At 68.9% G+C, this 56,358-nt stretch carries 54 protein-coding genes, 1 tRNA gene, 2 pseudogenes and 1 riboswitch (1 of these 58 only partly in view); of the genes and pseudogenes, 35 read left to right on the plus strand and 22 right to left on the minus strand.

The annotated features are described in order from the left end of the window. From LGN10_RS27925 to metF, 18 genes and pseudogenes are all read left to right on the plus strand, one after another. A pseudogene (locus tag LGN10_RS27925) lies at positions 1–353 on the plus strand (methyl-accepting chemotaxis protein); the annotation flags it as partial. Positions 354–356: 3 nt separating this feature from the next. Further along, positions 357–1,349, plus strand: coding sequence for a CheR family methyltransferase (locus LGN10_RS27930; RefSeq protein WP_060310197.1), 993 nt, complete (start codon positions 357–359; stop codon positions 1,347–1,349). Further along, complete coding sequence (gene cheD, locus LGN10_RS27935; protein WP_059638382.1) at positions 1,346–2,080, plus strand: chemoreceptor glutamine deamidase CheD; 735 nt, start codon at positions 1,346–1,348, stop codon at positions 2,078–2,080. Before LGN10_RS27930 ends, cheD begins: the two co-directional genes overlap by 4 nt. Then, a complete protein-coding gene (locus LGN10_RS27940; protein ID WP_226225719.1) occupies positions 2,077–3,168 on the plus strand; it encodes a protein-glutamate methylesterase/protein-glutamine glutaminase in 1,092 nt (363 codons plus the stop codon). Before cheD ends, LGN10_RS27940 begins: the two co-directional genes overlap by 4 nt. A gap of 67 nt (positions 3,169–3,235) precedes the next feature. Further along, complete coding sequence (gene cheY, locus LGN10_RS27945; protein WP_026045350.1) at positions 3,236–3,631, plus strand: chemotaxis response regulator CheY; 396 nt, start codon at positions 3,236–3,238, stop codon at positions 3,629–3,631. 2 nt (positions 3,632–3,633) lie between these two features. Then, on the plus strand, positions 3,634–4,365 hold the full coding sequence (gene cheZ, locus LGN10_RS27950) for a protein phosphatase CheZ (RefSeq protein ID WP_059578110.1): 732 nt from the start codon (positions 3,634–3,636) through the stop codon (positions 4,363–4,365). A 330-nt stretch (positions 4,366–4,695) separates the two neighbouring features. Next, positions 4,696–5,199, plus strand: coding sequence for a DUF2844 domain-containing protein (locus LGN10_RS27955; RefSeq protein ID WP_226225720.1), 504 nt, complete (start codon positions 4,696–4,698; stop codon positions 5,197–5,199). 16 nt (positions 5,200–5,215) lie between these two features. Beyond that, positions 5,216–6,448 (plus strand): DUF3443 domain-containing protein, encoded by a 1,233-nt coding sequence (locus LGN10_RS27960; protein ID WP_226225722.1) that lies wholly within the window; start codon positions 5,216–5,218, stop codon positions 6,446–6,448. A gap of 169 nt (positions 6,449–6,617) precedes the next feature. Further along, a complete protein-coding gene (locus LGN10_RS27965) occupies positions 6,618–7,115 on the plus strand; it encodes a VOC family protein (protein WP_099315952.1) in 498 nt (165 codons plus the stop codon). A gap of 480 nt (positions 7,116–7,595) precedes the next feature. After that, positions 7,596–7,976: a DUF805 domain-containing protein gene (locus LGN10_RS27970; RefSeq protein ID WP_059578122.1), complete on the plus strand. Its 381-nt coding sequence runs from the start codon at positions 7,596–7,598 to the stop codon at positions 7,974–7,976. 365 nt (positions 7,977–8,341) lie between these two features. Next, entirely contained in the window at positions 8,342–9,541 is a 1,200-nt protein-coding gene (gene flhB / locus LGN10_RS27975) for a flagellar biosynthesis protein FlhB (protein WP_099315953.1), read from the plus strand. Beyond that, complete coding sequence (flhA, locus tag LGN10_RS27980) at positions 9,538–11,640, plus strand: flagellar biosynthesis protein FlhA (protein ID WP_059578127.1); 2,103 nt, start codon at positions 9,538–9,540, stop codon at positions 11,638–11,640. Before flhB ends, flhA begins: the two co-directional genes overlap by 4 nt. Then, positions 11,637–13,457, plus strand: a complete 1,821-nt coding sequence (gene flhF, locus LGN10_RS27985; RefSeq protein WP_226225724.1) for a flagellar biosynthesis protein FlhF — start codon at positions 11,637–11,639, stop codon at positions 13,455–13,457. The genes flhA and flhF overlap by 4 nt, the downstream gene beginning before the upstream one ends. Then, entirely contained in the window at positions 13,450–14,268 is an 819-nt protein-coding gene (locus LGN10_RS27990) for a flagellar biosynthesis protein FlhG (protein ID WP_059638371.1), read from the plus strand. Before flhF ends, LGN10_RS27990 begins: the two co-directional genes overlap by 8 nt. A gap of 22 nt (positions 14,269–14,290) precedes the next feature. Continuing rightward, positions 14,291–15,025, plus strand: coding sequence for an RNA polymerase sigma factor FliA (locus LGN10_RS27995; protein WP_226225726.1), 735 nt, complete (start codon positions 14,291–14,293; stop codon positions 15,023–15,025). Positions 15,026–15,120: 95 nt separating this feature from the next. Next, positions 15,121–15,240: riboswitch (S-adenosyl-L-homocysteine riboswitch) on the plus strand. A gap of 32 nt (positions 15,241–15,272) precedes the next feature. Then, a complete protein-coding gene (gene ahcY / locus LGN10_RS28000; RefSeq protein WP_059503304.1) occupies positions 15,273–16,691 on the plus strand; it encodes an adenosylhomocysteinase in 1,419 nt (472 codons plus the stop codon). 97 nt (positions 16,692–16,788) lie between these two features. Continuing rightward, entirely contained in the window at positions 16,789–17,142 is a 354-nt protein-coding gene (locus tag LGN10_RS28005; RefSeq protein WP_011882923.1) for a phage holin family protein, read from the plus strand. A gap of 34 nt (positions 17,143–17,176) precedes the next feature. Next, positions 17,177–18,007: a methylenetetrahydrofolate reductase [NAD(P)H] gene (metF, locus tag LGN10_RS28010; protein ID WP_059578135.1), complete on the plus strand. Its 831-nt coding sequence runs from the start codon at positions 17,177–17,179 to the stop codon at positions 18,005–18,007. A gap of 104 nt (positions 18,008–18,111) precedes the next feature. Here the strand turns inward: metF and LGN10_RS28015 are convergent, their stop codons facing one another. Then, complete coding sequence (locus tag LGN10_RS28015; protein WP_226225756.1) at positions 18,112–19,590, minus strand: amidase; 1,479 nt, start codon at positions 19,588–19,590, stop codon at positions 18,112–18,114. A gap of 79 nt (positions 19,591–19,669) precedes the next feature. Then, on the minus strand, positions 19,670–20,362 hold the full coding sequence (locus tag LGN10_RS28020; RefSeq protein ID WP_226225727.1) for a dienelactone hydrolase family protein: 693 nt from the start codon (positions 20,360–20,362) through the stop codon (positions 19,670–19,672). A gap of 239 nt (positions 20,363–20,601) precedes the next feature. Here LGN10_RS28020 and LGN10_RS28025 point away from each other — a divergent pair, with 239 nt between their 5' ends. Both LGN10_RS28025 and LGN10_RS28030 read left to right on the plus strand, forming a co-directional pair. Continuing rightward, on the plus strand, positions 20,602–21,684 hold the full coding sequence (locus LGN10_RS28025; protein ID WP_226225729.1) for an NAD(P)H-dependent flavin oxidoreductase: 1,083 nt from the start codon (positions 20,602–20,604) through the stop codon (positions 21,682–21,684). Between the two features lie 441 nt (positions 21,685–22,125). Continuing rightward, positions 22,126–23,268, plus strand: coding sequence for a branched-chain amino acid ABC transporter substrate-binding protein (locus tag LGN10_RS28030; protein ID WP_059578145.1), 1,143 nt, complete (start codon positions 22,126–22,128; stop codon positions 23,266–23,268). 89 nt (positions 23,269–23,357) lie between these two features. On the opposite strand, the gene LGN10_RS28035 is transcribed toward LGN10_RS28030, so the two are convergent. Next, positions 23,358–24,575, minus strand: a complete 1,218-nt coding sequence (locus LGN10_RS28035) for an MFS transporter (protein ID WP_226225730.1) — start codon at positions 24,573–24,575, stop codon at positions 23,358–23,360. 239 nt (positions 24,576–24,814) lie between these two features. Here LGN10_RS28035 and LGN10_RS28040 point away from each other — a divergent pair, with 239 nt between their 5' ends. From LGN10_RS28040 to LGN10_RS28050, 3 genes are all read left to right on the plus strand, one after another. Further along, complete coding sequence (locus LGN10_RS28040; RefSeq protein WP_226225732.1) at positions 24,815–25,474, plus strand: HugZ family protein; 660 nt, start codon at positions 24,815–24,817, stop codon at positions 25,472–25,474. 354 nt (positions 25,475–25,828) lie between these two features. Further along, positions 25,829–26,122 carry an H-NS family nucleoid-associated regulatory protein gene (locus LGN10_RS28045; RefSeq protein ID WP_226225757.1) on the plus strand — a complete coding sequence of 98 codons (294 nt, stop codon included), beginning with the start codon at positions 25,829–25,831 and terminating at the stop codon, positions 26,120–26,122. Between the two features lie 256 nt (positions 26,123–26,378). After that, on the plus strand, positions 26,379–27,536 hold the full coding sequence (locus LGN10_RS28050) for a cation diffusion facilitator family transporter (RefSeq protein ID WP_059578152.1): 1,158 nt from the start codon (positions 26,379–26,381) through the stop codon (positions 27,534–27,536). 51 nt (positions 27,537–27,587) lie between these two features. Here the strand turns inward: LGN10_RS28050 and LGN10_RS28055 are convergent, their stop codons facing one another. The 3 genes from LGN10_RS28055 to LGN10_RS28065 form a co-directional block, all read right to left on the minus strand. Continuing rightward, complete coding sequence (locus LGN10_RS28055; protein WP_006477376.1) at positions 27,588–28,058, minus strand: Lrp/AsnC family transcriptional regulator; 471 nt, start codon at positions 28,056–28,058, stop codon at positions 27,588–27,590. A gap of 79 nt (positions 28,059–28,137) precedes the next feature. After that, positions 28,138–28,797, minus strand: a complete 660-nt coding sequence (locus LGN10_RS28060; RefSeq protein ID WP_006483674.1) for an exonuclease — start codon at positions 28,795–28,797, stop codon at positions 28,138–28,140. Then, entirely contained in the window at positions 28,794–29,438 is a 645-nt protein-coding gene (locus tag LGN10_RS28065) for an MBL fold metallo-hydrolase (protein ID WP_059578155.1), read from the minus strand. The genes LGN10_RS28060 and LGN10_RS28065 overlap by 4 nt, the downstream gene beginning before the upstream one ends. A gap of 652 nt (positions 29,439–30,090) precedes the next feature. Here LGN10_RS28065 and LGN10_RS28070 point away from each other — a divergent pair. Further along, on the plus strand, positions 30,091–30,702 hold the full coding sequence (locus LGN10_RS28070) for a septal ring lytic transglycosylase RlpA family protein (RefSeq protein ID WP_059578260.1): 612 nt from the start codon (positions 30,091–30,093) through the stop codon (positions 30,700–30,702). A 91-nt stretch (positions 30,703–30,793) separates the two neighbouring features. Here LGN10_RS28070 and rsmI read toward each other — a convergent pair whose 3' ends face one another. Then, positions 30,794–31,681 carry a 16S rRNA (cytidine(1402)-2'-O)-methyltransferase gene (gene rsmI / locus LGN10_RS28075; protein ID WP_226225734.1) on the minus strand — a complete coding sequence of 296 codons (888 nt, stop codon included), beginning with the start codon at positions 31,679–31,681 and terminating at the stop codon, positions 30,794–30,796. A gap of 46 nt (positions 31,682–31,727) precedes the next feature. Here rsmI and LGN10_RS28080 point away from each other — a divergent pair, with 46 nt between their 5' ends. From LGN10_RS28080 to LGN10_RS28100, 5 genes are all read left to right on the plus strand, one after another. Next, positions 31,728–32,156 (plus strand): YraN family protein, encoded by a 429-nt coding sequence (locus LGN10_RS28080; protein ID WP_226225758.1) that lies wholly within the window; start codon positions 31,728–31,730, stop codon positions 32,154–32,156. A gap of 126 nt (positions 32,157–32,282) precedes the next feature. After that, the gene (locus LGN10_RS28085) at positions 32,283–32,867 is read left to right on the plus strand and encodes an SIS domain-containing protein (RefSeq protein WP_060310187.1); all 585 of its coding nucleotides are present in this window, start codon (positions 32,283–32,285) and stop codon (positions 32,865–32,867) included. A 17-nt stretch (positions 32,868–32,884) separates the two neighbouring features. Further along, positions 32,885–33,685, plus strand: a complete 801-nt coding sequence (locus LGN10_RS28090) for a BON domain-containing protein (protein WP_059578262.1) — start codon at positions 32,885–32,887, stop codon at positions 33,683–33,685. Next, positions 33,682–34,044, plus strand: a complete 363-nt coding sequence (locus LGN10_RS28095; protein WP_059578167.1) for a c-type cytochrome — start codon at positions 33,682–33,684, stop codon at positions 34,042–34,044. The genes LGN10_RS28090 and LGN10_RS28095 overlap by 4 nt, the downstream gene beginning before the upstream one ends. A gap of 66 nt (positions 34,045–34,110) precedes the next feature. After that, positions 34,111–34,186 (plus strand) — tRNA-Ala (locus LGN10_RS28100). Between the two features lie 68 nt (positions 34,187–34,254). Here the strand turns inward: LGN10_RS28100 and LGN10_RS28105 are convergent. The 3 genes from LGN10_RS28105 to LGN10_RS28115 all read right to left on the minus strand — a co-directional run bounded on the left by LGN10_RS28105 (position 34,255) and on the right by LGN10_RS28115 (position 37,486). Continuing rightward, complete coding sequence (locus LGN10_RS28105) at positions 34,255–34,566, minus strand: hypothetical protein (RefSeq protein ID WP_060008786.1); 312 nt, start codon at positions 34,564–34,566, stop codon at positions 34,255–34,257. A gap of 125 nt (positions 34,567–34,691) precedes the next feature. Then, positions 34,692–36,083, minus strand: a complete 1,392-nt coding sequence (locus tag LGN10_RS28110; protein WP_226225736.1) for an enolase C-terminal domain-like protein — start codon at positions 36,081–36,083, stop codon at positions 34,692–34,694. Positions 36,084–36,145: 62 nt separating this feature from the next. Beyond that, positions 36,146–37,486 (minus strand): MFS transporter, encoded by a 1,341-nt coding sequence (locus LGN10_RS28115; RefSeq protein WP_060310185.1) that lies wholly within the window; start codon positions 37,484–37,486, stop codon positions 36,146–36,148. 331 nt (positions 37,487–37,817) lie between these two features. Between LGN10_RS28115 and LGN10_RS28120 the strand changes: the two genes are divergently transcribed. Together LGN10_RS28120 and LGN10_RS28125 are read left to right on the plus strand one after the other, a co-directional pair. Beyond that, positions 37,818–38,435: a DUF2239 family protein gene (locus LGN10_RS28120; protein WP_226225737.1), complete on the plus strand. Its 618-nt coding sequence runs from the start codon at positions 37,818–37,820 to the stop codon at positions 38,433–38,435. A gap of 15 nt (positions 38,436–38,450) precedes the next feature. Then, positions 38,451–39,782 (plus strand): carotenoid oxygenase family protein, encoded by a 1,332-nt coding sequence (locus LGN10_RS28125; protein WP_226225738.1) that lies wholly within the window; start codon positions 38,451–38,453, stop codon positions 39,780–39,782. Positions 39,783–39,801: 19 nt separating this feature from the next. Here LGN10_RS28125 and LGN10_RS28130 read toward each other — a convergent pair whose 3' ends face one another. Genes LGN10_RS28130 through LGN10_RS28145 form a run of 4 tightly spaced genes read right to left on the minus strand, consistent with a single transcriptional unit; the run spans position 39,802 to position 44,062 of the window. Then, positions 39,802–40,968: an ABC transporter permease gene (locus tag LGN10_RS28130; protein WP_124863749.1), complete on the minus strand. Its 1,167-nt coding sequence runs from the start codon at positions 40,966–40,968 to the stop codon at positions 39,802–39,804. Positions 40,969–40,976: 8 nt separating this feature from the next. Then, the gene (locus tag LGN10_RS28135; protein WP_226225739.1) at positions 40,977–42,131 is read right to left on the minus strand and encodes an ABC transporter permease; all 1,155 of its coding nucleotides are present in this window, start codon (positions 42,129–42,131) and stop codon (positions 40,977–40,979) included. 21 nt (positions 42,132–42,152) lie between these two features. Further along, the gene (locus LGN10_RS28140; RefSeq protein WP_059578184.1) at positions 42,153–42,851 is read right to left on the minus strand and encodes an ABC transporter ATP-binding protein; all 699 of its coding nucleotides are present in this window, start codon (positions 42,849–42,851) and stop codon (positions 42,153–42,155) included. 5 nt (positions 42,852–42,856) lie between these two features. Beyond that, on the minus strand, positions 42,857–44,062 hold the full coding sequence (locus LGN10_RS28145; protein ID WP_060310182.1) for an efflux RND transporter periplasmic adaptor subunit: 1,206 nt from the start codon (positions 44,060–44,062) through the stop codon (positions 42,857–42,859). 350 nt (positions 44,063–44,412) lie between these two features. On the opposite strand from LGN10_RS28145, the gene LGN10_RS28150 reads away from it, so the two are divergent. Next, the gene (locus tag LGN10_RS28150) at positions 44,413–44,646 is read left to right on the plus strand and encodes a hypothetical protein (RefSeq protein ID WP_023477920.1); all 234 of its coding nucleotides are present in this window, start codon (positions 44,413–44,415) and stop codon (positions 44,644–44,646) included. A 78-nt stretch (positions 44,647–44,724) separates the two neighbouring features. On the opposite strand, the gene LGN10_RS28155 is transcribed toward LGN10_RS28150, so the two are convergent. Further along, positions 44,725–45,513 (minus strand): Mut7-C ubiquitin/RNAse domain-containing protein, encoded by a 789-nt coding sequence (locus LGN10_RS28155; RefSeq protein ID WP_226225740.1) that lies wholly within the window; start codon positions 45,511–45,513, stop codon positions 44,725–44,727. A 67-nt stretch (positions 45,514–45,580) separates the two neighbouring features. On the opposite strand from LGN10_RS28155, the gene LGN10_RS28160 reads away from it, so the two are divergent. Together LGN10_RS28160 and LGN10_RS28165 are read left to right on the plus strand one after the other, a co-directional pair. Then, positions 45,581–46,489 (plus strand): NAD(P)-dependent oxidoreductase, encoded by a 909-nt coding sequence (locus LGN10_RS28160; RefSeq protein WP_226094309.1) that lies wholly within the window; start codon positions 45,581–45,583, stop codon positions 46,487–46,489. A gap of 72 nt (positions 46,490–46,561) precedes the next feature. Then, a complete protein-coding gene (locus LGN10_RS28165) occupies positions 46,562–47,197 on the plus strand; it encodes a LysE family translocator (RefSeq protein ID WP_059643694.1) in 636 nt (211 codons plus the stop codon). An 89-nt stretch (positions 47,198–47,286) separates the two neighbouring features. Here LGN10_RS28165 and LGN10_RS28170 read toward each other — a convergent pair whose 3' ends face one another. Beyond that, on the minus strand, positions 47,287–48,588 hold the full coding sequence (locus LGN10_RS28170; RefSeq protein ID WP_226225742.1) for an MFS transporter: 1,302 nt from the start codon (positions 48,586–48,588) through the stop codon (positions 47,287–47,289). A 97-nt stretch (positions 48,589–48,685) separates the two neighbouring features. Here LGN10_RS28170 and LGN10_RS28175 point away from each other — a divergent pair, with 97 nt between their 5' ends. Further along, entirely contained in the window at positions 48,686–49,615 is a 930-nt protein-coding gene (locus tag LGN10_RS28175; RefSeq protein WP_104011778.1) for a LysR family transcriptional regulator, read from the plus strand. Between the two features lie 186 nt (positions 49,616–49,801). Here the strand turns inward: LGN10_RS28175 and LGN10_RS28180 are convergent, their stop codons facing one another. The 6 genes and pseudogenes from LGN10_RS28180 to LGN10_RS28205 form a co-directional block, all read right to left on the minus strand. Next, complete coding sequence (locus tag LGN10_RS28180; protein WP_060966385.1) at positions 49,802–50,635, minus strand: OmpW/AlkL family protein; 834 nt, start codon at positions 50,633–50,635, stop codon at positions 49,802–49,804. An 18-nt stretch (positions 50,636–50,653) separates the two neighbouring features. Continuing rightward, positions 50,654–51,896: pseudogene (locus LGN10_RS28185) on the minus strand (DUF2957 domain-containing protein). A gap of 147 nt (positions 51,897–52,043) precedes the next feature. Then, positions 52,044–53,465 (minus strand): DUF2957 domain-containing protein, encoded by a 1,422-nt coding sequence (locus tag LGN10_RS28190; RefSeq protein WP_226225743.1) that lies wholly within the window; start codon positions 53,463–53,465, stop codon positions 52,044–52,046. Positions 53,466–53,898: 433 nt separating this feature from the next. After that, the gene (argC, locus tag LGN10_RS28195; protein WP_059578210.1) at positions 53,899–54,849 is read right to left on the minus strand and encodes an N-acetyl-gamma-glutamyl-phosphate reductase; all 951 of its coding nucleotides are present in this window, start codon (positions 54,847–54,849) and stop codon (positions 53,899–53,901) included. A 165-nt stretch (positions 54,850–55,014) separates the two neighbouring features. Further along, positions 55,015–55,587, minus strand: a complete 573-nt coding sequence (locus tag LGN10_RS28200) for a flavodoxin family protein (protein ID WP_011546661.1) — start codon at positions 55,585–55,587, stop codon at positions 55,015–55,017. Between the two features lie 218 nt (positions 55,588–55,805). Further along, positions 55,806–56,358: the 3' portion of a YbhB/YbcL family Raf kinase inhibitor-like protein gene (locus LGN10_RS28205; protein WP_226225745.1), read on the minus strand. The gene runs 44 nt beyond the window's last position; the window shows 553 of its 597 coding nt (coding positions 45–597); its start codon lies beyond the right edge, outside the window — the gene reads right to left on this strand; it ends in the stop codon at positions 55,806–55,808.

Consider the following 56,358-nt stretch of genomic DNA (forward strand, 5'->3'; position numbering starts at 1 on the left):
CGGCGGCGCTGCCGTCGGCGTCGCGCCACGACGCGCCGGTCGCCGCGCTGCCGGCGCCGCAGGGTGCGGCCCAGCCGGCGGCACGGCGCGCCGCGCCGGCGTCGCGCACGGCTGTGTCGGGCGCCGAGCACGAATCGAAGCGCGCGGCCGACGCCGCGCCGCGCACGCAGAAGGACGCACCGGCTGCCCGTGGCGCCGCCGCGGCGGGCGGCTATGGCCCGCGTCTGGCGAAGACGGCCGCCCCGGCGGACAAGCCGGCCGCGAAGCCCGCGCTCGTGCGCCCGGCGCTGAGCGGCGAGAAGCCCGCGCTGGCGGCCGCCGGCGCGTCCGACGACGACTGGGAGACCTTCTAAGCCATGCAGCACGCGCGCGCGCCGTTTCGACCCGATGCACCGGATGCCTCGCCTCGCGCGGGCGAGCCGGGGCGCGACTTCGCGTTCACCGGCGCGGATTTCGCACGCATTCGCGCGCTGATCCACCAACGCGCGGGCATCTCGCTGTCCGAGCACAAGCGCGACATGGCCTACAGCCGTCTCGCGCGGCGGTTGCGGGCGCGCGGCCTCGACACGTTCCGCGACTACCTCGACCTGCTCGAACAGGAAGACGATCCGCTCGAGTGGGAAGCGTTCACCAATGCGCTGACGACCAACCTGACCGCGTTTTTCCGCGAGGCGCACCATTTCCCGATCCTGTCGGAATTCGTGAAAGGGCGGCCGGCGCCGGTATCGGTCTGGTGCTCGGCGGCGTCGACCGGCGAGGAGCCGTACTCGATCGCGATCACGCTGATCGAGGCGCTCGGCGAAACAGCCGCGCGCGGCGCGTCGATCCTCGCGACCGATCTCGACACGCAGGTGCTCGCGAAGGCCGAAGCCGGCATCTACACGTACGACCAGGTCAAGCACCTGTCGCCGGAGCGGCTCAAGCGCTTCTTCCTGAAGGGCACGGGCGCGCAGGCCGGCCGCGTGAAGGTGCGCCCCGAGCTGCGCGCGATGATCCGCTTCGAGCAACTGAACCTGACCGATGCGGACTACGGGATCGCGAAGCCGTTCGACGCGATCTTCTGCCGCAACGTGATGATCTATTTCGACAAGCCGACGCAGGGGCAGGTGCTGTCGCGCTTCGAGCCGCTCGTGAAGCCGGGCGGCCTGCTGTTCGCCGGCCATTCGGAGAACTTCACGTACGTGACGCAGGCGTTCCGGCTGCGCGGGCAGACGGTGTACGAACTCACGCGCGACGCCGCGCAGGGCGCGCGCTCGCGCGGTGCGCCGGCGAGCGCGGCGGCCGAGCTGCCGTCGCCCGTGCGCGCACGGGCCGCGGGCGGCGCGCCGGCCCTGGGAGAGCGCGGATGAGCGCACTGCCGATCGCGACCAATCGCTACTTCGACAACCACTTCGAACGCCCCGGCGTGAAGCTGTTGCCGAACGAGTTCTACACGACGGCCGATGACATGGTGCTGATGACCGTGCTCGGCTCGTGCGTCGCCGCGTGCCTGCACGATCCGTACGCGGGCATCGGCGGGATGAATCATTTCATGCTGCCGGACGACGGCGCCGATCCGGGCGCGGCCGCGTCGGAATCGATGCGCTACGGCGCGTATGCGATGGAAGTGCTGATCAACGAGCTGATCAAGGCCGGCGGGCGCCGCGAGCGCTTCGAGGCGAAGGTGTTCGGCGGCGCGGCCGTGCTGGCCGGGATGACGACGATCAACATCGGCGATCGCAACGCCGATTTCGTGCGCCGCTACCTCGCGCTCGAGCGCATCCGCATCACCGCGGAAGACTTGCAGGGCGTGCATCCTCGCAAGGTCGCGTTCATGCCGCACAGCGGGCGCGCGATGGTGAAGAAGCTGCGGCTGCAGGTGCCGGGCGTGACCGAGCGCGAAGCCGCGCTCGCGCGCGAGGCCGAGCGCGCCCGCCGCGCGCACGTCGAGCTGTTTGCCGCGAAGCGGCCTGCCGCGCCGCAGCCGGCGCGCCCGCGCATCGAGCTGTTCGGCGGGCGCGGCGCCGCGCCGGCCGGCGGCAGCGCGGCCGCAGCCGGCGGCGGACGGGCGGCAAACCTATCAAGAAAGCAGGAGGCATGACCGCAGTGCAGAAGATCAAAGTATTGTGCGTCGACGATTCGGCGTTGATCCGCAGCCTGATGACCGAGATCATCAACAGCCAGCCCGACATGACGGTGTGCGCGACCGCGCCCGATCCGCTCGTCGCGCGCGAGCTCATCAAGCAGCACAACCCCGACGTGCTCACGCTCGACGTCGAAATGCCGCGCATGGACGGGCTCGACTTCCTCGAGAAGCTGATGCGCCTGCGGCCGATGCCGGTCGTGATGGTGTCGTCGCTGACCGAGCGCGGCTCGGAAATCACGCTGCGCGCGCTCGAACTCGGCGCGGTGGATTTCGTCACGAAGCCGCGCGTCGGGATTCGCGACGGGATGCTCGACTACGCGGAAAAGCTCGCCGACAAGATCCGCGCGGCGTCGCGTGCGCGCGTGCGCCAGGCGCCGCAGCCGCAGGCCGCCGCGCGCACGGCGGACAGCGCCGCGGCCGCGCCGATGATCAACAATCCGCTCGTCAGTACCGAGAAACTGATCATCATCGGCGCGTCGACGGGCGGCACCGAGGCGATCCGCGAAGTGCTGACGCCGCTGCCGCCGGATGCGCCGGCCGTGCTGATCGCGCAGCACATGCCGCCGGGCTTCACGAAGTCGTTCGCGCAGCGGCTGAACGGGTTGTGCCGGATCGCGGTGAAGGAAGCCGAGCACGGCGAACGCGTGCTGCCCGGCCATGCGTACATCGCGCCGGGGCACGCACACCTGTTGCTCGCGAGAAGCGGCGCGAACTATATTGCGCAACTGTCGGACGAGCCGCCGGTGAACCGGCACCGCCCGTCGGTCGACGTGCTGTTCCGCTCGGCGGCGACGCACGCGGGCAAGAACGCGATCGGCGTGATCCTCACCGGGATGGGCCGCGACGGCGCGGCCGGCCTGCTGGAAATGAAACGCGCGGGCGCTTACACGTTCGCGCAGGACGAAGCGAGCTGCATCGTGTTCGGGATGCCGCGCGAGGCGATCGCGCTCGGCGGCGCGGACGAGGTCGCGCCGCTCGCCGACATGAGCCGCCGCGTGATGGCGCGCCTGGCGACGATGGGCGACCGCGTGCAGCGCGTGTGAATGGAATGTCACGGGGCGCGTGCCACGCTACACGCCTCGACGGAAACGAATCTGGAAAGGAACGACGATGGACAAGAGCATGAAAATCCTGGTGGTGGACGATTTCCCGACGATGCGCCGGATCGTCCGCAACCTGCTCAAGGAACTGGGCTACACGAACGTCGACGAGGCGGAAGACGGCGCGGCCGGCCTCGCGCGGCTGCGCGGCGGCGGCTTCGACTTCGTGATCTCCGACTGGAACATGCCGAACCTCGACGGCCTCGCGATGCTGAAGGAAATCCGCGCGGACGCGACGCTCACGCACCTGCCGGTGCTGATGGTCACGGCCGAGTCGAAGAAGGAGAACATCATCGCGGCCGCCCAGGCCGGCGCGAGCGGCTACGTCGTGAAACCGTTCACGGCCGCGACGCTCGACGAGAAGCTGAACAAGATCATCGACAAGATGGCCAAGACCGGGAGCTGAACGTGAACGAGCCGATCCATGCGGCGCTCGCCGGCGCGGCGGTCAACGCCGACGGCCATGCCGAAGGCGCCGATTACGCGAGCGACCGGATCCTCGCGCGCATCGGCCACGTCACGCGCACGCTGCGCGATTCGATGCGCGAGCTCGGGCTCGACAAGCATGTCGAGCGCGCGGCCGAAGCCGTGCCCGATGCGCGCGACCGCCTGCGCTACGTCGCGACGATGACCGAGCAGGCCGCGGTGCGCGTGCTGAATGCGATCGAGATCGCGAAGCCGATGCAGGAGCGCGTCCAGAACGAGGCCGAGGCGCTTGACGCACGCTGGGCGCAGTGGTATGCGGCGCCGATCGAGCACGCGGAAGTGCGCGAGCTGATGGACGATACGCGCGCGTTCCTGCGCACGCTGCCCGAATCGACGGCGGCGACCCGCGCGCAACTGCTCGAGATCATGCTCGCGCAGGATTTCCAGGATCTGACCGGGCAGGTGATCAAGAAGATCATGGACATGGTCTACCTGATCGAGCAACAGCTCCTCACCGTGCTCGTCGAGAACATCGCGCCCGAGCGGCGCGAGCAGTTCGCGGCCACCGCCGCCGCGCTCGCGGCCGAACAGATCAGCGCGACCGGCAGCCCCGAGTCGCTGCTGAACGGCCCGCAGATCGCGCCGGAAGGCAAATCCGACGTGGTTCAGGACCAGGGGCAGGTCGACGACCTGCTCGCGAGCCTCGGTTTCTGACCTGCCGCGGCGCAGCCGCGCGCCCCTTCGCCGGGCGCCCCATTGCCGGGCGCCCCATTGCCGGGCGCCCCTTTGCCGGGCGCCCCTTTGCCGGGCGCCCCGTTCCGCGGGGCCGCCGATGCGCGCATTCCCCTTTCTTGCGTCGTTCCTTAGTGCCCGCCGCCGCCGCTGCGCGGCGTGATCCTGCGTCGAATTGACACTTGGACACACTCCGCAGGCATACTACGCGTCAGCAGCAACGCAGGGTCATTCGTACGATTCATCGGTGGACAGGCGGCGCGGGCCGATGGCGGCGCCGTCGGCAACGCAGCCAGTCCCTTGGGGGGGAACGTGAAGCTGAAACGCTTGGGCTGGACCGTCGCGCACGCGACGGCTGCAATTGGTGTGCTGTGGGCCGTCCACGCACACGCGGAACTGGGCGGCGCGCCGATGTCGCCGCCGGCGGACGATCAGGCCGCCACAGTGCGCGCTCTGCAGCGCGCGATGCGCTCGGCGGACGGCGTGCAGACGAGCGCGGCCGCCTATACCGTGCGCGAGATCACGCTCGGGTCGGGCACCGTCATCCACGAATACACGTCGGCCGCCGGCAGCGTGTTCGGCCTCGCATGGCGCGGGCCGACGATGCCGGATCTCGCGTCGCTGCTCGGCAGCTATTTCCCGCAGTACACGGCCGGCGTCCAGGCGGCGCACCGGGCGCGCGGCTGGCGCGCGCCGGTGGCCGTCGAGACGAGCGGCCTCGTGATCCGGACGGGCGGCCACATGGGCGCCTTCTCCGGCCAGGCATGGCTGCCGTCGGCGCTGCCTGCCGGCGTGGCCGGCACCGATATCCAGTGACAGCGGGAGAGCGATCTTGAGCATTCCTCGTACATTCAAGCGCTGGCTCGGCGTGCTGGGCCTCCTGGCCGCGACGGCCGTGCTCGTGACGGCATGCGGCGGCGGCGATGGCGGCGGCAGCGGTGCGGGCAACAACGGCAATACCGGCAACAACGGCTCCGACGGCAACAGCGGCAACACGGCCGTCATCACGGTCGGCGCCGGCGCCGCGAACGTGATCAACATCCCGACCGTCAGCGTGAAGGTCTGCGTGCCGGGCACGTCGAACTGCCAGATCGTCAACAACGTGCTCGTCGACACCGCGTCCTACGGGCTGCGGCTCGTCGGCAGCGCGGTGTCGGGCGTGCTCGGCAGCCTGCCGCATGTGACGAGCGGCGGCGCGCCGGTCGCCGAATGCGGCAAGTTCGTGTCGAGCTACACGTGGGGGTCGGTGCGCACGGTCGACCTGTCGATCGGCTCCGAGCAGGCGGCGTCGCTGCCGGTGCAGATCATCGGCGACCTCGGCACGGCGAACGTGCCGAGCTCGTGCACGAACGGCGGCGCGTCGGCCAACTCGACGGGCGCGCTCGGCGCGAACGGGATCCTCGGCATCGGGCCGGCGCCGTACGACTGCGGCACGACGTGCGCGACGTCGACGTCGTCGAACAACAACAACTACTACGCGTGCCCGAACGGCGACAACGCGAGCTGCACGGTCGCGCTCGTGCCGCTCGCGCAGCAGGTGGCGAACCCCGTGCATCGTTTCGCGAACAACGACGGCGTGAGCGTGCAGATGCCGACCATCTCGGACAACGGGCAGGCGAGCGCGACCGGCACGCTGACGTTCGGCCTGCCGAACCTGAGCGGCAAGACGGTGATGACGTCGACCACGACCGGCGACGTCAGCGCGACGTTCCAGGGGCGCAACGTGATGGCGTTCTTCGATACGGGCTCGAACGCGTATTTCTTCAACGATTCGGCGCAGACGGTCTGTTCGAGGAATACGGAGTTCTACTGCCCGTCGTCCACGACCGCCTATTCGGCGACGCTGAGCGGCCAGAACGGCGCATCGGGCACCGTGTCGATGCCGGTCGCGAACGCGGATTCGCTGTTCTCCAATTCGTCGACGTTCGCGTTCAACGACATCGCGGGGCCGTTCGGCTCGTCCAGCTGGCTCGACATCGGCATGCCGCACTTCTACGGCAAGACGATCTACTTCGGGATGGACAAGACCGCGAGCGGCGGCGCGCAGCCGTTCGTCGCGTTCTGACGCGGCACGGCCGCGGGCAGCAGCAAAAAGGGGGCGAGCGATCGCCCCCTTTTTTTATCCGACAGCCGGCCGCGCGCGCACTACGGATCGAATCGCCGCCGTGTGCGCGTGCAGCGCCTACGATGTAAGACCGGCACCGGTGCCGGCACGACATCGAGGAGACAGCGCCATGACCCCGCGCATACAACGCATCACGCCGTTCCTATGGTTCGACCGCGACGCCGAGGCGGCGGCCGATTTCTACGTATCGGTGTTCGACAACGCGCGCATCGTGCACGTCGCGCGCTACGGCAAGGCCGGCGCGCACGCGTCCGGACAGGCCGAGGGCACGGTGATGACGGTCGCGTTCGAACTCGACGGGCAGGCGTTCGTCGCGCTGAACGGCGGCCCCGTGTTCCAGATGACGCCGGCCGTGTCGTTCGTCGTCAACTGCCGCGACCAGGACGAGATCGACCATTACTGGGCGCGCCTGGCCGAAGGCGGCGACGCGCGCGCGCAGCAATGCGGGTGGCTGCGCGACCGCTTCGGCGTGTCGTGGCAGGTCGTGCCCGTGCAGATGGCCGAACTGATGACGGGCGACCCGGCCCGCGCCGAGCGCGTGATGGCGCAGGTGATGACGATGAAGAAGCTCGATCTCGGCGCGCTGCAGCGGGCGGCAGCCGGTTAGCGGCGGTCGGCCAGGCCGCTTCGCTCGGTCTGGCCGTTCAGGCTTTTCACGCCTTTCACGCCTTTGAGGCCAGTGGCCGCCCGTGCCGTATTGCCGTCGGGCGAGGCGATGCGGCCGGTATCGACAATGGCGAAGGGTGACGCGACCGCCGCGCCTGCGTATTGCCGGCTGCCCGGTTAATCGCACGCCGGATCCTCGAGTCGATTATCGGGGCGGCCGTTTCATTCGGCTGTAATCGAATGCCGGATTATCCGGGCCGTCGTTTCCGTCAGATCTTCACGATTATTAAAATGACGCGGCGTGCAAGCCCCGGCCAAGCCGAAATGCGCCATTGCAGCCATTTCCGTGTCATATGGGCGGGCGATACGCCCCTGTGCGCGTAGTGCGCCGCATGCGAAAAGAGATGGAGCGCACTGAAATTCAACCCTATAATTTCGGCGTTGTTTCCGGGGTGCCAATATAAAACAGGAGGGTAATAAGATGAATTTTTCCGAAGCCATTCGTGCCGTACTGAATAAATACGCCACGTTCGAAGGCCGTGCGCGCCGCGCCGAATACTGGTATTTCGCGCTGCTGAGCTGCGTGCTGTCGATCGTCGGCCAGATCATCGGCGCGGCCGGCCGCGACGGCGGCCTGATCACGCTGCTGCTGCTCGGCGCGATCTCCCTGGTGTCGCTCGCGCTGATCGTTCCGGGCATCGCGGTCAGCGTGCGCCGCCTGCACGATACGGGCCGCTCGGGCTGGTTCCTGCTGCTCGCGCTGATTCCGATCGTCGGCAGCATCCTGCTGCTCGTGTGGATGTGCTCGCGCGGCACCGAAGGCCCGAACCGTTTCGGCGCGGACCCGATTCCGGCCGTCTGACCGACGCTGGCCCCCACGCACGACGCCGTTGGGGGCCGTTTGCCCCGCTTCACCCGCTTTCCCGCTTTCCCGCTGTCCTGCTGTCCCGCTGTCCTGCTGTCCCGCCCGCCGTTTCACCGTTCCCTTCGCATCGCACCGTCACCGTCCCGCCTGCGGCCGCGATTTCGCCGACGCGCCGCCCGGCCCGCTTTCGCGCCGCGCCGCGCGTCGTTCCGCCCCCGCTCCGGCCGTGTTCGCGGCCGCTCGCCCGATTCCCCGAAATACCCCCCTTTCCCGGCTTTGCTCGACCGATCGGCGTTTGACGCCTCCATGAATAATCGGTGTCACTGAAAAACGGCATTCCGCCGTACCCGACTGGAGGCCCCGTGGCAGACGAGAGCGATCTCGACAAGACCGAAGCCGCCACTCCCAGGCGCCGCGAGAAGGCGCGCGAGGAGGGGCAGGTCGCGCGTTCGCGCGAACTGGCTTCGTTCGCACTGCTCGCGGCGGGGTTCTACGGCGCATGGCTGTTCGCGGGCCCGTCGGGCGCGCATCTGCAGGCGATGCTGCGCGGCGCGTTCACATTCGATCGCGCGACCGCGTTCGACACCGACCGGATGCTGTCGGCGGCCGGCAGCGCGAGCCTCGAAGGCTTCGCCGCGCTGCTGCCGCTCCTCGCGCTCACCGGCGTCGCCGCGCTGCTCGCGCCGATGGCGCTGGGCGGCTGGCTGATTTCGCAGAAGACGCTCGAACTGAAGTTCGACCGCCTGAACCCGATCTCGGGCCTCGGCCGGATCTTCTCGATCCAGGGGCCGATCCAGCTCGGGATGTCGATCGCGAAGACGCTGGTCGTCGGCGGGATCGGCGGCGTCGCGATCTGGCGCAGCAAGGACGAACTCCTCGGCCTCGCGACCCAGCCGCTCGGCGCCGCGCTGCCCGATGCGCTGCATCTGGTCGCCGTGTGCTGCGGCACGACGGTCGCCGGGATGCTGGTGGTCGCCGGGCTCGACGTGCCTTACCAACTCTGGCAGTACAACAAGAAGTTGCGCATGACGAAGGAAGAAGTGAAGCGCGAGCATCGCGAGAACGAGGGCGACCCGCACGTGAAGGGGCGGATCCGCCAGCAGCAGCGCGCGATCGCCCGCCGCCGGATGATGGCGGCCGTGCCGAAGGCCGACGTCGTCGTCACGAACCCGACGCACTTCGCGGTCGCGCTGCAATACACGGATGGCGAGATGCGCGCGCCGAAGGTCGTCGCGAAGGGCGTGAACCTCGTCGCCGCACGCATCCGCGAACTCGCGGCCGAACACAACGTGCCGCTGCTCGAAGCGCCGCCGCTCGCGCGTGCGCTGTATCACAACGTCGAACTCGAGCGCGAGATCCCCGGCTCGCTGTACTCGGCGGTCGCCGAAGTGCTCGCGTGGGTCTACCAGCTCAAGCGCTTCCGTTCGGAAGGCGGCGCGTTCCCGGCGGTGCCGGTCGATCTCGACGTGCCGGCCGAACTCGACAAGGGCGCGTCGGTCGCCGCCGACGACGAACGTGAAGAAGCCGAAGACGCGCTCGGCCAGCAAGGGAACGCAGCATGAGCACCCCGACCACCGGCCTGTTCGCCAAACGCACGAACCCGTTCGCGGGCACCAACCTGCGCGCGCTCGCGGGCCCGATCCTCATCTGCATGATCCTGGGGATGATGATCCTGCCGCTGCCGCCGGTGCTGCTGGATCTGCTGTTCACGTTCAACATCGCGCTGTCCGTGATGGTGCTGCTCGTCAGCATGTACACGATGAAGCCGCTCGACTTCGCGGCGTTCCCGAGCGTGCTGCTGTTCTCGACGCTCCTGCGCCTGTCGCTGAACGTCGCGTCGACGCGCGTCGTGCTGCTCGAAGGCCACACCGGGCCGGATGCTGCCGGCCAGGTGATCGAGGCGTTCGGCCACTTCCTCGTCGGCGGCAACTTCGCGGTCGGCATCGTCGTGTTCGTGATCCTGATGATCATCAACTTCATGGTGATCACGAAGGGCGCGGGGCGGATCGCCGAAGTGTCCGCGCGCTTCACGCTCGACGCGATGCCCGGCAAGCAGATGGCGATCGACGCCGACCTGAACGCGGGCCTCATCAACGAGGAACAGGCGCGCAAGCGGCGCCTGGCCGTCTCGCAGGAAGCCGAGTTCTACGGGTCGATGGACGGCGCGTCGAAGTTCGTGCGCGGCGACGCGATCGCCGGCCTGATCATCATGGCGATCAACGTGATCGGCGGGCTGATCGTCGGGATGGTCCAGCACGACATGAGCTTCGCCGCGGCCGGCACCAACTACACGCTGCTGACGATCGGCGACGGCCTCGTCGCGCAGATCCCGTCGCTCGTGATCTCGACCGCGGCCGGCGTGATCGTGTCGCGCGTCGCGACCGACGAGGACATCGGCACGCAGATCACCGGCCAGCTGTTCACGAACCCGCGCGTGCTGAACATCACCGGCGCGATCATCGTGCTGATGGGGCTGATCCCCGGGATGCCGCACTTCGCGTTCCTCGCGCTCGGCGCCGGCGCGATCTGGCTCGCGCGCACGCAGACCCGGCGCGCGGCGGCCCGCAAGGCGGCCGGCGACGTGACCGACATCGCGCCGCCCGCCGTGCTGCCGGCCGACAGTCACGAAGCGACCTGGGACGACGTGCAGCTGATCGACCCGCTCGGCCTCGAGGTCGGCTACCGGCTGATCCCGCTCGTCGACAAGAACAGCGACGGCGAGCTGCTCAAGCGCATCAAGAGCATCCGCAAGAAATTCGCGCAGGAAATCGGCTTCCTGCCGCCGGTGATCCATATCCGCGACAACCTCGAATTGCGGCCGAACGCATACCGGATCGCGCTGAAGGGCGTCGAGATCGGCTTCGGCGAAGTGTTCCCGGGCCAGTGGCTCGCGATCAACCCGGGCCAGGTGACGGCCGCGCTGCCGGGCGCCGTCACGCAGGATCCGGCGTTCGGGCTGCCGGCCGTGTGGATCGACGTCGCGATGCGCGAGCAGGCGCAGGTGTACGGCTACACGGTGGTCGATGCGAGCACGGTCGTCGCGACCCACCTGAATCATCTGGTCGTCCAGCATGCGGCCGAGCTGCTCGGCCGCCAGGAAGTGCAGGCGCTCGTCGAGCGCACCGGCAAGGACGCGCCGTCGCTCGTCGAGGACCTCGTGCCGAAGACGATCTCGCTCACCACGCTGCAGAAGGTGCTGCAGAACCTGCTCGAGGAAGGCGTGCCGATCCGCGACATGCGCACGATCCTCGAGGCCGTGTCCGAGCATGCGGGCCGCGGCGACGCGTTCGAGATCACGGCCGCGGTGCGCCTCTCGCTCGGCCGCGCGATCACGCAGCAGTGGTATCCGGGCAACGGCGAAATGCAGGTGATGGGCCTCGACGCGAATCTGGAGCGCGTGCTGTCGCAGGCGCTCGCCACCGGCGCGAACCCGGGCCTCGAGCCCGGCCTCGCGCACAACCTTCTGACCGGCACGCAGCAAGCGTTGCTGCGTCAACAGAATCTCGGGCTGCCGCCGGTGCTGCTGGTGCAGCACGCGCTGCGCGCGATGCTCGCGCGTTTCCTGCGCCGCAGCCTGCCGCAATTGAAAGTGCTGTCGTACGCCGAAGTGCCGGACACACGCACGATCAAAGTCGTTAACGTCATCGGGGGTTCCGCTTGAACATTCGCAAATTCACCGGCGCAACGAGCCGCGACGCACTTCGTCTCGTGCGCGAGGCGCTCGGCGCCGACGCGGTCGTGCTGTCGAACCGCACGCTCGATGACGGCAGCGTCGAAATCGTCGCACTCGCCGATTCGGATCTCGCCGCGGTGGCGCCGCCGGCCGCGCGGCCGCGCTTCGCTTCGCCGCGCCTGCCGGAATCCGTGCCGGCCGCCGCCGTGCCGGGCATCGTGTCGCGCCCGGGCATCGCCCCGCGCCCGGCCGTCAATCCGTATGCGGCGGGCGAAGGCGGGCTGCCTGACGTGTTCTCGTCCGTGTTCGGCGCGAGCGCCGACGCGCAAGAGGCTGACATGCAGGCTTCGTCGAGCGATGCGGACGCGCCGGCCGCCGCGCCGTCGATCGCCGCGCCGGCCGCAGGATCGCCGGCCGCCGGATCGCCTGCCGCCGGATCGCCGGCCGCCGGATCGCCTGCCGCCACTTCCGAACCCGCACCGTGGCTGGTCGAGCACGCGAAGCGCCTGACGCAGCAGCGCGACGCGCTGATCGCCCGTGCGCAGGCGCCGGTCGAGCCGCTGGAAAGCGCGCCGCAGCCCGCAGCCAGCGCGACGCCGCCCGACTGGGCCCGCGACATCGTGCGTGAGGCCCAACGCCGGATGCCTGCCGCCGGATCGCCTGCCGCCGGATCGCCTGCCGCCGGATCGCCGGCCGCCACGAAGCGCACACCCGACACGGGCGCCGCGTACGCGGCGAGGGCGGCGGACCGCACGCGCCTGCCCTCCGACGCGGCCGCCGCGGTGGCCGACGCGGTGAAGTCGCGCATCGAGCGGATCGTCAACGACACCGTGATGCAGGAGCTCGGCGAGCTGCGCGGGATGATGGAGGAGCAGTTCGACAGCCTGATGTGGCACGACCGCCAGCGTCGCAGCGCCGTTCACGGCGCGCTGACGAAGCACCTGTTCGCGGCCGGTTTCTCCGCGCAGCTCGTGCGGATGCTGGTCGACAACCTGCCGGCCGGCGACGGCGCGCAGACCTTCGAGCAGGCCGCCGAATGGGCGCAGTCGGTGCTCGCGTCGAACCTGCCGGTGCTCGACAGCGAGGACGCGCTGATGGAGCGCGGCGGCGTGTTCGCGCTGATGGGGCCGACGGGCGTCGGCAAGACGACCACCACCGCGAAGCTGGCCGCGCGCTGCGTGATGCGCTTCGGCGCGAGCAAGGTCGCGCTGCTGACCACCGACAGCTACCGGATCGGCGGCCACGAACAACTGCGCATCTTCGGCAAGATCCTCGGCGTGCCGGTGCACGCGGTGAAGGACGCGGGCGATCTCGCGCTCGCGCTGTCCGAGCTGCGCAACAAGCACATCGTGCTGATCGACACGATCGGCATGAGCCAGCGCGACCGCGCGGTGTCCGACCAGATCGCGATGCTGCACGGCGCGAACGCACCGGTGCAGCGCCTGCTGCTGCTGAACGCGACGAGCCACGGCGACACGCTCAACGAAGTCGTGCAGGCCTACCGCAGCGCGGGCGAGCACCCCGACCTGGCCGGCTGCATCCTGACCAAGCTCGACGAGGCGACCCACCTCGGCGGCGTGCTCGACACGGTGATCCGCTACAAGCTGCCGGTCCACTACGTGTCGACCGGCCAGAAGGTGCCGGAGAACCTGTACGTCGCGTCGACCCGATTCCTGCTGAAGAGCGCGTTCTGCGTGCCGCGCGACGGCTCGCCCTTCGTGCCGCAGGACGACGACATGCCGACGCTGCTCTCCGCACTGACCGCGCGTTCCACTGCCGAGCTGCACGAGGTGCGATTTGGATAAACCGATCATCGATCAGGCCGAAGGGCTGCGCCGCCTGCTGGCCGGGCGCGCGTCGCGCATCGTCGCGGTGACGGGCGGGCCGGCGGGCGTCGGCTGCACGTCGACCGTCGTGAATCTCGCGGCGGCGCTCGCGTCGCTCGGCAAGGACGTGCTCGTCGTCGACGAGCGCGCCGACGTGCGCTCGGCCAGCGCGACGCTCGCCGGCGCGTGGCTGCGCGACGGCGCGCGCACGCGGGTCGCGGCCGGTTTCAGCCTGTGCGCGGCGGCGCGGCTCGCGCGCGCCGGCTACAGCGACGCGCAACTGAGCGACTTCATCGACGGCCCGGCCGACATCGTCCTCGTCGACGCGCAGCTCGGCGCCGACGGGGCGTTCTCGGCGCTCGCGCGCGAAGCGCACGACGTGCTGGTCGTCACGCGGGTCGCCGCGCAGGCGATCACCGAGGCGTATGCGTGCATGAAGCGGCTGCATTTCGCGCACGCGTTCGCGCAGTTCCGCGTGCTGACCAACCAGGTCGGCAGCCACGCGGACGCGAAGGCGGCGTTCGACAACCTCGCGGGCGTCGCGAACCGCTACCTGACCGTGTCGATCGCCGACGCGGGCTGCGTGAGCGCCGATCCGCTCGTCGAGCACGCCCGCGAATTGATGCATGCGGTGGTCGACGCGTTTCCGTCGTCGTCCGCCGCGCGCGACTACCGGCAGATTGCCGCCGACCTGTTGTACTGGCCGATGCGCCCGCGTTCGGGTGCGGGCCGCGCGGTCCACGCCGGCGGCAAGCCGTCGTACGAGGCGGGCGCGGCACACGCCGCGTGAGCGCCACCCGGAGGAGGGAGCCATGATGTACAACGCTCAAGGAAAGATGTCCCAGGCCGACGTGCTCGCGCAATACGCGCCGCTCGTGCGCCGCCTCGGATTGCAGCTCGTCGCGAAAATGCCGGCGAGCGTCGATCTCGACGACCTGATCCAGGCCGGCATGATCGGCCTGATGGACGCGGCGGGCCGCTACAAGGAAGACCAGGGCGCGCAGTTCGAGACCTACGCGACGCAGCGCATCCGCGGCGCGATGCTCGACGAGCTGCGCAGCAACGACTGGCTGCCGCGCAGCCTGCGCAAGACCTCGCGCGAGGTCGAGCACGCGGTGCACCAGGTCGAGCAGCACCTCGGCCGCTCGGCGAGCGAGACCGAGATCGCGCAGCACCTGAACATGCCGCTCGACGAATACCAGGGGATGCTGCAGGACCTGCACGGCAGCCAGCTCATCTACTACGAGGATTTCGATCGCGCGGTCGACGACGAGCCGTTCCTCGACCGCTATCGCGTCGATCACGCCGATCCGCTGTCGGCGCTGCTCGACGAACACCTGCGCGAGGCGCTCGTCGAGGCGATCGAGCGGCTGCCGGAGCGCGAGAAGCTGCTGATGTCGCTGTACTACGAACGGGGTCTGAATCTGCGCGAGATCGGCGCGGTGCTCGAGGTGAGCGAATCGCGCGTGTGCCAGTTGCACAGCCAGGCCGTCGCGCGCCTGCGCGCGCGGCTGCGCGAGCAGGCGTGGGTGGGCGCGGAGTCCTGACCCTCTGCCGACGGCGGCGGCGCGCCGGCGCCGCGCGCTCGCGCCGTATGCGGTGCTTGCGCATTTCGCGCGCCGATTTGCTACAATCCCCTCCGTTTTCCGAGGAGCGTTGCGACGGACCATCCTGCGTCCGCCAGGCTCGGAAGGCTTCACCAAGCAGCCGTGCGGCGATTTTTTTCGCGCCGGCCCCGCTTCCTGAACGGCGCTCACGTCACCAATCTAGAAACTTTTTAGAAAGGAGGGCGTGATGAACGCCATTATCGATTCCAAGGCTTCCCACGATTACGTCGTCGCCGACATGGCGCTGGCCGGCTGGGGCCGCAAGGAACTCAACATCGCCGAGACCGAAATGCCGGGCCTCGTGCAGATCCGCGACGAATACAAGGCGCAGCAGCCGCTGAAGGGCGCGCGCATTGCCGGTTCGCTGCACATGACGATCCAGACGGGCGTGCTGATCGAGACGCTGAAGGCGCTCGGCGCGGACGTGCGCTGGGCGTCGTGCAACATCTTCTCGACGCAGGACCACGCGGCCGCCGCGATCGTCGAAGCCGGTACGCCGGTGTTCGCGTTCAAGGGCGAGTCGCTCGACGAATACTGGGAGTTCTCGCACCGCATCTTCGAATGGCCGAACGGCGAATTCGCGAACATGATCCTGGACGACGGCGGCGACGCCACGCTGCTGCTGATCCTCGGCTCGAAGGCCGAGAAGGACCGTTCGGTGATCGCGAAGCCGACCAACGAGGAAGAAGTCGCGCTGTACAAGTCGATCGCGGCGCACCTCGACGTCGACGCGAACTGGTACTCGAAGCGCCTCGCGCACATCAAGGGCGTGACGGAAGAAACCACGACCGGCGTGCACCGCCTGTACCAGATGGAAAAGGACGGCCGCCTGCCGTTCCCGGCGTTCAACGTGAACGATTCGGTCACGAAGTCGAAGTTCGACAACCTGTACGGCTGCCGCGAGTCGCTCGTCGACGGCATCAAGCGCGCGACCGACGTGATGATCGCGGGCAAGGTCGCGGTCGTCGCCGGCTACGGCGACGTGGGCAAGGGTTGCGCGCAATCGCTGCGCGGCCTGGGCGCGACCGTGTGGGTCACCGAAATCGATCCGATCTGCGCGCTGCAGGCGGCGATGGAAGGCTACCGCGTCGTGACGATGGAATACGCGGCGGACAAGGCCGACATCTTCGTGACGGCCACCGGCAACTACCACGTGATCAATCACGATCACATGAAGGCGATGCGTCACAACGCGATCGTCTGCAACATCGGTCACTTCGACTCGGAAATCGACGTCGCGTCGACGCGCCAGTACCAGTGGGAAAACATCAAGCCGCAGGTCGACCACATCATCTTCCCGGACGGCAAGCGCATCATCCTGCTGGCCGAAGGCCGCCTCGTGAACCTCGGCTGCGCGACCGGCCACCCGTCGTTCGTGATGTCGAATTCGTTCGCGAACCAGACGCTCGCGCAGATCGAACTCTTCACGCGCGGCGACCAGTACGAGAACAAGGTCTACGTGCTGCCGAAGCATCTCGATGAAAAGGTCGCGCGCCTGCACCTCGCGCGCATCGGCGCGAACCTGTCGGTGCTGTCGGACGAGCAGGCCGCGTACATCGGCGTGCAGAAGGACGGCCCGTTCAAGCCGAACCACTACCGCTACTGATGCGCTGCCGCCGCCGCGCCGTGCATGCCCGTCGCGGGCCGCGCGGCGCGGCGGCGCTCACCGATCGTACCGATCGACAACCGAACCGGAGCCCTCCATGAGCGTCATTCTCACCTGGGTCATCAACGCGCTCGCGCTGCTGATCATCACGTACCTCGTGCCGTCGATCCACATCAAGAGCTTCGGCACCGCGTTGATCGTCGCGGTCGTGCTCGGGCTGATCAACACGGTGATCCGGCCGGTGCTGATCCTGCTGACGCTGCCCGTCACGATCGTCACGCTCGGGGTGTTCATCCTCGTCGTGAACGCGCTGTGCTTCTGGTTCGCGTCGTCGCTGCTGAAGGGCTTCGAGGTGTCGGGGTTCTGGTCCGCGTTCTTCGGTTCGATCCTGTACAGCATCGTGTCGTGGCTGCTGTCCGCCCTGATCTTCGGCCAGCGCGACATCGGCTGAGGGCCGGCGGGCGCAGGCCCAACCCCATCGAATCATGAAACCGATCGAACTCTCGTTTGAATTCTTCCCGCCGAAGACGGCGGACGGCGTCGAAAAGCTGCGCGCCACGCGCGCGCAGCTGCTGCCGCTGAAGCCGAAATTCGTCTCCGTGACGTTCGGCGCCGGCGGCTCGACGCAGCAGGGCACGCTCGATACCGTGCTCGACATGCAGAAGGACGGCCTCGAGGCCGCGCCGCACCTGTCGTGCATCGGCTCGTCGCGCGACAGCCTGCGCGCGATCCTCGACCAGTACCGCTCGCACGGCATCCGGCACATCGTCGCGCTGCGCGGCGACCTGCCGTCGGGGATGGGCGCGGTCGGCGAGCTGCGCTATGCGTCGGAGCTCGTCAGCTTCATCCGCGCCGAGCACGGCGACTGGTTCCACATCGAGGTCGCAGGCTATCCGGAGTACCACCCGCAATCGCGCTCGCCGAAGGCCGATCTCGAGAATTTCGCGCGCAAGGTGAAAGCCGGCGCGAATTCCGCGATCACGCAGTACTTCTTCAACGCGGATGCGTATTTCCGCTTCGTCGACGACGCGCGCAAGCTGGGCGTGGACGTGCCGATCGTGCCGGGGATCATGCCGATCACGAACTTCTCGCAGTTGATGCGCTTCTCCGAGATGTGCGGAGCCGAAGTGCCGCGCTGGGTCGCGCGCCGGCTCGAGAGCTTCGGCGACGATCGCGAGTCGATCCGCGCGTTCGGCGCGGACGTCGTCACGGGCCTGTGCCAGCGCCTGATCGACGCGGGCGTGCCGGGGCTGCACTTCTACACGCTGAACGCGGCGGTCGCGACGCGGACGATCTGCGAACGGCTCGCGGTGTAAGCGCCGTCACGCGGTTGCATGCGTGAAAGCCCCGCCGGTTTGCGCCGGCGGGGCTTTTTCATGGTTCATCGAGAAGTACGACGCGCGGCGCAAACGCGCGCGCGTCAGCGCTGCGCCTGCATCAGCGGCGGGCGGCGGTCGAACCACGGCCGCGCCTGTTCGAGCTGCCGCGCGAGCCGGAGCAGCAACGCGTCGTCGGCGTGGCGCGCGGCGAACTGCACGCCGATCGGCAGCCCGCGCGCGTTCCAGTACAGCGGCACCGACATCGCCGGCTGGCCGGTCAGGTTGAACAGCTCGGTGCAGCCGGCCCACGCGAACGCCTTCTCCGACGACTTCGCGAGCATTTCCTTCAGCAGCGGCTTCACCGGCAGCGCGGCGACGAGCTTCATCTGCGCGGATTCGAACGGCGTCGGCTGCAGTTCGCCGATCTTCACCGGCGGCCCCGCGAGCGACGCGCACAGGATCGCGTCGTAGCGCGACACGAGGCCCGCGACCTGCACGGTGAGCTGGCGCTGCCATTCGAGCACGTCCGCCAGGCGCGTGCGCGCGAGGCGGCGGCCGACCACGGCCATCGCCCACGTCGCGGCCTCGAATTCGCCGCGCCGCGGCGCGCGGCCCGTCAGTTCGCGCGCGCCGAGCACCATGTCCTCGGCGATCGTCGCCCACAGCGTGAGGAAGGTTTCGGCCGCGCGCGCGTAGTCGATCGGCAGCGTCGCCGGCTCGACGTGGTGGCCGAGCGATTCGAGCAGCGCGGCCGCGTCGTCGAGCGCCGCGCGCGTGTCGGCCGCGAGCGCCGGCGCGAGCATCGGATCGACGACGAGGCCGATCCGCAGCGGGCCGGGCGGCGTATCGAGCGCGCCGAGGAAGGTGCCGGGCGCGCCGGGCGGCCGCGTCTGGCCGGTCGTCACGTCGAGCAGCAGCGCACTGTCGCGCACGCTGCGCGACACCGCGTGCTGGACGACGAGTTCGCCGTTCGACGGCAGGTCGACGAGCACCGGATTGCGGCTCGGCTTCAGGCCGAACAGCCCGCAGCACGACGCCGGAATGCGGATCGAGCCGCCGCCGTCGGACGCATGCGCGAGCGGCACGATGCCGGCCGCGACGGCCGCCGCCGCGCCGCCGCTCGAGCCGCCGGGCGTATGGTCGAGGTCCCACGGGTTGCGGCACGCGCCGAACAGCGCCGGTTCCGTGTACGGCATCTGGCCGATCTCGGACGTGTTGGTCTTGCCGAATATGTTCAGGCCCGCCGCGCGGCTGCGCGCGATCACCGGCGAATCGTCGGCCGGCACGAAGTACCGGTAGTGCCGGCTGCCCATCGACAGCGGCAGCCCGGCGACCGCCGCGCCGAGATCCTTGACGAGATACGGCACGCCCGCGAACGGCGTATCGGCGCCGGGTGCGGGCGTGGCCGCCGCACGCGCGCGCGCGGCTTCGTAGTCGTGCAGCACGATCGCGTTGATCGCGCCGTTGACCGCTTCGGCCTGGCCGATCGCGGCGTCGAGCAGTTCGCGCGGGCTGGCCTGGCGGTCGCGCACGAGCGCGGCGAGGCCGATTGCGTCATGCGCGAGATAGTCCGAGTGCATCGCGGTCACCCCCGTGTGATTCATGGCGATGGTGCGAGCATAACGCGGGCCCGGCGTGCGGGCCCGCGGCCGTGCCTTTTTAAAGATGCTCGGCGAGGAACGTCAGCGTGCGACCGTGCGCGAGCGCCGCGGCACGTTGGTTGTACGATGCGCGATCCGTGCAGTTGAAGCCGTGCTCGGCGCCCGGGTACACGTGGAACGACGCGTGGCCGCGGCCGGCGAATGCGGCCTTCACCTGGTCGACGGCGTCGAGCGGAATGCCGTGGTCGTTTTCCGCGTAGTGGAACAGGATCGGCTGCGTGATCTGGCCGGCGAGGTCGAGTGCGTTCTGGATGCCGCCGCCGTAATAGGACACCGCCGCGTCGAGCTTGCCGGTCGCGGCCGCGCGATACGCGAGCTGGCCGCCGAAGCAGTAGCCGATCGCGGCGAGCTTGCCGGCCACTTCGGGACGGGCGCGCAACGTGTCGGCCGCCGCGACGATGTCCGCGACCGCGAGACCCACGTCGGTTTTCTTCAGCAGCTCGATGCCCTTGTCGCGATCCGCGCCCTCGTAGGTCAGCTCGACGCGCGGCTGCGTGCGCCAGAACACGTCGGGCGCGAGCGCGACGAAGCCGTCGGCCGCATACTGGTCGGCGACCGCACGGATGTGCGCGTTCACGCCGAAGATCTCCTGGATGATGATGACGGCAGGCCCCTTGCCGCGCTTGGGCAGTGCGAGATAGCCGCCGAAGCTGTCGTTACCGGTCGGGATGTCGATCCATTGGGCAGTCACGTTCTGAACTCCTGGCGTGCGGGGTGCGGGAAGCGCCCCGGAGTGATAAGAGGCGGCCTAGGGCGTGAACACGCCCTAGTGTGCCACCAATCGCCCGCTGCTGCAGCGCACGCGGGCGCTTCTCGCGCAGCGATCGTTTCGATCTCGATTATTCATTTTTCGGCGCCGCGCCGCTTCGATAAAGTCGATGTGCCGGCCTTTACAAAGCGCTTTCGCGCACCGTCATCGAAGGATTCGCCATGTCTGCCCGCTCGTTTTCCACGCCCTTTTCCGAACGCTTCGGCCTGCGTCTGCCGCTCGTGCAGGCGCCGATGGTCGGCGCGACCACGACCGCGATGGTCGCCGCCGCATCGAATGCCGGTGCGCTCGGCAGCCTCGGCGCCGGCGCGCTCGCACCGGAGCGCATCGGGACGGAAGTCGCCGCGATCCGCGCGGCGACCGATCGCCCGTTCGCGATCAACCTGTTCGTCTTGCCCGATGAAGTCGCGCCGGACGCGGCGACCGTCTCGCGCGCACTCGCGGCGATCGACCCGCTGAACGCCGCGCTCGGCCTGCCGCCGGGCACGGCGCCTGCGCGCTACGCGCCCGATTTCCGCGCGCAGCTCGATGCGCTCGTCGCGCTGCGCGTGCCGGTCGCGAGCTTCACGTTCGGCGTGCTCGACGCGGCCGACGTCGCGCGCCTGAAAGCCGCCGGCACCTATGTGATCGGCACCGCGACGCACGTCGCCGAGGGGCTCGCGTGGCGGGCGGCCGGCGCCGACGCGCTGTCCGCGCAGGGCGCCGAGGCGGGCGGCCATCGCGGCACCTTCATCGGTTCGGCCGCCGACGCGCTGATCGGCACGCTCGCGCTCGTCCCGCAGCTCGTCGACGCGACGGGCCTGCCGGTGCTCGCCGCGGGCGGCATCATGGGCGGCCGCGGCATCGCGGCCGCGCTCGCGCTCGGCGCGCAGGGCGCCCAGCTCGGCACCGCGTTTCTCACGTGCGCGGAAAGCGCGATCGCAGCCGACTGGAAGGCGCGCCTGCTCGCGAGCGCCGATACGTCGACGCAGGTCACGCGCGCGATCACCGGCCGTCATGCACGCGGGCTGCGCAACACGCTGATGGCGCGGCTCGGCGAGCACGAGGCCGACGCCGCGCCGTATCCGGTGCAGAACGCGCTGACCCAGCCGCTGCGCCAGGCCGCCGCGCGCGCGAACGACGGCGACTATCTGTCGCTGTGGGCCGGCCAGGGCGCGCCGCTCGCGCGGCGGCGCGGCGATGCGCTGACGACGGCGCAACTGATCGCCGCGCTCGACGCCGAATGGCGCGCATCGGCTGCCTGAACACTGCTTCGGCCGCTTGAACCATTCATGTCATCGGGCGACGAAACGCGCGTGGTGTCACGCGCGTTTCATTCAATGATCCAAGTCACAAAATACCGAATCGAAATGCCTCCGGGAATGGGCTGAAACGACCTTTCGACGGATCGCCGTGAATTAGCGGAAACCCTTATCCGGCGGGGCCTGCAGCGATATTCGAGTCATTTCTCCAAAGCGCCGATATCGGTAGTGTTACCACTACCCCAAAAAAGTCCCACAAATTAATTTGATCACCTACACTTGCGCGCAAGTACGGGCGGGCGGCTGCTAAAAGCGGCTGTTTTCACGTGCTTGAGGCCAAGTGCATGAAGGATGCAACCGGCGAATCGTCCAGTGATTGCAAACACAGGGATGGCAGCGGGGCACCGGGCGATGGCGTTTATTGGGACCGAACTGGAGACTTACATGAATATCAAGATGCAAAAGCTGTTGCCGATCACCGCAGCGGCGATGCTGTGTGCTGCAGCTGCAAGCAACGCGTCCGCCGATCAAGTCGTCAAGATCGGCCACGTCGCGCCGTTGACGGGCGGCATTGCACACCTGGGCAAGGACAACGAAAACGGCGCGCGTCTCGCCGTCGAGGAACTCAACGCGAAGGGTCTCACGATCGGCGGCCAGAAGATCACGCTGCAACTCGACCCGCAGGACGACGCCGCCGACCCGCGGCAGGCGACGCAGGTTGCGCAGAAGCTCGTCGACGACAAGGTCGTCGCGGTGGTCGGCCACCTGAACTCCGGCACGTCGATCCCGGCGTCGAAGATCTACAGCGACGCGGGCATCGTGCAGATCTCGCCGTCGGCGACCAACCCGGCGTACACGCAGCAGGGCTTCAAGACCACGTACCGCGTGGTCGCGACCGATGCGCAGCAGGGCCCGGCACTGGCGAACTACGCGCACTCGAAGGGCATCAAGAGCGTGGCGGTGGTCGACGATTCGACCGCGTACGGCCAAGGCCTCGCGAACGAGTTCGAGAAGAAGGCGAAGGCGCTCGGCCTGAAGGTGATGTCGCATGACGCGACCAACGACAAGGCGGTCGACTTCCGCGCGATTCTGACCAAGATCAAGGGCGAAAACCCGGACGCGATCATGTACGGCGGCATGGACGCCACCGGCGGCCCGTTCGCGAAACAGGCGAAGCAGCTCGGCCTGCGCGCGAAGATCTTCGCGGGCGACGGCGTGTGCACGGAGAAGCTGGCCGACCTGGCCGGCGACGCGACCGACAACATCGTGTGCTCGGAAGCCGGTGCCTCGCTCGAGAAGATGCCGGGCGGCGCGGCGTTCAAGGCGAAGTACGAGAAGCGTTTCGGCCAGCCGATCCAGATCTACGCACCGTTCACGTATGACGCCGTGTACATCATCGCCGACGCGATGAAGCGCGCGAACTCGACGGACCCGGCGAAGATCCTCGCGGCGATGCCGGCGACGAAGTACACGGGCGTGATCGGCACGACGACGTTCGATTCGAAGGGCGACCTGCAGCACGGCGTGATCTCGCTGTACAACTACAAGAGCGGCAAGAAGTCGCTGCTCGACGAAGTGAAGATGTAACGCGGCAAGCGGCCGACAGAAGGGGTGAAAACGCGCATGCGGCAACGCATGCGCGTTTTCTTTTGGGGCCGGCGGGCGCCGGCGGGCCGTCAGATCTTCAGGTGCGCGAGCACCCTCGGCGCGACGAGTGCGACGAGCGCCGCGCACAGCGCGACGACCGACAGGCCGACCGTCAGGTTCGCGGCCTGCGCGACCGCGCCGATCACGACCGGACCGAACAGCAGACCGAAATACGCGAGCCCGGCCACGTGCGCGAGCCCTTCGGCCGCGTGGATGCCCTTCACGCGCGCGGCGGCCGCGAACAGCACGGGCATCATGTTGGCCAGCCCGAGGCCCATCAGCGTGAAGCCGGTGAGCACCGCGGCCGGATACGGCAGCAGCAGCGCGCCGATCATCCCCGCGCAGGCGAGCGACGCGCTCGCGAACACGAGCTGCGGCGCGCCGAAGCGTGCGCGCACGGCGTCGCCCGCGAAGCGCGCGATGGCCATCCCACCCGAGAACGCCGCGTACGCGGCGCTGGCGAGCGCCGGGCTCGCCGCGACGACGTCGCGCATGTAGACCGTCGCCCAGTCGTACATCGCGCCTTCGGCGATCAGCGCGATCAGCGCGATGCCGCCGAGCATCCACAACGCAGGCGAGCGCCAGCGGTTGCCGCCGCCGTGCGCGTGCTCGTGATGCGGCACGTGAGGCAGCACGGCCGGGCTCGCGGCCACGAGCACCGCGGCGCTCACCGCCGCCGCGAGCGCGAGATGCGCGACGGGCGCCATGCCGGCCGACAGCAGCGCGCCGCCGGCCGCCGCGCCGGCCATCCCGCCGATGCTGAACATCCCGTGCAGCGACGACATGATCGGCTTGCCGAGCGCGATTTCGACCGCGCTGGCCTCGGCATTCATCGCGACGTCGAGCGTCGCCATCGAGAAGCCGAACAGCGCGAGCACCGCGATCAGCATCCAGTAGTCGGGCACGACGAGGATCAGCGCCGCGCACGCGGCCATCACGAGCCCGCCGGCGAGGCACGCGGTGCGCGAACCGACACGCGCGATCCAGCGCGCGATGGTCAGCATCGCGGCGATCGACCCGCCGGCGACCGCGAACAGCGCGATCGACAGCAGCCCGGGGCTCAGCGCGAACTTGTCGCGCACGGTCGGCACGTGCACGCCCCACGACGCGTACATCATGCCGGCGACGAAGAACAGCGTCATCGACGCCGTGCGCGCGCGCTGGCGGGCCGGCAAGGGCAGCACGCGGTGCGCGTCGGGCGGCGCGGCGAACGGAGACGACGATTCGGGGGAGGAGGATTCGGACACGGGAAGGCTCGTCAGGGAAATGCGCGGGCGCGGGCGGCGCCGGTCGGATTTGTCCGATTCTATCGAACCGCTTACGATCCTGCCGGGCGCTGGCCGTTCGGCCGAGGCGCGGGCGATCGCGCCATCCCGCGGCGGCGTCCCCGATCGCGCATTGGCCATCCGGCCGATGCGCGGCGCGCGGCGCCCGCGGGTAACATCGAAACCATCCCCGCCGCCGCTTTTTCACCGCAGGAGTCCCCTTGAACATCGATCCCGCCCGTACCTTGCATCTGCTGCACCGTTGCGCGTTCGGCACGCTCGCTACTCATACGCGCGAACCGCAGGGCTTCCCGTATCCGACGGTCGTCCCGTTTGCGCCCGATGCAAGCCATCGGCCCGTGATCCTGGTGAGCGGCCTGGCCGAGCACACGCGCAATCTCGCCGCCGATCCGCGTGCGGGCTTTCTCGTCGTCGATGCAGGCGGCGACGATGTCCTGGGCGCCGAGCGCGCGACGCTGCTGGGCCGGTTCGTGCCGCTCGGCGACGATCCGCACGTCACCGCGCGCTACCGGCGCTACGAGCCGGACGCCGAGCGCTATCTGGCGCTCGGCGATTTCGCGTTCTGGGCGCTCGAGATCGAGCGGCTGCGCCATATCGTCGGGTTCGGGCGAATGGGCTGGGTCGACGGCACGCGTCTCGATACGCTGCCGCCGCTCGCGTTCGACGACGAACAGGCGCTGTGGTATGCCTACGACACGAGCGACGCGCGCCGCGACGGGCTCGACCTGCTCGGCGTCGATCGCCATGGCGCGGACTGGCGATGCGACGGCCGCCGCGTGCGTACGCCGTTCGACGCGCCGCTGGCCGACACCGCGGCGTTGCGCGATCGGCTGATTGCCTGCGCCCGGGATGTGACGTGACGTCGCGGGTCAGGATTTGTCCGTTTAGCGAACGGCGTCATGTAGTTTTCGCAAAACTGTCGTCTGATGAAAGCTTTGATTTTTTCGAATGCGGGTAATTGCGTATGTTGATAGACCGAATAGCCAATCGCTAATGTCCTAATCTCTGTACGGGAGCGTGAAAATTTGAGAAAAGGCCGCGGCCGGTCAAAATGACATGTGCGAATTACAATGCATCTCAGGATTTTCATGAATCTCGCTTCTATCAAATCTTTTTTGTGCTAATCTCTGCCTTCGAAAATCCGAGGCACATATATTTCATGAATGGTGAGCTGGCTGCAGACCGGCGCCATTGGTCAGATAGAAAGGGAAACTATGTCTTCTTACAAGGACCTGCTGGCCCAGCAGGAGAAGCTGGAGAAGCAAATCGAAGAAGCGAAGTCGCGTGAATACGCTGAAGTACTGAATGACGTGAAGCAGAAAATTGCCGACTACGGCTTTTCGCTCGCCGAACTCGGTCTCAGCCGCGCGAAGGCCGGCAAGGTCGGCCGTCCGCGCGCTGGCGTGGCGGCAAAGTACCGCGATCCGGAAACGGGCGCGACGTGGTCGGGCCGTGGCAAGCCGCCGCGCTGGATCGCCGGCAAGAACCGCGACCAGTTCGCGATTTAAACGTTCGTTCAGGTTGCCCGCTCTTCGAAAGAGCCGCGTATCCGTCGAGGAGCGCGGCTTTTTTGTTTTCGGGCTGCCGGCGGCCCGTGTCGGCGCTGTCACGAAAATGTAAGAATCCGGTGTGAATGAAAATGCGACACGTTCGCATAAGCGATTGATTTAAATGGGAAATTTGTGGGTATTGGAAGGGCGTGCGGCGCGTCTTTGATAGAATTGCGTATCGCACACCGATGCGCACACCGATATCTCATATTTCATGTCCACGTTTTCCGGCGACGCGCAGGGCGCAGATAAGCACGCCGTTGCGCGCAAGAGCACGCTCGTCAGTATTGTGCTGAATGTCGTACTTGCGACATTTCAGATCGTCGTCGGCGTGATTGCGCATTCGCAGGCATTGATTGCCGACGGCGTGCATTCGATTTCCGATTTGATCTCGGATTTTGTCGTGCTGGTTGCGAATCGGCACAGCGGCGCGTCGCCCGATGCCGACCACAATTACGGCCATAGCCGCTACGAGACGGTCGCGTCGCTGTTTCTCGGCGCGATCCTGATTGCGGTCGGTATCGGCATGCTCTGGCGCGCCGGCGACCGCCTCGTTAATCTCGAAAATATTCCGGCCGTGCATTTTTCCGCGCTGATCGTTGCGCTGACGGTGCTCGTGTCGAAGGAAGCGCTGTTTCGCTACATGCTGCGCGAAGCGCGGCGCGTGCGCTCGGCGATGCTCGTCGCGAACGCATGGCATGCGCGTTCGGATGCCGCGTCGTCGCTCGTCGTCGCGATCGGCATCGTCGGCAGTCTGGCCGGCGTGCGGCTGCTCGACCCCATCGCGGCGGCGATCGTCGGCTTCATGGTCGCGCGCATGGGCTGGACGTTCGGCTATGACGCGTTGCAGGACCTTTCCGACCGCGCGCTCGATACGGCCGACACGGCCGAGATTCGCGCGCTGCTCGTCGCGACGCCCGGCGTGCGCGACGTGCACGACCTGCGCACGCGCAAGATGGGCGATGCCGCGCTCGTCGATGCGCACATCCTCGTCGATCCGAAGATCTCCGTCTCCGAAGGGCATTACATCGCCGAGACCGCGCGTGCGCGCGTGCTGTCCGACCCGCGCGTGCTCGATGCGCTGATCCATGTCGACCCGGAGAACGACGCGGCGCGGCGCCCGGCGCTCGCGCTGCCGCCGCGCGGGGAGCTCGCGGCCCGGCTCGAGGCCGCGCTCGCGCAGCGGGGCCTGCGTGCGGCGGCGATCAACCTGCATTACCTGAGTACGGGGCTCGAGGTCGACGTGACGCTCGACAGCGACCCGCGCGACACCGACGCGGCGCTGGCCGGCCGGCTCGACGTCGAGACGCTGAAGCGCGAGTTCGGCGCGCGCCGGATCAGCTTCACGCGCACGTTGCCCGCGCCGACGTGACCGGCGGCCGGCGGCCGCGGACGCGGCCCGCCGCAGCGGCAGGGCCGCGCGTTACAGCGGCAATTGCGTGTCGAACTTGATTTCGCGCAGCACGACGCTCGTGCGCACCTGCGACACGGCCGGGATCTTGAAGATGCGCTCGTGGAGGAACACGTCGTAGGCCTTGATGTCCGGCGCGACGATCTTGAGGATGTAATCGGCTTCGCCGGTCGTGCTGTAGCACTCGGTGACTTCCGGGCAGGTCGCGATCTCGCGTTCGAACTGCTCGACGCCGCCCTCGTTGTGGCGCGTCAGGTGCACGTGCGCGAGCGCGCAGACGTGCAGGCCGAGCTTCTCGCGATCGAGCAGCGCCGTGTAGCGCTGGATCACGCCCGACTGTTCCATGTCCTTGATGCGGCGCCAGCACGGCGTGCTCGACAGCCCGACCTGGTCGGAGATTTCCTGAACGGAGCGGCGCGCGTCGAGCTGCAACAGGCGAAGGATTTTTTGCGAAAAGGAATCGAGCGTCACCTGCGCCTCCATGCGGCAGCTACAACACGCTGAATGTTAGAGGGCCGGGAAAGGAAAGGCAATCTGGCGACGCGTCGCTGAGCGAGATTCGCTAATTTGCTCGCGGATCCGTGGGATTTTGTCCCGCCCCCGCGCTTTCCGACCGGTCGGTATCCGACACCGCGAGGCCCGCCAGCGCGGCCTGCTGCCGGCGCAGGTCGGCGAGCATGTTGCAGAACAGCGCGCCTTGCTCGATCGCGTCGTCGAGCGCGACGTGCGTGTGCGGATGGTCGTCGAACCAGTGCTTCGGAAAGCGCGGCTTGATCGCCTTGCGGTACGGCAGGCCCGTCATCGCGAACGCGAGCGTCTTGATGTCGAGCGCCGACCACGAGAACGGGCAGCGCCCCGCGAAGCGCATCATGTACCAGAACATGAACGTGAAGTCGAAGCCGGCCGGCATCGCGACGAACACCGGCTTGCCGGGCAGCGCCTCGACCCATTCGACGTAGGCGACCAGCGCCGCCTCGGGCGTCTGCAGATCGCGCCGGCACGCGGCCCAGGCTTCCGGCTCGGTCTTCCACCACGCTTCCTGCACCGGGTGCGCGTGCGCGCCGGGCAGCGTCTCGAGGTTCGCCGAGAACGTCGCGATCAGCTGCTTGTCCTCGGTATAGGCGGCCGACGCGAAGCTCAGCATCGAGTGCGGGCCGGGAATCGGGCCGTCGGCCTCGACGTCGGTGCTGACGTAAATTTCCGGGATGGCGGTCTGGTTCATCCGAATACCTTGTCGGACACGAACGGGTTCGTGCGGCGCTCGTCGCCGAACGTCGACACGGGGCCGTGGCCGGGCACGAACGTGACGTCGTCGCCGAGCGGCCACAGCTTTTCCTTGATCGAACGGACGAGATCCTCGTGATTGCCGCGCGGGAAATCGGTCCGGCCGATCGAGCCCGCGAACAGCACGTCGCCGACGATCGCGACGCGATGCGCGCGGCTGAAGAACACCACGTGGCCGGGCGTGTGGCCCGGGCAGTGATAGACCTCGAGCGTTTCGTCGCCAAACTGCACGGTGTCGCCGTCGTTCAGCCACCGGTCGGGTTCGAAGCTGTCGGCGGCCGGAAAGCCGAAGCGCTCGCTCTGCGTCGGCAGCTTCTCGATCCAGAAGCGCTCTTCTTCCTGCGGCCCCTCGATCGGCACGCCGTAGCGCGTCGCGAGCGTCTTGGCGCCCGCGCAGTGATCGATATGCCCGTGCGTGAGCAGCACCTTGTCGACCTGCACGTTCTGCCGCGCGATTTCCTGTTCGATCCGGTCGAGATCGCCGCCCGGATCGACGACGGCGGCGCGGCCCGTCTGCTCGCAGACGAGCAGCGAGCAATTCTGCTGGAACGGCGTGACCGGAATGAGCGTGACTTTCATGGAGGCACCGGCGGCTAAAAGGAGCGATTGTACCGGTCGCGCGCGCGGGCTGCCGTGCGTGCGACGCGCCCCGAGGTGCACGCGTCAGGGCATTCCCGGAGCATGCCGATTGTTACAGCCATAGCGAGAATCAATGGTCCGCCGGGGACCCTTTTCGAGACAAGGTTTTGATTTATGTATAATGCGCCCCATTGCGCGTGAATTTCACGCCATTCGCTGGTGTTTCGGCCCCGTTAAACGAGGCATCCGATTCACCGTCAAGCATCGGCCGCCGGGGAGTCCGGCGGTGTATCCAGCACCGAACATTCGGTGCTCACGTCTTGTCCGGCCGGGCGCTGCGCGCCCGCCTGCGGCCTTGCTGCCGCGCCGCCGGATGAGGCCTGTGCCGCCGTTCCTGTGCGTTGGTCGTATCGACGCGCGCGAACGTGGAGCCATGTTCGATGGCGGCATGTGGGGTCTGGTCAGGCTGTTGGGGACAGGTTGCGCCAGACGTGAAAACTAATCAGGACGGTTGCGGCCCAGACGAACGCCGCGCCCATGCTAGCCGCCTGCTCGCATTCGAGCGGGGCGTGCACGCATTTGCCGTCCGGGCCGCATCGCGTTGTGAAGCAGCGTTGTATCGATGCGGCCCGAACCAGAAGGCGACACGTCGATGAATTTACGTTTTCCGAGCCGATTCGGAACCATTGCATTGTTTTTTGCGCTGACGGGCTGTGCGGTGCCACCCAGCCAGACCACCGGCAGCGTGAACCCGAAGCGGGCGGTCGACAAGACGGCCGCTGCCGCGAAGGCGGACGACGACAAGCAGCCGCTCAATTTCGATTCCGCGCTGGCATCGATGCCGGCCGCCGACAGCAAGGACGCGAAGAAGTCGTCGCTGGCCGACGCCGAACCGATCGACGGCAAGGATGTATCCGATTTCCGCCAGAGCGGCCGCGCATCGTGGTACGGGCGCGATTTCCACGGCCGCCGCACCGCGAACGGCGAGCGCTTCAACATGAACGCGTTCACCGCCGCGCACCGCACGCTGCCGCTGTCGTCGTACATCAAGGTGACGAACGCATCGACCGGCAAGTGGGTCGTCGTGAAGGTCAACGATCGCGGGCCGTTCAAGCGCGGCCGCGTGCTCGACCTGTCGTATGCGGCGGCCAAGGTGATCGGCCTCGTGCACGCCGGCACGGGCCGCGTGAAGATCGAGGGGCTGTCGCCGCAAGAAGCGCGCGAGGCGCGCGACGAAATGTTCGCGTCGATCTCGGCGAAGTAACGCGGCGATCCCGTCCGGCGCATCCACCGCTCATGAACAAAGGGCTGCCTTCCGGCAGCCCTTTGTACTTTGCGTGCGGCGGCGGCGCGCGTCAGTCTTCCCTGCCTTCCTTCAGCACCAGCGCACGCGCATACAGCGTGTTGCGCGATGCGCCCGTCAGCGCGGCCGCGAGCCGGGCCGCGCTCTTCACCGGCACCTCGTCCAGCAGCAGCCTGAGCAGCGCGTCGTGCGCGGTGTCGTCCGCTTCGCCGCTTGCCGCCGGCGCGCCTTCGACGACCAGCACGAACTCGCCGCGCTGGCGGTTCGCATCGCCGGCGAGCCAGCTCTGTCCTTCGGCCAGGGTGCCCTGAAACAACTGCTCGTGTAGCTTGGTGAGCTCGCGCGCGATCAGCAGCCGGCGCGCGGGGCCGAACGCGTCGGCGAGCGCGGCGACGGTTTCGGCGATCCGGTGCGGCGCTTCGTAGAACACCAGCGCGTACGGGTGCGACGCCAGCGCCTGCAGCGCGGTCGCGCGCTGCTTGGCCTTCGGCGGCAGGAAGCCCGCGAACGTGAACGCGCCGGCCCAGTCGCCGGCCACGCTCAGCGCGGTCACGGCCGCGCTCGCGCCGGGCAGCGGAACCACGGCGAAGCCGGCGGCGCGCACGGCGTCGACGAGCCGCGCGCCGGGGTCGGAGATGCCCGGCGTGCCGGCGTCCGACACATAGGCCACGCGTTCGCCGCCACGCAGCAGTTCGATCACGCGCTGCGCGGCTTCGCGTTCGTTGTGCTCGTGCACGGCCACGAGCGGTTTCGAGATCCCGTAGCGGGCGAGCAACTGGCCCGTGTTGCGGGTGTCTTCGGCCGCGATGCGGTCGGCGAGGCCGAGCACGTGCAGCGCGCGCAGCGTGATGTCGGCCGTATTGCCGATCGGCGTGGCGACCACGTAGAGCGCGGCGTCCGGGTAGTGCTGCGTATGCGCGAGTTCGAGGAGGGCGGTCATGGCAGGCAATGCACGCAATCGCGGCACGAACGGAACAAGGACGGCATTGTGCCACGCGGCGCCGGCCGGGCCGGATGGCGCGCGCGGCCGGCCGCCTTCGGGCGACAACTTTTCCGGCGCGGCGCGATCCAAACCGGTCGGCGCGGCGTTCGAGCAGCGCGCGCGGCAGTTTCTCGAGCGTCATGGTCTCGCGTTCGTCGCCGCCAATGTGACGATGCGCGGCGGCGAGCTCGATCTCGTGATGCGCGAGCCCGACGGCATGCTCGTGTTCGTCGAGGTGCGCGCTCGGCGCAGCACCCGGCATGGCGGCGCGGCCGCGAGTGTCGGCTGGCGCAAGCGGCGGCGCCTGGTCGCGGCCGCGCTGCAGTTCTGGTCGCGGCACGGCGCCGGCGCCGCGTGCCGTTTCGACGTCGTCGCATTCGAGGCCGGCCGGCTTGCGTGGCTGCGCGATGCATTTCGTACCGACGATGCGTAGCCGCGAGCTGTGACGAGATGTAAAGAGTTCTTGCCGGACCGCCGGAGAGGGCGCCGGAGTACGGTAAACTCGCCGCACCCACGATGTCGCGCGAGTTGTGCCGCGCGCCCAGTTCACCAGGAATCGATGTCAGTCGAACGTATTCAGCAACAATTTCGCGACAGCGCCGCGCTTCACGCCGAAGCGGCCGACGCGCTGTCGCTGCCGATCGCAGCCGCGGTCGATGCGATGTTCGCCGCACTGGCGAACGGCAACAAGATCGTCGCGTGCGGCGACGGCCCGTCGGCCGCCGCCGCGCAGTACCTCGCCGCGTCGCTCGTCGGCGGTTTCGAGCGCGAGCGTCCGGGCCTGCCCGCGATCGCGCTGGCCACCGACGCGTCGCAGGCCGGCCTCGCGGGCGTGGCGGCCGCCGAGCAGTTGTTCGCGCAGCAGGTGCGCGTGCTGGGCCAGACGGGCGACATCCTGCTGGTGCTCGATGCGGGCGGCGCATCGCCGCGCGTGCTCGCGGCGATCGGCGAGGCGCACGAGCGCGAGATGACCGTCGTCGCGTTGACGGGCGGCAACGACCACACGGTGGCGGCCGCGCTGTCCGACACCGATATTCCGATCAGCGTGCCCGCCGTTCGCGCGGCGCGCATCCACGAAGTCCATCTGCTGACCATCCACTGCCTGTGCGACGGCATCGACGCGATGCTGCTGGGTGAGGATTGAACGAAGGAGAGCCGTCGATGAATCAAAGCCGCGTCAAACAGACGCTCGTCAGAACCACGCTGCTCGCCGCGCTGACGGCGGGCCTCGCCGTGTCGCTGCAGGGCTGTGTGCTCGGGGTCGTGGGCGCAGCGGCCGGCGGCGGCGCGCTGATCGCGACCGATCGCCGTACGCTCGGCGCGCAGACGGAGGATCGCGAGATCCAGGTCAAGTCGCTCTCGCAGATCAACAACGGGCTGCCGGACCAGTCGCACGTGAACGTGACGGTGTTCAACCGCCGCGTGCTGCTGACGGGCGAGGTGCCGAACGATGCGTCGAAGCAGCGCGCCGAGGAAATCGTGCGTGGCATCAACAACGTGAACGGCATCGTCAACGAACTGTCGGTCGGGCCCGCGTCGTCGCTGTCGTCGCGCGCGAACGACTCGTACCTCGAAGGGCGCGTGAAGTCCGAGCTGATCGCGACGAAGGGCATCTCGGCGAACTACTACAAGGTCGTTGCCGAACGCGGCAATCTTTACCTGATGGGGCTCGTGACGGTGGACGAAGGCAATCGCGGCGCGGAAGCCGCGAGCCAGGTGCCGGGCGTCGAGAAGGTCGTGAAGGTGTTCCAGTACGTGAAGCCGCAGGACGCGCAGGCGCTGCAGGACGCGTCGCCCGCGAGCGGCGCATCCGGCGCGCAGGCGGCTGCCGCACCGGCGGACAGCGCGACGGTCGGCGCGGTGCCCGACGCGTCGGTGCAGTCCACGCCGCTGCAGCCGCCCGCGCCGATCTCGAATTCGTCGAGCGTGCATCCCGGCAATCCGAAGGCGAAGGCGCAATGACGGGCATGCAGATGAAGCAGATGAAACGCTGGATGGTGCACGGTGGCGCGGCCATGGCGCTCGTGGCCGGCACGCTGGGCGCGGCTCACGCGGACGTCGGCGACGGCCTGAAAGTGGCGCGCGGCAACGCGTGCATGGGCTGCCACGCGGTCGACCGCAAGCTCGTCGGCCCGTCGTTCAAGGACATCGCCGCTCGCTACAAGTCCGATCCGCAGGCCGTCGCGAAGCTGTCGAAGAAGGTGAAGGACGGCGGCTCGGGCGTGTGGGGCGCGATTCCGATGCCCGCGCATCCGCGCATGAGCGACGCCGACGTCCGGTCGGTGGTCGAATGGGTGCTGGCCGGCGCGCCGTCAAAGTAACGCGTCGCGCGTGACGTAACCCCTATTGCCAAGCGTGGAAATGCGTGTGTATGATGGTCGACTGTTGGGGCGGTAGCTCAGCTGGGAGAGCGTCGCGTTCGCAATGCGAAGGTCGGGAGTTCGATCCTCCTCCGCTCCACCAACGGAATTTGAAAGGCCCGATCGCAAGATCGGGCCTTTTTGTTTTCCGCAAGCCATGGGCGCGACGCGCTAGGTCGCCAACTGGCAGGCCAACCTGAACGCAGGCACCGACAGCACGGCGAACCCCATCGTCATGGCCGCGAGCACCGCGGTTCTTCTCCGCAGCAGCACGCACAGGGCGATCGACAGCCCGTAGAGGGCGCAGGTCAAAATGATGACCCACACGAGCGCCGCGTAGCCCGCACCGCCTTCGAAATTCGACACGTTCCGCGTGATCCGGGTCGCGACATAGCCGGCGACCGTCACGCTCGCGGGCAGGCATAGCGCCGAATACAGCACGAAGACGATGATCTGCCGCGGTGTCGGACCGGATGACGTCATGAAAAGCGTTTTTTGCGAATGGACGAGGAGCGCCCGACCGTCCGCCGCACGGGTCGATCCAGGCAGCCGGCAGGATGCGGCCGTTTCCCGTATTTGGCAACCGCCCCCGTCAGCACACCGCCCCGTCACCCGCGCCCGAAACTCGGCCGCTTCGGATCGTACGTCCACCCCGGCACCAGATAGCGCATCGCCACCGCATCGTCGCGCGCGGTGCCGCCCACCTGCCGGTACAGCGCATGCGCGGCCTCGACCTGTGCCATGTCCAGCTCGATGCCGAGCCCCGGCCGTTCCGGCACGGCCACCTTGCCGCCGACGATCGCGAGCGGCTCGCGCGTGAGCCGCGCGTCGCCTTCCTGCCAGATCCAGTGCGTGTCGATCGCGGTGATCGTGCCGGGCGCGGCCGCCGCCGCATGCGTGAACATCGCGAGCGACACGTCGAAGTGGTTGTTCGAGTGCGAGCCCCACGTGAGCCCCCAGTCGCGGCACAGCTGCGCGAGCCGCACCGAGCCCTGCATCGTCCAGAAATGCGGATCGGCGAGCGGGATGTCGACCGCCTGCAGCCGCACCGCATGATCCATCTGCCGCCAGTCGGTCGCGATCATGTTGGTCGCGGTCGGGATCCCCGTCGCGCGGCGGAATTCGGCCATCACCTCGCGGCCCGAATAGCCGCCTTCCGGCCCGCACGGATCTTCCGCGTACGCGAGCAGGTGGCCTTGCCCGCGGCACAGCGCGACGGCCTCGTCGAGCGACCACGCGCCGTTCGGATCGAGCGTCGTGCGCGCGTCGGGAAAGCGCGACTTGATCGCCGCGATCGCTTCCATCTCGTCCGCGCCGGCCATCACGCCGCCCTTCAGCTTGAAATCGGCGAAACCGTAGCGCTCGACCGCCGCTTCGGCCTGCCGCGCGATCGCGGCCGGCGTGAGCGCCGCTTCGTTGCGCAGCCGGAACCAGGCATCCGAAGCATGCGCCTCGTCGCGATACGGCAGATCGGTGCGGCGCCGGTCGCCGATGTAGAACAGGTACGCGAGCATCGGCACCGCGTCGCGCTGCTGGCCTTCGCCGAGCAGCGCCGCGACCGGCACGTCGAGATGCTGGCCGAGCAGGTCGAGCAGCGCGGCCTCGATCGCGGTGATCACGTTGTCGAGCCGCAGGTTGATCTCGTGCGGCTGGCGCAGCACGGCCGCCTCGCCGGCCGACGTCACTTCGTGGCGGATCGTGCGCCCGGCGCCGGCGCCGGACAGCGCCGCGCGCACCGCGTTGAGCGTCGCCTGGTAGCGCCCGATCGGCTGCCCGACCACGCGATCCGTCATGCGCTCGAGCGCGTGGCGGATGCCTTCGCCGCCCGGCACTTCGCCGACGCCCGTATGCCCGCTGCTGTCGTCGAGGATCACGAGGTTGCGCGTGAAGTACGGCGCGTGCGCGCCGCACAGGTTGAGCAGCATGCTGTCGCGGCCAGCGACGGGAATCACCTGCATGCGCGTGACGCGCGGGGTGCCGGCACGGCTGGGTTCGGACATCGGTTCGCTCCTGGTTCCGGTGGCGCGCGGGCCGACGGACGCGCCGGCGCGGCCCGCGCGGTTCATTGAAGCTCGACGCGGCGGATCTCGCCGACGACGAACAGGTAGCAGATCACGGCGACGAGCGCGTGCGCGACGACATACACGAGGGCGCCGTTGAACGACCCGCTGCGGTCGACGATATAGCCGATCGCGATCGGCGTCGTGATGCTGGAAAGGTTGCCGCAGGTGTTGAGCAGCGCGCCGCTCAGCCCGGCGATCTGGCGCGGTGCGGTGTCGGCGTTGACGGCCCAGCCGAGCGCGCCGAGCCCCTTGCCGAAGAACGACAGCGCCATGAACAGCACGACGAGCACGTGCGAATCGGTGTAGTTGCAGACGATCATCGACATCGACAGCAGCATGCCGATCACGATCGGCACCTTGCGCGCGACCGACAGCGAGCGGCCCTGCCTGAGCAGCGCATCGGACACGACGCCGCCGAGAATCCCGCCGAGGAACCCGCACACGGCCGGGATCGACGCGACGAGCCCCGCGTTGAGGATCGACATCCCGCGCGCCTGCACGAGATAGACGGGAAACCACGTGATGAAGAAGTAGGTGAGCGCGTTGATGCAGTACTGCGCGACGTATACGCCGACCAGCATCCGGTTGCGCAGCAGCGCCTTCACGTGGCGCATCGACGGGCCGCCGTCGCGCCCGCCCGTCGCCTGGTCGATGTTGACGAGCGCACCGCCTTCGGCGAGGTAGTCGAGTTCCGCGCGGTTGATGCTCGGGTGGGCCTTCGGGTCGTACATCGTGCGGTTCCACACCAGCACGAACGCGAAGCCGAGCACGCCCATCACCGCGAACACCGCCTGCCAGCCGAACGCGTGCACGAGCCAGCCCATCAGCGGCGCGAACACGACGGTCGCCGCGTACTGCGCGGCGTTGAAGATCGCCGACGCGGTGCCGCGTTCGGCGGCCGGGAACCACGCGGACACGATCCGGCTGTTGGCGGGGAACGACGGCGCCTCGGCCGCGCCGACCAGGAACCGCAGCCCGAACAGCAGCGCGAACGCGGCCGCGCCGCCGAAGAAGCCGATGCCGCCCTGCAGCAGCGTGAACAGCGACCAGAAGAAGATGCTGAATGCGTAGACGATGCGCGATCCGTAGCGGTCGAGCAGCCAGCCGCCCGGCAGTTGCGCGACCACGTACGACCAGCCGAACGCGGAAAAGATGAAGCCCATCTGCACGTGGCTCAGGTGCAGCGCGCGGGCGAGGCTCGGGCCCGCGATCGCGATGGCCGCGCGATCCGCGTAGTTGATCGTCGTGACCGCGAACAGGACGGCGAGCACCAGCCAGCGCACGCGGGTGCGCCGGGCCGTTGCCGACGCGGACGCCGGCAGCGCGTGAAGCGGATTCATGACTTGTCTCCTCCGAAGGGCGGAAGGTGCCGTCGTGCGGCAGGCGCGTCGGTGCGCGCGTGATGTGGGTGGATGCCGCCGGCGGGAGGCCGGGCACCGGACGCCGATGCGAGGGCGTCCGGGCCATTCTGTCATGTCGAAACTTGCGTTTTCATGCCAATTGCTGACTTGATCGATTCAGCATTTGAATCGATCGGGCGAGGTTCGCCGCGGTCGGCCCCGCAGGATGGAAATTCGATGGGGGCGATGTTTTTACCCGGATAATATTGACATCCGATTAATACCCGGATAAAAATAGCGTCATTCCGATTTCAGCCTGCGGGCGACCACGATGACCGCTTCCACGCTCCTTCCTTCGTACACGGCCTTCGACGGCCACCGGCGGCTCGCGTCGGGCCCGCTCGCGACGGTCGCGCTCGCTGCCCGGCAGGCGGCCGGCGACGCGACGTCCGGCACGATCCTGATCTTCGACGACGCGACGGGCCGCTCGATCGACCTCGACCTGCGCGGCACTGCGGACGACATCCGCGCGCGCTATGCGGTGCCGTTGGGCGGCGCATCTGGAGCGTCCGGCGGCGCCGGCGAACAGCGCGGCCGCGGCCGGCCGAAGCTCGGCGTGGTGTCCCGCGAGGTCACGCTGCTGCCGCGTCACTGGGAATGGCTCGGCGCGCAGCCGGGCGGCGCGTCGGTGGCGCTGCGCAAGCTCGTCGAGGACGCGCGGCGCACGCATGCGGCGGCCGACCGGCGCCGCGACGCGCAGGCGCGCGCGTACCACTTCATGTCCGCGATGGCGGGCGACCTGCCCGGTTTCGAGGAAGCCGCGCGGGCGCTGTATGCGAACGACCCGGCGCGGCTGGCCGAACTGATCGCCGGCTGGCCGGACGACGTGCGCGACCATGCGCTCGCGCTGGCGCGCGGCGATCTGCCGCCGGCCGCCGCAGACTGCTGACGGAGCGCCGATGCGATGACCGTATTCGACCTGAACCGCGGCGCGATCGCGCCGGTCGCCGACGAAGTCGACTTCTTCGACCTGCGCGTGACGGGCACCCTTCCGCGCGAACTCGACGGCACGTTGCTGCGCAACGGCCCGAACCCGCCGGGCGGCCGCTTCGAAGGCAACGACCTGCTGTCGTGGTGGCCGGAGGCCGCGATGCTGCACGCGATCGCGTTCGACGACGGCCGCGCGGCCGGCTACCGGAACCGCTGGGCGCGCACGCGGCGCTGGGCCGCCGTGCACGCGCCCGCGCAGGCGCCGCATCTGCCCGACACCAATCCGAACGTGAACGTGCTGCAGCATGCGGGCGAACTGCTCGCGCTGGCCGAGGGCGGCGCGCCGCTCGCGATCACCGCCGCGCTCGATTCGCTCGGCATGCCGGCGCGGCACGCGGGCTTCGACGGCGGGATGACCGCGCATCCGAAGGTCGACCCGGCAACGGACGAGCTGATCCTGTTCCGCGCGGACTGGCGTGCGCCCTGGCTGCGCTACGGCGTGATCGACGCGACGGGCGTGAAGCGCGTCGATCTCGAGATCGAGCTGGGCGCGCCGTCGATGATGCACGACCTCGCGATCACCGAAACCCGCAGCCTGCTGCTCGACCTGAACGTCGGCTACGACTTCTCGCTGCTGAAGCAGGGCCACCGGATGCCGCTGCGCTGGCACGACGACCGGCCCGCGCGCATCGGCGTGCTGCCGCGCCACGGCGGCGACGTGCGCTGGTTCGGCGTCGAGCCGTGTTTCATCCAGCACGTCGTCAACGCGTACGACTGCGACGCATCGTGCATCGTGCTCGACGCGGTGCGCTATCCGTCGTTCCTGCGGCTCGACGCGCGCACGGGCCGCTTCGCCGACAACCCGGTCGGCGAGCTGTGGCGCTATGTGATCGATACCGCGAACGGGCTGGTCGACGAAGGGCCGCTCGCCGACGGCGGCATCGAGTTGCCGCGCATCAACGAAACCCGCACCGGGCGCGGCTACCGCTATCTCTATGCGGCCGAGCAGCCGAACAACGCGGAAATGCGCGGCGTGATGCGCTTCGACCACGCGCGCGGCACGACGATGCACTATGCGGTGCCGGCCGGCGACCAGAACGGCGAGCCGGTGTTCGTGCCGCGCCCGGGCGGCGCCGACGAGGACGACGGCTGGCTGCTGGTGATGGTCTACCGCGCGGCGACGGATACGAGCGACGTCGTGATCCTCGATGCGCGCGCGATCGACGCGGGGCCGGTCGCGACCGTGCATCTGCCGCGCCGCGTGCCGGCCGGGTTCCACGGCGCGTGGGTGCCGCGCGAACGTTGAACGTGAGCGGCGGCGCGCGTCACTGCGCGCGCAGCGCGTCGACGATCTTCAGCCGCGCCGCGCGCATCGCCGGCAGGAACCCGCCGACGAGCCCCATCACGAGCGAGAACCCGAGCGTCTTCACGACGATCGCGGGCGTCAGCACGAAGCGGAACGACAGGTCCGAGAAGGTCTGGAAGTTGGTCGTCGAGAACGACGCGAACTGCATCAGCGACGCGCACGCGAGCCCCGCGACGCCGCCGACGAAGCCGAGCAGCAGCGCCTCCAGCAGGAACGCCGCGAGTACGTTGGTGCGCTTGAAGCCGAGCGCGCGCAGCGTGCCGATCTCGGCCACGCGGTTCGCGACCGACGCATACATCGTGATCATCGCGCCGATCATCGCGGCGATCGAGAAGATCGTCGACAGCGTGATGCCGAGGATGTTGATGAACGTCGACAGCGCCTTCGACTGGTCGCCGTAGAAGGTCTGCTCGCGCTTGGCCTCGTCGGTCAGGCGCGGGTCGACGTCGATGTCGGCCTTGAAGCGCGCGAAGCCGTCCGCGCTCGGAATGCGCAGCACCATCGACGAATAGCTGGTGCGCCGGAACGACTGCATCAACTGGTCGACGTCGCCCCAGATCTCCGAATCGAAGCCGCTGCCGCCCGCGTCGAACACGCCGACGATGGTCCAGTCGCGCTGCGCGAAATGCAGGCGGTCGCCGAGCTGCGTGCCGCTGAAGCCTTTCGCGATCGCGCTGCCGACGACGATCTCCGACGAGCCGGGCGCGAAGGTCCGGCCGGCCGCGAGCTTCACGTGCGGACGCAGCGCGAGGCCGCCCGGCGACACGCCGCGGATCACGACGTTCGACGGCTTGCCGCTCGACGTCTTCACGAGCGAGATCAGCACCACGGCTTCCTTCGACACGAGCGGCCGGCCGTCGGGGCCGAGCGCGACGGCCGGGTGCATCTCGAGCGCGTTGGCCTGCTGATGGTCGATCGAACTCTGGATCTCGGTCTCGGCGCCCTTGCGGATCACCACCGCGTTGTCGGGTTCGCCGGTCGACACGAGCGTTTTCGTGAGGCCCGCATCGAGCATCTGCACCGTCGCGAACACGAAGATCACGAGCGCCATCCCGCCCGCGGTGAGCGCGGTGGTCAGCCGTCGGGTCCACAGGTTGCGCGCGATGTAGGTGAGCGGGATCGCCATGTGCGTCGCTATCCGATCGCCCGCAGGCCTTCGACCACGCGCACGCGCGCGGCCTGCCACGCCGGCACGAGCGCGGCCGCGAGGCCGACCGCGACCGAGCACGCGGCCTGCAGCACGACCGTCCCGGTCGACACCTTGAACACCGGAAAGATGCCGCCGGCCGCCTGCTTGAACAGGCTCGCGGCGGGCGGCGTCGCGAGGATCCCGAGCGCGCCGCCGACCACCGCGATCACGACCGATTCACCGAACACGATCAGCGCGAGGAACCCGGGGCCGAAGCCGAGCGCCTTCAGCGTCGCGTATTCGGCCGTGCGCTCGCGCGCGCTCATCGCCATCGCGTTGGCCATCACCGCCATGATGATCAGGATCACCACGTACGACACCAGGCGGATCGCCGCGATGATCTGGTTCGACATCGCGACGAAGCCGAGCTGGAACGCCTGCTCGGTCTCGGTCAGCGTTTCGGCGAGCGAGTTCTTGAACACCGCGTCGACGTGGCGCGCGATCGCGGCGCCGTCGTCGGGGTTCGCGACGCCGAGCACGAACACGCCGACCTGGTCGGCCTGCTTCGGCGTGCGCTTGCGCACCGTCTCGTTCAGGTAATCCCAGTGGAACACCAGTTGGCGCGTGATCGTCGAATCGTCGCGGCCGTCGAGAATCCCGCGCACGACGAAATCCCACGTGCCCGGATAGATCGTGCCCTTCAGCGGGATCACGTCGCCGACCTTGAAGCCGAACTGCGTCGCGAGCTGGCGGCCGACGAGGCAACCGCGGCGGTCGCGGTCGTAGTCGGCGCGCTGCTGCGCCGGCAGGATGAATTCCGGATACAGGTCGAGGTAGTTCTCCGACACCGCGAAGCTCGCGAAGAAGTTCTTCGGATCGCGGTATATGCCGCCGAACCAGTTCGAGCGGACCACGGCCGTCACGCCGTCGACGCCGCGGATCCGGTTCTCGTAGCTCACCGGCAGCGGAAACACCAGCGAGATCGCGTTGCGCGTGACGAGCCGTCCGCTGGACGCGGCCGCCGCGCCCGCGTACCACGCGTCGACGACGGTGTGCAGCAGCCCGAACGCGAGCACGGCGATCGTGAGCCCGAGCACGGTCAGCAGCGTGCGCAGCCGGTGCCGCAGCGCATTGCGCGCGATCAGCTTCAGCACATACACGGCGCGCGCTCCCGCCGCCGCTCAGCCGGCGTGCCCATCGATCAGCTCCCCCTTTTCCAGATGGACGAGCGAGCGCGCGGCGCCGGCCGCGTGCGCGTCGTGCGTCACCATGATGATCGTCTTGCCGAGCTCGGCGTTCATCCGCTGCAGCATCGCGAGCACGTCGGTGGCCGACGCGCGGTCGAGGTCGCCGGTCGGCTCGTCGGCGACGATCAGCACCGGATCGGTGATCAATGCGCGCGCGATCGCGACGCGCTGCTGCTGGCCGCCCGACAGCTCGGACGGGTAATGGCTCGTGCGGTCGCCGAGATTCACCATGTCGAGCACGAGCTCGACGCGTTCGCGCCGCTCGCGGCGCGACAGGTGCGTGAGCATCAGCGGCAGCTCGACGTTCTCGAACGCGGTGAGCACGGGCATCAGGTTGTAGAACTGGAAGATGAAGCCGACGTTCGCCGCGCGCCATTCGGCCAGTTGCGCCTCGGCGAGTTGCGAGATGTCGAGTCCGCCGACGCGCAGCTCGCCGCTGTCGGGCCGGTCGATGCCGGCCACGAGGTTCAGCAGCGTGCTCTTGCCGGAGCCCGATGGCCCCATCAGCGCGACGAAGTCGCCTTCGCCGATGTCGAGCGTGATGTCGGTCAGCACGGGCACGATCTGGTTGCCGCGCCGGTACGACTTCGCGACGTGGCTGAGCTCGACGAGGGGCGGTTGGGCGTCGTTCACGCGCGCTACTTCTTCGCGACGGTCACGTTCGCGCCGTCCTTCAGCTTCGCGCCCGGGGCGAGCACGACCGTGTCGCCGGGTTTCACGCCGCGCACCGCGACGAGCTCGCCGATCCGCGCGCCCTTCGTCACGGCCACCGCATGCACGGCGTCGTCCTTCACGACGAACACGACCGACCGGCCGTCGCGCTCGACCACCGCGCTCGCCTGCACGGCCGTCACCGGCTGCCGGTCCTGCGGCGACGCGGGCTTCGACAGGAACGCGATCTTCGCGCTCATGTCGGGCAGCACGCGCTCGTCGCGGTCGACGAAGCGCACCTTCACGAGCACGGTGGCCTTCGAGCGGTCGACGGTCGGCACGATGCGCGACACGCGCCCCGCGAAGCGCATGTCGGGCAGCGCGTCGAGCTGGATCTCGCACGGTTGCTCCGCGCGGATCTTCGCGATGTTCGATTCGGCGACGTCGGCCTCGACTTCGAGCGTTTCCATGTCGGCGATCGTCACGACCGCGCCCTTGCTGTCCGACGCGGACGAGAACGGCGTGATGTTGTCGCCGACGTTCGCGTGCTTCGCGAGCACGATGCCGTCGAACGGCGCGCGGATCACCGTCTGGTCGACCGCCACCTGCGCGGCCTGCGCGTTCGCTTCGGCCGACGCGATCGCGGCCTGGTCGCTGGCGAGCGTTGCGCGCGCCTTGTTCACGCGGGCCGTGTCGGTGTCGAGCTGCGCGGCCGGCACGGCCCCGCGCGGCGCGAGTGCGGCCGTGCGGCGCAACGCGATCTCCGCATCCTTGAGCTCGGCCTGCGCGACGCCGAGGTTCGCGCGGGAGACCTGCACCTGCGCGCGGGCCTGCCCGAGCGACGCCTGCACGTCGCTGCTTTCGAGGCGCGCGATGATCTCGTTCTGCTTCACGCGCGTGCCTTCGAGCACGCCGAGCCACTCGACGCGCCCCTGGCCCTTCGACGCGACCGCGGCCTTGCGCTGCGGCACGACGTAGCCGGTCGCATTGAGCTGCGTGTCGTTCTGGTACGGGTAGGCGGACGTGACGGACGTGGTGTCGACGCTTGGCCGGCCGGTGAGCGCGAGGCCGGCGCCGATCGCGACGACGACGAGCGCGGCGGCGAACGCATAGCGCGCCCACCGGCGCCGGCGCGGCGCCGGTGCGAGCGGACGCCGGTCGATTTTCAGTTTGTCCAGATTGTGATCGGGCAATTTGAGCGCCTCGAGACGGCGGCGGTCGTGCGACCGGCCGCGATCCGGTTTCCGGGGAAAGGGACGGATGGACGCCAGTATAAGCGTCGCCCCGGCGCCGCGCGAGCCGGTTTGCGGCGCGGTGCGACGGCGGCTTGCCGGTACCGGGTGACGCGGCGGCCCCCGGGAAAACCCGAGGATGCAGGCAACGTGTCAACTTGCCGCGAACGCGGTGCGTTATGGAACCAGTGCGTCAGGTTTCGTCGCGACGGAACGGCGAAAGCCGGCCTCGCGGCCTGGGGCTCCGGTGCGAATGCCTCGCATCTTTAATTACCGGTACGTTTGATTTTTTCTCCGCTAAAGGAAAAACAATGAAGAAGACGCTCGCTTCGATCATCGCCGCGGCATTCGCGCTCGCATCGGTTTCGGCATTCGCACAGGCGTCCGCGCCGGCAGCCGACACGCCGGCTGCCGCATCGGCACCGGCCAAGAAGGATCACAGCAAGCCGAAGCACCAGCTGAAGCACCACGGTTCGAAGAAGGGCCAGGCGAAGGCTGCAGCCGCATCGGCCGCCGGCACGAACGACGCAGGCACGCAGAACTAAGCGGTTCGCCGCCACGGCCGGCGTTGCCGGCCATCGGTCGGCCAGCCCCGCATGCTCCGGCATGCGGGGTTTTGTTTTTCAGGCGCCGAATTCGCCGGGTTCGTCGGATTCGCCCGGTTCGTCGAGCCGAACGGGCGGCGGCGCGCGCATCGCGTCGACCACCGTGCGCATGCGCCGCCAGTGCGAGCCTTCCCAGAACACGCGCCGGCACACGTCGCACGCGACGAAGCGCCGCTGCCGCTGCCGGACGCCCGCCGGCACGCGCGGCGCGGCGGCGGCCGCGTCGAGCGGATGCAGCGGCGCGTTGCAGCGCAGGCACAGCCGGAACGGCCGCATGTGCGGGGCGAGATCGAGCCGCTCGAACAGTTCGCGCAACTGGTCGGCCGGCTGCCGCGCATGGAGATAGCAGCCGCGCACGACCGCGCGCCGCTTGAGCAGCTCGCGGTCGCGGGTCAGCACGATCCGGTGCTCGCGCTCGGCCAGCGCCGCGAGTTCGTCGTCGCGGTAGTGGTTGTCGTAGCAGGTGTCGAAGCCGGCGAGGCGCAGCAATTGCGCGAGGCCGCCGAGATGCGCGTCGGCGACGAAGCGCCATGACGCCGGCGGCAGTCCGGTGGCACCGTTGGCCGCCGGCCGCGCGCGTTCGGGAAAGACGTCGACGCGGTCGCCGTTGTCGAGCGGGCGGTCGAGCGCGGCCGGCGCGTCGTTCACGCACAGCCGGCCGATTTCGGTATGCGGGACGCCGAGCGCCTCGATCGCGTGCTTCACCGTCGCATCGCGCGCGCACGCGTGGGCGAACGCCCGATCGCGCCGCGGGCGCGCGAGAAAGGCGTTCAGTTCGCCGTGAAAGCGGAAGGTCGCGGTCGCCATTCGTGCAGTATCGCACCGCGCCGGCCGGTCGGCGGCAGGCGGCAGGCGCTGCAGACCGTCGGCATCTGTGTTTAACTCGCGGCTTCACGGAGCGAAGGAGCGGGTGATGGATCTCGGGTTTATCGGGCTGGGCGAAATGGGGCAGGCGATCGCGACGAACCTGCTGAAGGCGGGCCACACGGTGCGGGTCTGGAACCGCTCGCGCGAGCGGGCCGAGCCGCTCGCGGCGTTCGGCGCGCGGATCGTCGACACGCCGGCCGACGCGTTCCGCGGCGACGCCGTGTTCTCGATGCTCGGCGACGATGCGGCCGCGCGCGCGGTGTTCGACGACGCGCTGCTGGCCCAGGCGCCGCGCGGGCTGATCCACGTGAACATGGCGACGGTATCGGTCGCGCTCGCCGAGTCGCTCGCGCACGCGCATGCGTCGCGCGGCATCGACTATGTCGCCGCGCCGGTGATGGGGCGGCCCGACGTCGCGGCCGCCGCGCGCCTCACGATCATGGCCGGCGGCCCGGCCGAGGCGATCGACCGCGTGCAGCCGCTGTTCGACGCGATCGGCCAGAAGACCTGGCGGTTCGGCTCGCTGCCGCAGCACGCGAACGTCGCGAAGATCGCCGCGAACTTCACGCTCGCGTCGGCGATCGAGACGCTCGGCGAGGCATCCGCGCTGCTGGGCGCGCACGGCGTCGCGATGCGCGATTTCCTCGACGTGATCACCAGCAGCGTGTTTCCGGGGCCCGTCTACGAAGGCTACGGCGCGATGATCGCCGAGCGGCGCTACGAGCCCGCGCGCTTCAAGGCGCGGCTCGGGCTGAAGGACGTCCGGCTCGCGCTGGAGGCCGGCGACGCGACGTCGGTGCCGCTGCCGGTCGCGAGCGTCGTGCGCGACAGCCTGCTCGACGCGCTCGCGCACGGCGGCGGCGACCAGGATTTCGCGGTGCTCGGCGAAGCCGCGCTGCGCCGCGCCGGCCGCTGACATGCGACACAAGCGTCGTACGCACGGCATAATCGGCAATTCGTTTTCCGTCCATTTCAGGCAGAGGCAGTCATGAACTTGCATACGTGGTGGCTTTTCGTGGCGACGGTATTCGTCGTGTCGGCGATTCCGGGCCCGAACATGCTGCTCGTGATGACGCACGGCGCGCGGCACGGGCTGCGGCGTTCGTCCGCGACGATGGCCGGTTGCCTGAGCGCGCTGGTGCTGATGCTCGCGGTCTCCGCGGCCGGGCTCGGCGCGGTGCTCGAAGCGTGGCCGGCGATGTTCAATGCGTTGCGCTTCGCGGGCGCGGCCTACCTGATCTATCTCGGCGTGAAGGCGTGGCGCGCACGCGTGGACGACGCGCCGGCGGCCGACGTCGACGCCGTGTCGCAACAGGCATCGGCATCGCGCGCGGCGCTGTTCCGCAACGGCTTCCTGGTCGCGGGCAGCAACCCGAAGGCGATCCTGTTCGCGGCCGCGCTGCTGCCGCAGTTCATCAACGCGGCCGAGCCGACGCTGCCGCAGTTCGGCATCCTCGTCGTCACGTTCGCGGTGATCGAGGTGAGCTGGTATCTCGTCTACGCGGCGTTCGGCACGCGCATCGGCGCCACGCTGAAGAGCCAGAGCGTTGCGAAGGTGTTCAACCGGCTGACGGGCGGGCTGTTCGTCGGCTTCGGCGCGATGATGGCGCTGGTCCGTCACTGATTCCCGGCCCGCGCCGGCGTACCGAACGCCCCGTCCCTCGCGAGAGGGCGGGGCGTTCGGCTTTCGAGCGCCGCTTCACCGCTGCCCGCTTATGCGCGCGGGCGATCGAACGCCGCGGCGCCCGCCCCGCGCCCGGCCGCCAGCCCGAACCCGGCCGCCGCGCCGGCGAACGCGAACCCGACGCCGCACACCGCGCTCCAGCCGCCCCATGCCCATGCGCTGCCCGCGAGCGCCGCGCCGAGCGCGCCGCCGATGAAGAACAGCCCGACGAACAGCCCGTTCAGGCGTCCGCGTGCGGCCGGGTTCAGCAGGTTGATCGCGCGGCGGCCGATCGTCTGGTCGACGATCACGCCCGCGTCGAGCAGCGCCGCGCCGCCGGCCAGCAGCGCGAGCGCGAGGCCGCGATGCGCGTGCATATCGAAGCCGAACCAGCCCGCGCCGGCGATCCCGAGCACGGTCAGGGCCGCGAGCATCGTGCCGTGCGCGAGCCGTTGCGCGGCCGCGCCGTGGCCGCGGTCGCCCGCGCGGCCGGCGAGTGGCGTGACGATCGCGCCGCTGGCGCCGGCGAACGCGAACAGCGCAATGCCGTGCAGGTCGAGCGCGAACGGCGGCTGCGCGAGCCGCAGCCCGACGGCGGTCCAGAATGCGCTGAACGCGGCCATCGCGAGTGCGGCCGACAGCGCATGCCGGCGCAGCACCGGCTCGTCGGCGAGCAGGCGTCCCATCGACGCGAGCAACGCGCGGTAGCTGGCCGTGATCGACGGCGTGCGCGCCGGCAGGCGCAGCGCGAGCACGACGGCGATCGCCGCGTTCGCGAGCGCCGCCAGCAGATAGAACGCGCGCCAGCCGGCCGAGCCCGCGATCAGGCTCGCGAGCGGCCGCGACAGCAGGATCCCGAGCATCAGCCCGCTCATCACGTTGCCGACCGCGCGGCCGCGCTGCGCTTCGGGCGCCATCGACGCGGCCATCGGCACCAGCATCTGGATCACGCTCGACGCGGCGCCGGCCGCGAGCGTCGCGAGCAGGAACACGGTGCCCGAGCGCGTGAAGGCGGGCAGCGCGAGCGCCGCCGCGCAGACGCCGAGCGTCGCGACGATCAGACGGCGGTTCTCGAGCAGGTCGACCAGCGGCACGAGCAACGCGAGCCCGGCCGCGTAGCCGAGCTGCGGCAGCATCGCGACGAGGCCGGCGAGGCCGGGCGGCAGGTGCAGGTCCGCGCTGATCGGGCCGGTCAGCGGTTGCGCGGCGAACAGGTCCATCACGATCACGCCGACCGTCGCGGCGAAGAACAGCGTCATGCCCGTGCTCAGCGCGGGCGGCGCGACGACGGACGGGGAAACGGCGGCGGGCGGGGAAACGGGGGCGGGGCAGCGGTTGGCAGGGCAGTTCATCGGGAGGCTGGGCGGTGGGTCGAAGGAATTCCCATCCTAGGCGCTCGATGTTTATGCAACAATTGAAATATGTCTAACATGATTATGCGAGTTTGTTTTGAATACGCGTGATCTCCAGGCCTTCGTCGCGGTCGTCGACAGCGGGTCGATGGTGGCCGCGGCCGCGAAACTCCACCTGACGCAGCCGGGCCTGACGCGGCGTGTGCAGAACCTCGAGACGCTGCTCGGCGTGCCGTTGCTCGAACGGCAGAGCAAGCCGCTGAAGCCGACCGCCGCCGGGCGCGACGTCTACGCGCTCGCGCGCAACGTGCTCGGCGCGGTCGACGAGCTGATGGCGGCGGGCGCGCCGAACGGCGAGCCGTCGGGCGAGTTGCGCATCGGCGTGCCGCCGTTCCTGTCCGAGCTCGCGCTCGAGCGGCCGATTGACCGGCTGCGCGAGGCGTTCCCGCGCCTCACGCTGCGCGTGACGGCCGGCTGGTCGCCCGCGCTGGTGCAGGGCATCGAGCGCGGCGCGCTCGACGTCGCGACCGTGATGGTGCCAGCGAGCGCGGCGCTGCCCGACGCGTTGACGGCGACGCTGCTCGCCACGCAGCCGACGGTGCTCGTCGCCGCGCGCGATTTCCCGCTGCCGGACGGCCCGCTGTCGCTCGACACGCTGTCGGGTTTTCCGTGGGTGCTGAGCCAGGACGGCTGCGGGATGCGCTCGGCGCTGAGCCGCGCGCTCGGCGCGGCCGGCCTGCCGTTCGACGTCGCGGTGGAAGCGTTCGGCTCGGAGCTGCAGTTGTCGCTCGTCGCGCGCGGCGCCGGCATCGGCATCGCCGCGCCGAACGCGCTGGCGCGCAGCGCGCATCGCGACGCGCTGAGGGTGGTGGAAACGGCGGGGCTGGAAACGCGGATCAACGTGTGGATCGTGCACGGCACGTTGCCGGGCCGTCTCACGCGGCCTGTCGCGCTGTTGCGCGACGCATTGGGCGAGGTGCTCGAACGGGAGAACGAAAAGGGGTCAGGCGCCGTCACGGCGAACTAGAGGCCGCATTCGAGGGAAAATCCTTATTTTCTCTACGGAAATGTTGCATTGCGGAAACCGATTCGTTATAGTGACACCTGTCTCCTCCATGTCTCCTCTGATATGGATTCAGCCCGCCACTTAGGCGGGCTTTTTTTTTGCCTGCGATTGTGTCGCGGCCATCCATTCGCGCCGGCATCGCCGCGCTCAGAACTTGTACGTCATCCCGACGTAGCTGATGATCGGGTCCGCCTTCAGATCCGATTTCGACTCGGCGAGCACCGAGCCGTCGGCTGCCTTGATCGTCACCGTCGACGTCGTCTTCAGCGGGATGTAGGTCACCGACGCGACCAGCCCGAAGTGTTCCGTCAGGTTGTACTGCAGGCCCGCGTTGAACACCGGCTGCCACGACGACGACGCCTTCGCCTCCACCGAGGTCGTCCCCGGCTTGCCCGCGCCCGCCGCGAGGATCGCGCCGAGGTTGTCCTGCGTCTGCTTGATGAAGTTCGTGTTGAGCTGCAGGGCGCTGAACCAGTTGTACGACACGCCGAGGCCGAGGAACGGCCGGAATTTCGCGGTCGCCTGCCCGAAGTAGTACTGCAGGATCACCGCCGGGCTCCACTGCCGCACGCTCTTCACGATCGGGTTGACCGACCCGAGCCCGATGTTCTGCGTGCCGAGCGCGCCCGCCGGGCCCGGCGGCTTGATCGTGCCCTGGCCCGACACCTTGAACACCGGCGGCACGCCGGCCACCGACGTGACCGCGATGTGGTCGGTCAGGAAGTGGCTGACCGTCAGGCCGACCGTGTCGGCGCCGCTCGTGTGCAGCCCGGTGCCCGCCGACGTGAACGACGGCGGCAGCCGCAGCGGCGTGTTGATCGGCGTCGGCGCGACGTTGGTCGTCATCGGCGTGCTGCTCTGCTGCGGCATGATGTGGAACCAGCCCAGCGTGACGACGTTGCTGCCGGCGCTCTGCGCGTGCGCGGCGAGCGGCGCCACGGCGGCGGCGCCGGCCGCCGCGCAGAGAAGGGTTTTCTTCATCACGGCTTTCCCCTCCGCTTACTGGACGAATGCGCCGATCGTGAAATACGGCGTCGATCCCGCGTTGTCGAGGAAACCGAACACGCCACCCGAGAAGATGAACTTGCCGGTCGGCGACGTGCTGCCCGAACCCGTGTGGATCGTCGTGACCGTGCCCGGTACCTTCTGCGTGTAGTCGAGGTCGAGCACTCGCGTGAGCGACGCCTGCGACGGCTGGAACGGATCGAGCAGCGTGGCCTGCTTGTCGATCAGCGCGGTGGTCCGGTAATCGAACTGGCTGTCGACGCCGATGTACTCGCCGTTCTGCGAACCGGCCGCGACGGCCGTCTGCGGCGCGAGGATCGAGATGCTCGATTCGTCGTCGGCGGTCAGGCCCGGCACGCCGTTGCTGTCCGGCGTCGGGTTCGGGTTCGCGACCCCCGTGCGCACGAGGATCGGCACGAGCTGGTTGCGCAGCTTGCCGACGATCATGAAGCCCTTGCCCTGCGGCGTGGCCGACAGCGTCGGCTTCATCTGGCTCGCGTAGTTGTTCGACTGGAACGCGCCGCTGCCGTCGGCCGACTGCACGAAGTTCGTGCCCTGCTGCGTGCACGCGCCGCCGGCGAACTGGCCGGTCGTGTCGCACTTGGTCCACGTGCCGTCCGCGTTGATCGTCACCTTCGCGTCGATCGACGCCGGCGCGAATTTCTGCGACGGCACTTCGCCGAAGCCGATGTGGCTGTACGTGCCCGCGACCTTCGTGATGTCCGTTTCGATCGACGAGAAGCCAATGAACGGGTAGTACGGGAATTTCGTGTCGGGCACCGCGGCCTGGCCGAGCACGCCGTCGAACTGGATCTCCTTGCCGGGAATCGTGCCGCCCGCGACGCCGAAGCCGACGAAGATGCGCGCCGGACGCGACGCATCGAGGCTCCCGCCGTTCAGGCGGAACGCGCACTGGTTCAGCTTGTTGGTCGGCAGCAGCGTTTCCTGCGTGAGCGTGCCGCTGTCGACCGTGCCCGCGCGGGTCGGCACGACGGTGCCGGTCTTTTGCGGCACCGGCGATTCGACATAGGTGACCTGCCAGGTCATCCTGGTCGTGTCGAGCTGGACTTTCGCGAGTTCGCCGCTGCCCGCGCCGCCCGTGAACACGGTGTTGTAGTCGAGCGTCGCGGGGCAAAGCCGCTCCTCGACGAGCGGCGGCGGATTGTCGCTGCCGCCGCCGCAAGCGGAAAGAAGGGGGGGCGGCGGCAGCGGCCGCCAGAATGAGGTTGCGCTTCATGTTGCTCCTCCAGATTTGTCTTGTGTGGCGGCCAGCTCCCTGTCGGCCGCTTCTGTTGGTCGTGCTCGTCCCGCCCGCGCCGTGCCGGGCGCCTTCGTGCCTTCCCTGCAACGCGCGGCGGCAGGCCGGCCGCCGCGTCCTCGATCGCTACTTGCTGATCTGCGCGCCCACGCCGAAGTACGGGGTCGACGACGTCGTCGAATTCGCCGACGTCGCCGTGACGCCGCCGTTCACCGTGCCCTGGATCAACGCCGCGTACAGCCCGCCCGTCGCGATCACCACGCCCGATGCCGACGGGTAGCTCGCGCCGCTCGGCGGGGCGGTCTTCGCGTTCAGCAGGCCCGGCGTCGTCTGGCCGTAGTCGAGCGTGAAGCCGTCTTCCTCGGCCTGCGTGGACGGGTTGATGAACGACGCATTGCCGCCGCGGATCAGCGCGGCCGTGTACTTGAAGTTCGAGTCCGCGCCCGCGTAGCCGCCGTCGATCGCGCCCGACGTGATCGCCGTCGCCGCGCCGAGCACCGCGATGCCCGATTCGTCGTCGACCTGCGCATCGAGGTGCAGCGGCGGCGTGCCGAGGTTCACGTTGCCCGTGCGCACGATCACCGGCACCGTCGCGCCGTTGAGCTGGCCGATCACCATGTGCGCGGTCGCCGACTTGCCGGTCGCGCCGACGATCGGCAGTTGCGTCTGCGGCAGTGTCTGCGGCGCCTTGGCGCTGTCGAAGTAGCCGCCGTTCGCGCTTGCCTTCCACGGATCGCCGGTCGTCTGGCAGCCGCCCGCCCCGCTCGACGTGCACGCGCCGTTCGTATCGAACGTCTCGCTCGAGTTCGAGCCCTTGGTCGCGTAGTTGCCTGACGGCACGAGGTGGTAGAGCAGCGCGTTGTACGTGCCCGGCAGCTTCGAGAGGTCGGTCGTCGTGTTCGCGAAGCCGAGGAACGGATAGAAGTCGAAGTGACGGTTCGGCACCTGGCCGACGTTCTGCACGACGCCTGGGATGATCGTCAGCCCGTCGTACTGGATCGTCGCGCCGGGAATGCCGCCGCCCGCCACACCCATGCCGACCAGCAGCATCGGCGGGTTCGCCTGGTTGAAGTCGGCGGCCGTCGAATACGTCGAGCCGTCCGGCGCGGGGCCCGTGCCCGGCGTGAGGACGAACGCGCAGCGCGTCTGCTCGGCGGTCGGCAGCGTGCCGGTCGGCGGATGAACGACCTTGCCGGTGATGGTCGTGCCGACGCGGCTCGGCGTGACGGTGCCCGTCTTCAGCGGAATCGGCGATTCGAGCCACTTGAGCGTGTAGGTCATCGCGACCGCGTCGATGTTGACGCTGACGATCTCGCCGCTACCGGCGCCGCCGAGGTACGTGCTCTTCACGATGTCCGCGTTGGCCGGGCACAATGCGCCGTTGATCGGCTGCGAAGGCGGCTGCCCTTGCGGGCCGCAGCTCGAGCCGGAACATTGGGGCGCATCGATCGGCGCGAGCGCGCCGCCGGAGTCCCCCCCGCCACATGCAACCAGGAAAGGGGCAATGGCAAAGGCCGTTGCCACCCCCTTCGATAAGGTGTGCGACATGCCGCTGTCTCCAATCGTTTAATTGTGCGAGCTAATGTCGCTGCCTGTGTTTTTGCTGTCAATTGATGAACCCGTCTAAAAAAGGCGATTGAAACGGGATCTTCAAATTGAATCCTTTCCGGATAAGGCAATTGGTAAGAATTTAAACGCGAGACAGGCTGTCGAAAGCTGCCGGAGTGGGACGCGCGCGACGCCCGGCAGGCTCTCGCAACGCCTTCCCGCGTATAACGGCAGCGTTTGAATTGACGGGTATCCGGTTTATCCCTATTCGGGATTGACTGGATAAGGAGGGGCTGGATTAATTCGCTGATAATCGCGCAATGGAAAGCTTGTAAATATTTGTAAATGCGCGATCCGGAGTTTTATATATTGCCTGATACGGGTAAATAAAAAGCCGGCCAGTGGCCGGCTTTGCATGGCATGCGAGGCTGAATCAGCGTTTGAGGCCTGCGTCCTCGGCCGCGCCGATGTTCAGGTTCATGCACTGGATCGCGGCCCCCGACGCGCCCTTGCCGAGGTTGTCGAGGCGCGCGACGGTGACGAAGCGCTCCGCGTTGCCGAACACGAACAGGTCGACGCGGTTCGTGTCGTTGTTCGCCTGCACGTCGAAGAAGCCGCCGTCGAGGTTCGCGTCGGCGTCGAACGGTGCGACGCGCACGAACGCCTCGTCCGCGTAGTACTCGGCGAACACGCGCTGCACGTCCTGCGGCGTCGCGCGCTTCGCGAGCTGCTCGGGCGTGAAGTAGGTCGTCACCGCGAGGCCCTTCAGGAACGGGCCGACGATCGGCGTGAAGATCGGTGCGTTCGCGAGGCCCGTGTGCGCGGCCATTTCCGGCAGGTGCTTGTGCGCGAGGCCGAGCGCGTACGGGCGTGGGCTCGCGAGCTTGCCGCCCGGCGCGGCGTTTTCGTATTCGGCGATCATCGACTTGCCGCCGCCGCTGTAGCCGGTGATCGAGTAGCTGTGCGCGGCGAACGTCGGCGCGACGATGCCCGCGTCGACGAGCGGACGCATCGCGAGCACGAACGCCGATGCATGGCAGCCGGGCACCGCGATGCGCTTCGACGTGCGAATCTTCTCGCGCTGCGCGCGGGTCAGTTCCGGCAGGCCGTACGCCCAGTCGGCATGCGTGCGGAACGCGGTGCTCGCGTCGATCAGCGTGGTGTTCGGGTTCTCGACGAGCGACGCGGATTCGCGCGACGCGACGTCCGGCAGGCACAGGAACGTGACGTCCGACGCGTTGATCAGGCGGCGGCGCTCGTCGACGTCCTTGCGCTTCGCTTCCTCGATGCGCAGGATCTCGATGTCGCTGCGTGCCGACAGGTATTCGAAGATCTTGAGGCCGGTCGTGCCTTCCTGGCCGTCGACAAAAACTTTGGTGCTCATTTCACTCTCACTGGATGAAACGGGAGCCGCGGCGCCCTGAAACCGCCATTTTAAGACGTCATCCGGCGGCGCTGTGCCGCGGGGGACGAAAAAAGACGGCCGGCGGCCGTCTTCGTGTCCCTTTGACGCCCGCGCCGATACGCGCGCGGCCGGGTGAGGGCGTGCTCAGCGGGCGCCGGCGTCCCAGCGGGCGGTCGCTTCGGCGACGCGCCGGCCGAATGCCTTGCCGGTTTCGAGGTCGCCCGGCAGCGGGCCCTCGTCGGGCGTCGCATCGGCCGGCGATTGCGCGAGCAGGCCCGTGGAGCCGCCGAGATAGTTGATGTCGTTGCGCGTGGCCGCCTTCGAGTTCGCCGGCATCAGGCTCGTGCCGACCCACACCATCCCATGCTGCATCGCCAGCGTGACGAAATATTGAATCGTCGAGAACTTGTCGCCGTTCATCGTCGCCGAGTTCGTGAAGCCCGCGGCGATCTTGTCCTTCCACTTCTGCGTGAACCACGCTTTCGACGTGGCATCGGCGAATTGCTTGAACTGCGCCGACGGGCCGCCCATGTAGGTCGGCGCACCGAAGACGATCGCGTCGGCCGCGTCGAGCGCGGCCCAGCCCGCGTCGTCGAGGTCGCCGACGGCGATCAGGCGCACGTTCGCGCCGGCGTCCTGCGCGCCCGCGTGCACGGCCTCGGCCAGTTTCTGCGTGTGACCGTAGCCGCTGTGATAGACGATGACGATGTTCGACATGAAGCGTTCTCCGGAAAGGGACGGGAACGGCGGGCCGCCGCGGCTCGCCGCGTCACGCGTCGCCGGCAGGCGGCGCGACGGTCGCGCGGCAGGGCATGCCGCGACCGGTGACGACGAGTCTAGCAAGCCGAAATGACGAGACAACGTGCGCGCGCGGCGCACTGAAATTCGCGGCGGCCGGCAATCGCGGCGCCGCCGCCGGGCGAGGCACGGCGCGGCTACTGCCCGTACGTGACCGTGAGTCGCGCGGTGCCGATCGCGAGCGTGCCGATCTCGTGCTCGAACATCGGCGCGGGGCGGCCCTGCGACACGCGCAGGTCGGTGCCTTTCAGCGCGTAGACGGTGATCACGTAGCGATGCGGCTTGCCGGGCGGCGGGCACGGACCGCCGTAACCGTCGATCCCGTAGTCGTTGCGCGCCTCGCTCGCGCCGATGCGGCGCAGGAAGCCGGATGCGCTCGCGTCGGCCGGCAGGCTCGTGACGGTCGCCGGAATGCCGGCCACGGCCCAGTGCCACCAGCCGTGCCCGGGCGCGTCGGGATCGAAGATCGTGACCGCGTAGCCGCGCGTGCCGGGCGGCGGGTTGTGCCACGCGAGTTGCGGCGAGCGGTTCGCGCCCTTGCAGTCGCCGCGGTCGAACACGTTCGCGGCCCGCACGCGGGCGCCGGGCGTCAGGTCGTCGCTCGTCACGGTGAACGGGCCTTCCGCATGCGCGGGCACTGCCGCGAAAACGGCGGCGTAGAGGAGGGCGGGGAGGAGGAACGGAGACGGG

The organism is Burkholderia sp. AU32262 (assembly GCF_020419985.1).
GTDB classification, from domain to species: domain Bacteria; phylum Pseudomonadota; class Gammaproteobacteria; order Burkholderiales; family Burkholderiaceae; genus Burkholderia; species Burkholderia semiarida.

What these genes read in the sequence shown, in the direction of transcription:
- LGN10_RS28085 (WP_060310187.1), top strand. Translation starts at nt 32,283, where the DNA reads ATGTCAGTCGAACGTATTCAGCAACAATTTCGCGACAGCGCCGCGCTT.
- LGN10_RS28090 (WP_059578262.1), top strand. Translation starts at nt 32,885, where the DNA reads ATGAATCAAAGCCGCGTCAAACAGACGCTCGTCAGAACCACGCTGCTC.
- cheD (WP_059638382.1), top strand. Translation starts at nt 1,346, where the DNA reads ATGAGCGCACTGCCGATCGCGACCAATCGCTACTTCGACAACCACTTC.
- LGN10_RS28115 (WP_060310185.1), bottom strand. Translation starts at nt 37,486, where the DNA reads ATGAATCCGCTTCACGCGCTGCCGGCGTCCGCGTCGGCAACGGCCCGG.
- LGN10_RS28180 (WP_060966385.1), bottom strand. Translation starts at nt 50,635, where the DNA reads ATGAAGAAAACCCTTCTCTGCGCGGCGGCCGGCGCCGCCGCCGTGGCG.
- LGN10_RS27940 (WP_226225719.1), top strand. Translation starts at nt 2,077, where the DNA reads ATGACCGCAGTGCAGAAGATCAAAGTATTGTGCGTCGACGATTCGGCG.
- LGN10_RS28170 (WP_226225742.1), bottom strand. Translation starts at nt 48,588, where the DNA reads ATGAACTGCCCTGCCAACCGCTGCCCCGCCCCCGTTTCCCCGCCCGCC.
- LGN10_RS28190 (WP_226225743.1), bottom strand. Translation starts at nt 53,465, where the DNA reads ATGTCGCACACCTTATCGAAGGGGGTGGCAACGGCCTTTGCCATTGCC.
- LGN10_RS28200 (WP_011546661.1), bottom strand. Translation starts at nt 55,587, where the DNA reads ATGTCGAACATCGTCATCGTCTATCACAGCGGCTACGGTCACACGCAG.
- LGN10_RS28065 (WP_059578155.1), bottom strand. Translation starts at nt 29,438, where the DNA reads ATGAAAGTCACGCTCATTCCGGTCACGCCGTTCCAGCAGAATTGCTCG.
- LGN10_RS28030 (WP_059578145.1), top strand. Translation starts at nt 22,126, where the DNA reads ATGAATATCAAGATGCAAAAGCTGTTGCCGATCACCGCAGCGGCGATG.
- LGN10_RS28125 (WP_226225738.1), top strand. Translation starts at nt 38,451, where the DNA reads ATGACCGTATTCGACCTGAACCGCGGCGCGATCGCGCCGGTCGCCGAC.
- LGN10_RS28155 (WP_226225740.1), bottom strand. Translation starts at nt 45,513, where the DNA reads ATGGCGACCGCGACCTTCCGCTTTCACGGCGAACTGAACGCCTTTCTC.
- ahcY (WP_059503304.1), top strand. Translation starts at nt 15,273, where the DNA reads ATGAACGCCATTATCGATTCCAAGGCTTCCCACGATTACGTCGTCGCC.
- LGN10_RS28120 (WP_226225737.1), top strand. Translation starts at nt 37,818, where the DNA reads ATGACCGCTTCCACGCTCCTTCCTTCGTACACGGCCTTCGACGGCCAC.
- metF (WP_059578135.1), top strand. Translation starts at nt 17,177, where the DNA reads ATGAAACCGATCGAACTCTCGTTTGAATTCTTCCCGCCGAAGACGGCG.
- flhA (WP_059578127.1), top strand. Translation starts at nt 9,538, where the DNA reads ATGAGCACCCCGACCACCGGCCTGTTCGCCAAACGCACGAACCCGTTC.
- rsmI (WP_226225734.1), bottom strand. Translation starts at nt 31,681, where the DNA reads ATGACCGCCCTCCTCGAACTCGCGCATACGCAGCACTACCCGGACGCC.
- LGN10_RS27930 (WP_060310197.1), top strand. Translation starts at nt 357, where the DNA reads ATGCAGCACGCGCGCGCGCCGTTTCGACCCGATGCACCGGATGCCTCG.
- LGN10_RS28070 (WP_059578260.1), top strand. Translation starts at nt 30,091, where the DNA reads ATGAATTTACGTTTTCCGAGCCGATTCGGAACCATTGCATTGTTTTTT.
- LGN10_RS28015 (WP_226225756.1), bottom strand. Translation starts at nt 19,590, where the DNA reads ATGCACTCGGACTATCTCGCGCATGACGCAATCGGCCTCGCCGCGCTC.
- LGN10_RS28060 (WP_006483674.1), bottom strand. Translation starts at nt 28,797, where the DNA reads ATGAACCAGACCGCCATCCCGGAAATTTACGTCAGCACCGACGTCGAG.
- LGN10_RS27970 (WP_059578122.1), top strand. Translation starts at nt 7,596, where the DNA reads ATGAATTTTTCCGAAGCCATTCGTGCCGTACTGAATAAATACGCCACG.
- LGN10_RS27965 (WP_099315952.1), top strand. Translation starts at nt 6,618, where the DNA reads ATGACCCCGCGCATACAACGCATCACGCCGTTCCTATGGTTCGACCGC.
- argC (WP_059578210.1), bottom strand. Translation starts at nt 54,849, where the DNA reads ATGAGCACCAAAGTTTTTGTCGACGGCCAGGAAGGCACGACCGGCCTC.
- LGN10_RS28025 (WP_226225729.1), top strand. Translation starts at nt 20,602, where the DNA reads ATGTCTGCCCGCTCGTTTTCCACGCCCTTTTCCGAACGCTTCGGCCTG.
- LGN10_RS28050 (WP_059578152.1), top strand. Translation starts at nt 26,379, where the DNA reads ATGTCCACGTTTTCCGGCGACGCGCAGGGCGCAGATAAGCACGCCGTT.
- LGN10_RS28130 (WP_124863749.1), bottom strand. Translation starts at nt 40,968, where the DNA reads ATGGCGATCCCGCTCACCTACATCGCGCGCAACCTGTGGACCCGACGG.
- LGN10_RS28005 (WP_011882923.1), top strand. Translation starts at nt 16,789, where the DNA reads ATGAGCGTCATTCTCACCTGGGTCATCAACGCGCTCGCGCTGCTGATC.
- cheY (WP_026045350.1), top strand. Translation starts at nt 3,236, where the DNA reads ATGGACAAGAGCATGAAAATCCTGGTGGTGGACGATTTCCCGACGATG.
- LGN10_RS28150 (WP_023477920.1), top strand. Translation starts at nt 44,413, where the DNA reads ATGAAGAAGACGCTCGCTTCGATCATCGCCGCGGCATTCGCGCTCGCA.
- LGN10_RS28110 (WP_226225736.1), bottom strand. Translation starts at nt 36,083, where the DNA reads ATGTCCGAACCCAGCCGTGCCGGCACCCCGCGCGTCACGCGCATGCAG.
- LGN10_RS27995 (WP_226225726.1), top strand. Translation starts at nt 14,291, where the DNA reads ATGATGTACAACGCTCAAGGAAAGATGTCCCAGGCCGACGTGCTCGCG.
- LGN10_RS28105 (WP_060008786.1), bottom strand. Translation starts at nt 34,566, where the DNA reads ATGACGTCATCCGGTCCGACACCGCGGCAGATCATCGTCTTCGTGCTG.
- LGN10_RS28045 (WP_226225757.1), top strand. Translation starts at nt 25,829, where the DNA reads ATGTCTTCTTACAAGGACCTGCTGGCCCAGCAGGAGAAGCTGGAGAAG.
- LGN10_RS28095 (WP_059578167.1), top strand. Translation starts at nt 33,682, where the DNA reads ATGACGGGCATGCAGATGAAGCAGATGAAACGCTGGATGGTGCACGGT.
- LGN10_RS28055 (WP_006477376.1), bottom strand. Translation starts at nt 28,058, where the DNA reads ATGGAGGCGCAGGTGACGCTCGATTCCTTTTCGCAAAAAATCCTTCGC.
- LGN10_RS28165 (WP_059643694.1), top strand. Translation starts at nt 46,562, where the DNA reads ATGAACTTGCATACGTGGTGGCTTTTCGTGGCGACGGTATTCGTCGTG.